Annotated in this window: 49 protein-coding genes; 24 read left to right on the top strand and 25 right to left on the bottom strand. The window is 72.6% G+C overall.

What is annotated here, in order from left to right; translation table 11 throughout:
• Positions 1–258 precede the first annotated feature (258 nt).
• The 3 genes from ORI94_RS11725 to ORI94_RS11715 all read left to right on the top strand — a co-directional run bounded on the left by ORI94_RS11725 (position 259) and on the right by ORI94_RS11715 (position 4,491).
• On the top strand, positions 259–1,107 hold the full coding sequence (locus ORI94_RS11725; protein WP_266074454.1) for a 3-hydroxyacyl-CoA dehydrogenase family protein: 849 nt from the start codon (positions 259–261) through the stop codon (positions 1,105–1,107).
• 154 nt (positions 1,108–1,261) lie between these two features.
• Positions 1,262–1,585, top strand: a complete 324-nt coding sequence (locus tag ORI94_RS11720; RefSeq protein WP_266074452.1) for an STAS domain-containing protein — start codon at positions 1,262–1,264, stop codon at positions 1,583–1,585.
• 344 nt (positions 1,586–1,929) lie between these two features.
• Complete coding sequence (locus ORI94_RS11715) at positions 1,930–4,491, top strand: ATP-binding protein (protein WP_266074451.1); 2,562 nt, start codon at positions 1,930–1,932, stop codon at positions 4,489–4,491.
• Positions 4,492–4,616: 125 nt separating this feature from the next.
• Here the strand turns inward: ORI94_RS11715 and nucS are convergent, their stop codons facing one another.
• The gene (gene nucS, locus ORI94_RS11710; protein ID WP_266074450.1) at positions 4,617–5,288 is read right to left on the bottom strand and encodes an endonuclease NucS; all 672 of its coding nucleotides are present in this window, start codon (positions 5,286–5,288) and stop codon (positions 4,617–4,619) included.
• Between the two features lie 368 nt (positions 5,289–5,656).
• Between nucS and ORI94_RS11705 the strand changes: the two genes are divergently transcribed.
• Positions 5,657–6,049: an SCO5389 family protein gene (locus ORI94_RS11705; RefSeq protein ID WP_164588632.1), complete on the top strand. Its 393-nt coding sequence runs from the start codon at positions 5,657–5,659 to the stop codon at positions 6,047–6,049.
• Positions 6,050–6,136: 87 nt separating this feature from the next.
• On the opposite strand, the gene ORI94_RS11700 is transcribed toward ORI94_RS11705, so the two are convergent.
• A complete protein-coding gene (locus ORI94_RS11700; protein WP_266074447.1) occupies positions 6,137–7,174 on the bottom strand; it encodes an LLM class flavin-dependent oxidoreductase in 1,038 nt (345 codons plus the stop codon).
• A 243-nt stretch (positions 7,175–7,417) separates the two neighbouring features.
• On the opposite strand from ORI94_RS11700, the gene ORI94_RS11695 reads away from it, so the two are divergent.
• Positions 7,418–7,750, top strand: coding sequence for an ATP/GTP-binding protein (locus tag ORI94_RS11695; RefSeq protein WP_266074439.1), 333 nt, complete (start codon positions 7,418–7,420; stop codon positions 7,748–7,750).
• A gap of 13 nt (positions 7,751–7,763) precedes the next feature.
• Here ORI94_RS11695 and ORI94_RS11690 read toward each other — a convergent pair whose 3' ends face one another.
• From ORI94_RS11690 to mce, 7 genes are all read right to left on the bottom strand, one after another.
• The gene (locus ORI94_RS11690) at positions 7,764–8,636 is read right to left on the bottom strand and encodes an ABC transporter permease (protein ID WP_266074438.1); all 873 of its coding nucleotides are present in this window, start codon (positions 8,634–8,636) and stop codon (positions 7,764–7,766) included.
• Positions 8,633–9,910, bottom strand: coding sequence for an ABC transporter ATP-binding protein (locus ORI94_RS11685; RefSeq protein WP_266074437.1), 1,278 nt, complete (start codon positions 9,908–9,910; stop codon positions 8,633–8,635). Before ORI94_RS11685 ends, ORI94_RS11690 begins: the two co-directional genes overlap by 4 nt.
• Before the next feature lie 146 nt (positions 9,911–10,056).
• Complete coding sequence (locus ORI94_RS11680; protein WP_266074435.1) at positions 10,057–10,827, bottom strand: ABC transporter permease; 771 nt, start codon at positions 10,825–10,827, stop codon at positions 10,057–10,059.
• A 2-nt stretch (positions 10,828–10,829) separates the two neighbouring features.
• Entirely contained in the window at positions 10,830–11,798 is a 969-nt protein-coding gene (locus ORI94_RS11675; protein WP_266074434.1) for an ATP-binding cassette domain-containing protein, read from the bottom strand.
• Between the two features lie 107 nt (positions 11,799–11,905).
• Positions 11,906–12,841, bottom strand: a complete 936-nt coding sequence (locus ORI94_RS11670; protein WP_042167623.1) for a cellulose-binding protein — start codon at positions 12,839–12,841, stop codon at positions 11,906–11,908.
• A gap of 235 nt (positions 12,842–13,076) precedes the next feature.
• Complete coding sequence (gene scy / locus ORI94_RS11665; protein WP_266074432.1) at positions 13,077–16,925, bottom strand: polarized growth protein Scy; 3,849 nt, start codon at positions 16,923–16,925, stop codon at positions 13,077–13,079.
• 273 nt (positions 16,926–17,198) lie between these two features.
• Positions 17,199–17,639, bottom strand: a complete 441-nt coding sequence (gene mce / locus ORI94_RS11660) for a methylmalonyl-CoA epimerase (protein WP_266074431.1) — start codon at positions 17,637–17,639, stop codon at positions 17,199–17,201.
• A 147-nt stretch (positions 17,640–17,786) separates the two neighbouring features.
• Here mce and ORI94_RS11655 point away from each other — a divergent pair, with 147 nt between their 5' ends.
• Positions 17,787–19,010 (top strand): acetyl-CoA C-acetyltransferase, encoded by a 1,224-nt coding sequence (locus ORI94_RS11655; protein WP_266074430.1) that lies wholly within the window; start codon positions 17,787–17,789, stop codon positions 19,008–19,010.
• A gap of 62 nt (positions 19,011–19,072) precedes the next feature.
• Positions 19,073–20,029, top strand: coding sequence for a methylmalonyl Co-A mutase-associated GTPase MeaB (gene meaB / locus ORI94_RS11650; protein ID WP_266074428.1), 957 nt, complete (start codon positions 19,073–19,075; stop codon positions 20,027–20,029).
• A gap of 356 nt (positions 20,030–20,385) precedes the next feature.
• On the opposite strand, the gene ORI94_RS11645 is transcribed toward meaB, so the two are convergent.
• Positions 20,386–21,117: a PepSY domain-containing protein gene (locus ORI94_RS11645; protein ID WP_266074427.1), complete on the bottom strand. Its 732-nt coding sequence runs from the start codon at positions 21,115–21,117 to the stop codon at positions 20,386–20,388.
• 116 nt (positions 21,118–21,233) lie between these two features.
• On the opposite strand from ORI94_RS11645, the gene ORI94_RS11640 reads away from it, so the two are divergent.
• Positions 21,234–21,902, top strand: a complete 669-nt coding sequence (locus tag ORI94_RS11640) for a response regulator transcription factor (protein ID WP_266074426.1) — start codon at positions 21,234–21,236, stop codon at positions 21,900–21,902.
• Entirely contained in the window at positions 21,899–23,425 is a 1,527-nt protein-coding gene (locus ORI94_RS11635) for a sensor histidine kinase (RefSeq protein WP_266074425.1), read from the top strand. The genes ORI94_RS11640 and ORI94_RS11635 overlap by 4 nt, the downstream gene beginning before the upstream one ends.
• A gap of 162 nt (positions 23,426–23,587) precedes the next feature.
• On the opposite strand, the gene ORI94_RS11630 is transcribed toward ORI94_RS11635, so the two are convergent.
• From ORI94_RS11630 to ORI94_RS11615, 4 genes are all read right to left on the bottom strand, one after another.
• Entirely contained in the window at positions 23,588–24,064 is a 477-nt protein-coding gene (locus tag ORI94_RS11630) for a MarR family winged helix-turn-helix transcriptional regulator (RefSeq protein WP_266074424.1), read from the bottom strand.
• A gap of 101 nt (positions 24,065–24,165) precedes the next feature.
• Positions 24,166–24,978: an AIM24 family protein gene (locus tag ORI94_RS11625; RefSeq protein ID WP_266074423.1), complete on the bottom strand. Its 813-nt coding sequence runs from the start codon at positions 24,976–24,978 to the stop codon at positions 24,166–24,168.
• On the bottom strand, positions 24,975–25,625 hold the full coding sequence (locus ORI94_RS11620) for an AIM24 family protein (RefSeq protein ID WP_266074422.1): 651 nt from the start codon (positions 25,623–25,625) through the stop codon (positions 24,975–24,977). The genes ORI94_RS11625 and ORI94_RS11620 overlap by 4 nt, the downstream gene beginning before the upstream one ends.
• A gap of 1 nt (position 25,626) precedes the next feature.
• Positions 25,627–26,259 carry an AIM24 family protein gene (locus tag ORI94_RS11615; protein ID WP_042167649.1) on the bottom strand — a complete coding sequence of 211 codons (633 nt, stop codon included), beginning with the start codon at positions 26,257–26,259 and terminating at the stop codon, positions 25,627–25,629.
• Between the two features lie 423 nt (positions 26,260–26,682).
• On the opposite strand from ORI94_RS11615, the gene ORI94_RS11610 reads away from it, so the two are divergent.
• Together ORI94_RS11610 and ORI94_RS11605 are read left to right on the top strand one after the other, a co-directional pair.
• Complete coding sequence (locus tag ORI94_RS11610; RefSeq protein WP_266074421.1) at positions 26,683–27,027, top strand: DUF3817 domain-containing protein; 345 nt, start codon at positions 26,683–26,685, stop codon at positions 27,025–27,027.
• Entirely contained in the window at positions 27,024–27,335 is a 312-nt protein-coding gene (locus ORI94_RS11605) for an MTH1187 family thiamine-binding protein (RefSeq protein ID WP_266074420.1), read from the top strand. Before ORI94_RS11610 ends, ORI94_RS11605 begins: the two co-directional genes overlap by 4 nt.
• A gap of 51 nt (positions 27,336–27,386) precedes the next feature.
• Here ORI94_RS11605 and ORI94_RS11600 read toward each other — a convergent pair whose 3' ends face one another.
• Genes ORI94_RS11600 through ORI94_RS11590 form a run of 3 tightly spaced genes read right to left on the bottom strand, consistent with a single transcriptional unit; the run spans position 27,387 to position 29,448 of the window.
• Positions 27,387–28,028, bottom strand: coding sequence for a TetR/AcrR family transcriptional regulator (locus ORI94_RS11600; RefSeq protein ID WP_266074419.1), 642 nt, complete (start codon positions 28,026–28,028; stop codon positions 27,387–27,389).
• A complete protein-coding gene (locus ORI94_RS11595; RefSeq protein WP_266074418.1) occupies positions 28,025–28,705 on the bottom strand; it encodes a DUF4166 domain-containing protein in 681 nt (226 codons plus the stop codon). The genes ORI94_RS11600 and ORI94_RS11595 overlap by 4 nt, the downstream gene beginning before the upstream one ends.
• Positions 28,702–29,448 carry a hypothetical protein gene (locus ORI94_RS11590; protein WP_266074417.1) on the bottom strand — a complete coding sequence of 249 codons (747 nt, stop codon included), beginning with the start codon at positions 29,446–29,448 and terminating at the stop codon, positions 28,702–28,704. Before ORI94_RS11590 ends, ORI94_RS11595 begins: the two co-directional genes overlap by 4 nt.
• Positions 29,449–29,610: 162 nt before the next feature.
• On the opposite strand from ORI94_RS11590, the gene ORI94_RS11585 reads away from it, so the two are divergent.
• From ORI94_RS11585 to ORI94_RS11555, 7 genes are all read left to right on the top strand, one after another.
• On the top strand, positions 29,611–30,120 hold the full coding sequence (locus tag ORI94_RS11585; protein WP_266074415.1) for a MarR family winged helix-turn-helix transcriptional regulator: 510 nt from the start codon (positions 29,611–29,613) through the stop codon (positions 30,118–30,120).
• 59 nt (positions 30,121–30,179) lie between these two features.
• Complete coding sequence (locus ORI94_RS11580) at positions 30,180–30,518, top strand: DUF3817 domain-containing protein (protein ID WP_266074414.1); 339 nt, start codon at positions 30,180–30,182, stop codon at positions 30,516–30,518.
• 132 nt (positions 30,519–30,650) lie between these two features.
• Entirely contained in the window at positions 30,651–32,351 is a 1,701-nt protein-coding gene (locus ORI94_RS11575; RefSeq protein WP_266074412.1) for an acyl-CoA mutase large subunit family protein, read from the top strand.
• A gap of 244 nt (positions 32,352–32,595) precedes the next feature.
• A complete protein-coding gene (locus tag ORI94_RS11570) occupies positions 32,596–33,576 on the top strand; it encodes a tetratricopeptide repeat protein (RefSeq protein WP_266074411.1) in 981 nt (326 codons plus the stop codon).
• A 645-nt stretch (positions 33,577–34,221) separates the two neighbouring features.
• Positions 34,222–34,863, top strand: coding sequence for a DUF6230 family protein (locus ORI94_RS11565; protein ID WP_266074410.1), 642 nt, complete (start codon positions 34,222–34,224; stop codon positions 34,861–34,863).
• Between the two features lie 187 nt (positions 34,864–35,050).
• The gene (locus tag ORI94_RS11560) at positions 35,051–35,641 is read left to right on the top strand and encodes a DUF6114 domain-containing protein (protein WP_266074409.1); all 591 of its coding nucleotides are present in this window, start codon (positions 35,051–35,053) and stop codon (positions 35,639–35,641) included.
• Complete coding sequence (locus ORI94_RS11555) at positions 35,631–36,995, top strand: hypothetical protein (RefSeq protein WP_416237805.1); 1,365 nt, start codon at positions 35,631–35,633, stop codon at positions 36,993–36,995. The genes ORI94_RS11560 and ORI94_RS11555 overlap by 11 nt, the downstream gene beginning before the upstream one ends.
• Before the next feature lie 118 nt (positions 36,996–37,113).
• On the opposite strand, the gene pyk is transcribed toward ORI94_RS11555, so the two are convergent.
• The 3 genes from pyk to pta all read right to left on the bottom strand — a co-directional run bounded on the left by pyk (position 37,114) and on the right by pta (position 41,934).
• Entirely contained in the window at positions 37,114–38,541 is a 1,428-nt protein-coding gene (gene pyk / locus ORI94_RS11550) for a pyruvate kinase (protein ID WP_266074406.1), read from the bottom strand.
• A gap of 73 nt (positions 38,542–38,614) precedes the next feature.
• Complete coding sequence (locus ORI94_RS11545) at positions 38,615–39,823, bottom strand: acetate kinase (RefSeq protein ID WP_266074405.1); 1,209 nt, start codon at positions 39,821–39,823, stop codon at positions 38,615–38,617.
• On the bottom strand, positions 39,820–41,934 hold the full coding sequence (gene pta, locus ORI94_RS11540; RefSeq protein WP_266074404.1) for a phosphate acetyltransferase: 2,115 nt from the start codon (positions 41,932–41,934) through the stop codon (positions 39,820–39,822). The genes ORI94_RS11545 and pta overlap by 4 nt, the downstream gene beginning before the upstream one ends.
• A gap of 690 nt (positions 41,935–42,624) precedes the next feature.
• On the opposite strand from pta, the gene ORI94_RS11535 reads away from it, so the two are divergent.
• Positions 42,625–43,650: an ATP-dependent 6-phosphofructokinase gene (locus tag ORI94_RS11535; protein WP_266074402.1), complete on the top strand. Its 1,026-nt coding sequence runs from the start codon at positions 42,625–42,627 to the stop codon at positions 43,648–43,650.
• Positions 43,651–44,031: 381 nt separating this feature from the next.
• Positions 44,032–44,244 carry a DUF6400 family protein gene (locus ORI94_RS11530; protein WP_266074401.1) on the top strand — a complete coding sequence of 71 codons (213 nt, stop codon included), beginning with the start codon at positions 44,032–44,034 and terminating at the stop codon, positions 44,242–44,244.
• Positions 44,245–44,990: 746 nt separating this feature from the next.
• Here ORI94_RS11530 and ORI94_RS11525 read toward each other — a convergent pair.
• Together ORI94_RS11525 and ORI94_RS11520 are read right to left on the bottom strand one after the other, a co-directional pair.
• A complete protein-coding gene (locus ORI94_RS11525; protein WP_266074399.1) occupies positions 44,991–45,680 on the bottom strand; it encodes a response regulator in 690 nt (229 codons plus the stop codon).
• A complete protein-coding gene (locus ORI94_RS11520; RefSeq protein ID WP_266074398.1) occupies positions 45,677–47,323 on the bottom strand; it encodes a sensor histidine kinase in 1,647 nt (548 codons plus the stop codon). The genes ORI94_RS11525 and ORI94_RS11520 overlap by 4 nt, the downstream gene beginning before the upstream one ends.
• A gap of 175 nt (positions 47,324–47,498) precedes the next feature.
• Here ORI94_RS11520 and ORI94_RS11515 point away from each other — a divergent pair, with 175 nt between their 5' ends.
• The 4 genes from ORI94_RS11515 (at position 47,499) to ORI94_RS11500 (ending at position 52,256) form a co-directional block, all read left to right on the top strand.
• Positions 47,499–48,908 (top strand): cation:dicarboxylate symporter family transporter, encoded by a 1,410-nt coding sequence (locus ORI94_RS11515; RefSeq protein ID WP_266074397.1) that lies wholly within the window; start codon positions 47,499–47,501, stop codon positions 48,906–48,908.
• A gap of 184 nt (positions 48,909–49,092) precedes the next feature.
• Positions 49,093–49,521 (top strand): MerR family transcriptional regulator, encoded by a 429-nt coding sequence (locus ORI94_RS11510; protein ID WP_266074396.1) that lies wholly within the window; start codon positions 49,093–49,095, stop codon positions 49,519–49,521.
• Entirely contained in the window at positions 49,518–49,850 is a 333-nt protein-coding gene (locus tag ORI94_RS11505) for a thioredoxin family protein (RefSeq protein WP_323056041.1), read from the top strand. Before ORI94_RS11510 ends, ORI94_RS11505 begins: the two co-directional genes overlap by 4 nt.
• Positions 49,851–49,973: 123 nt before the next feature.
• Entirely contained in the window at positions 49,974–52,256 is a 2,283-nt protein-coding gene (locus tag ORI94_RS11500; RefSeq protein ID WP_266074649.1) for a HelD family protein, read from the top strand.
• A 14-nt stretch (positions 52,257–52,270) separates the two neighbouring features.
• On the opposite strand, the gene glgB is transcribed toward ORI94_RS11500, so the two are convergent.
• From glgB to ORI94_RS11485, 3 genes are all read right to left on the bottom strand, one after another.
• Complete coding sequence (glgB, locus tag ORI94_RS11495) at positions 52,271–54,526, bottom strand: 1,4-alpha-glucan branching enzyme (RefSeq protein WP_416237810.1); 2,256 nt, start codon at positions 54,524–54,526, stop codon at positions 52,271–52,273.
• Positions 54,527–54,795: 269 nt separating this feature from the next.
• The gene (locus ORI94_RS11490; RefSeq protein ID WP_266074393.1) at positions 54,796–56,253 is read right to left on the bottom strand and encodes a maltokinase N-terminal cap-like domain-containing protein; all 1,458 of its coding nucleotides are present in this window, start codon (positions 56,251–56,253) and stop codon (positions 54,796–54,798) included.
• Between the two features lie 95 nt (positions 56,254–56,348).
• Positions 56,349–56,620: alpha-glucosidase C-terminal domain-containing protein (locus ORI94_RS11485; protein WP_266074392.1), on the bottom strand; the 272-nt coding region annotated here is incomplete at its 5' end.

Below are 56,620 nucleotides of genomic sequence, written 5' to 3'. Positions count from 1 at the left end.
ACCGCTACGCGCGTCAACAACGTGCCGGTGAATGAACGGAGTTGGCCTCGGGGGGATCCGGTGAGCGATCCCTGCCGTCCGTCACCGGCCAAGAGCCGCGCCGGAGTCGGGGACGGTACGGTCCTCGGGCGTGATCGGTGTCTCACGGCGTGAGACGTGACACGCATTACTAACCCCTCACACATCCGCTCGCGGACGCTAGTGTCCGCGAGTGACAGACATGAACAGTGTGTGAGCGTTTCGAAGGGGAGTCGCACAGTGGCACGGAAGCTCGCCGTCATCGGGGCCGGCCTCATGGGGTCCGGAATCGCCCAGGTCTCCGCCCAGGCGGGCTGGGACGTCGTGCTGCGCGACGTCACCGACGAGGCGCTCGCCCGGGGCACCGACGGGATCAAGGCGTCGTACGACAGGTTCGTGGGCAAGGGCAGGCTCGAGGCCCACGACGCCGACGCGGCCCTCGCCCGGATCACCGCGACCACCGACCTGGACGCCTGCGCCGACGCGGACGTCGTGGTCGAGGCGGTCTTCGAGAAGCTCGAGGTCAAGCACGAGATCTTCCGTGCCCTGGACGGGATCGTGCGCGACGACACCGTCCTCGCCTCCAACACCTCCGCCATCCCGATCACCAAGATCGCGGCGGCGACCCGGCGCCCGGAGCGGGTCGTCGGCGTCCACTTCTTCTCGCCGGTGCCGATGATGCAGCTGTGCGAACTGGTCCGCGGCTACAAGACCAGCGACGAGACCCTCGCCGCCGCGCGTGGGTTCGCCGAGTCGGTCGGCAAGACCTGCATCGTCGTCAACCGCGACGTGGCCGGCTTCGTGACCACCCGCCTCATCTCCGCCCTCGTCGTCGAGGCCGCGAAGCTGTACGAGTCGGGTGTGGCGAGCGCCGAGGACATCGACCTGGCCTGCAAACTGGGCTTCGGCCACGCCATGGGACCACTGGCCACCGCCGACCTGACCGGCGTGGACATCCTGCTGCACGCCACCGGCAACATCTACACCGAGTCCCAGGACGAGAAGTTCGCCGCTCCCGAACTGATGCGCCGGATGGTTGACGCGGGTGACATCGGCCGGAAGAGCGGGCAGGGCTTCTACACGTACTGATCAACCCGAACCCCCGGCCCGGTCACACGCCGGGGTGAATTCGGTATCGGTTCGCTTACGCGGGGCAACCTCCGCAGGCTCCACGCAGTCAGAGGTTGCATCACCGTCATGACCGAACCGCGGAGACACGAGACGCACGCACCGGGGAGCGCATATGCACATCAGGGGCGACCACGCCGAGCTGGTCGTCGGGGGCCGCCTCGACGTCCGCAGCGCGGCGGACGCCCGTACGGCCCTGCACGCGGCCGTCGACGACGGAGTCGGCGACCTGCTGCTGGACCTGTCCGAACTGGACTCCTGGGACGCCACCGGACTCGGCGTGATCATGGGAGCCCACCGGCGGGCCGGCCGCTGCGGCCGGCGTCTTGTGCTGCGTGACGTACCGCCGCAGATGCAGCGCCTGTTGGTGGCCACCCGGCTGCACCGGATCCTGGCGATCGAAGGAGGCATCGGGGTGGACACACTGCCCCGTGTATGAGGTGCGGGACAGGGCCTGCCGGACCGGACCGGGCGAACGGACCCGGACGGGCGGACGGACGGGCGGCCCCGGACGGACGGGCGGATGGCGGGCCCGGGCCGGCCTCGGCCAACGGTGTGACCCGCGCACAATCCTCACGAGACCGTGACGTCTCGGACCGCCCGGCACCCCGGGCTGTCGTGGATACTGAGCGAAGGTTTAGGGTTCGGCTACCCGCCGCCTTGCAACCCTCGAGCTTGCAACCCTCGAGCGGGACCGGACCAGAAGCGACAGCGCGGTGTGCAGCGACACCGGGAGTCCGACGACAGGACCCAGGCACACAACGCTTTTGGGGGCTAGGACCTATGGACCCGAACAACCCGGGACCCGAGGAGTACGGTCGCGACGGCGACGGGCACGCGCCCCGCCAGCGCCCGCCCAGGGATCCCCTCGCATCCGAAATCGGACAGCACGCGCCCGCACTCGCGCGCACGGTGCAGCTCGTCTCCGGCGACTACCTGCTCACCGTCAACCCCGTCGACGGCAGCGAGATAGAGCCCTGCCCGCCCGCCGAGCGGCCCGCCCGCCCGGTGAAGCTGACGGAGGCCGAGCGCGCCGGGACCGCCCGTGCCGCGAAGCCCCCCGTCCCGCCGGGACCCGCGCAGACCGAGCTGCCGCTGCTGGCCCGCCAGGACGAACGCGAGAAGCTGGTCCGGCTGCTCGCCCGCGGCCGCTCCGTGCTCCTCACCGGGCCCGCGGGCTCCGGCCGCACCCGGCTGCTCGACACCGTCGCCGAGGACTGCGCGGACCTCGCCCCCGACGGCGTCGTCCGCATCAACGGCCACCGCCGCAGCACCGAGGACCTGCTGTACGACCTCTTCTACGCCGTCCACGGCGCGCCCCTGCACCGCCCCGGCCGGGACGAACTGGCCGAGTGCCTGCGGGAGGTCGGCGCGGTCGTCGTCCTCGACGACCTCGGGTTCGGCGGGGCCGCCCTGGACGAACTGCTGGACGCCACCCCCGAGTGCGCCTTCCTGCTCGGCGCCACACCGGACGTGCCCGCCCCGTCCGCCGGCTCCGGTGTCGAGGAGATCGCCCTCGACGGCCTCGACCGCGCGGCCGGCCTGGAACTGCTGGAGCACGCCGCCGGCCGGCGCCTCACCGAGGACGAGTCCAACTGGGCCGGTGACCTCTGGTTCGAGTCCGAGGGCCTGCCGCTGCGCTTCGTCCAGGCCGGCGCCCTGCTGCGGCAGCGCGACCGGCTGCGCGCCGGGGCCAGCGCCGTCGACGAGTTCGGCGTCTTCGAGGACATTCCGCCCGAGGACCTGCCCGAGGACGTCGTCGAGGGTGACGAGGTCCCGCTGCCCTCGCTCGGCGAAGCGGCCGCCCCCGCCCCGCTGCTCGCCTCGCGGCTCAGCAGCTCCGCCCGCGCCACCCTGCGGTTCGCCGTCGCGCTCGGCGGTGAACTCCCGCACCAGGCACACCTGCCCGCGCTGGTCGGCGACACCCACGCCGACGCCGCGCTCGGTGAACTGGCCGCGTGCGGACTGGTCTCCACCGTCGGCTCCCGCTACCGGCTCGCCGCCGGCGTGCCGGCCCAGCTGGAGGCCGCCGGGTACACCGACGAGGCCGAGGCGCAGGCCCGTACCGCCGCCCAGCACTACGCCTGGTGGACCGGGCACCCCTCGGTCACCCCGGAGCGGGTCTGCTCCGAGGCCGATGCCGTGCTCGCCGCGCTCGGCCTGCTGTCGCCGCTCGGCCCGTCCGGCGGCGAGGGCGAGCCCAGCACCGCCGTGCAGCTCGCCCGCTCCGCCGCACCCGCGTTCGCCGCGGGCCTGCACTGGAGCGCCTGGGAGCGGACGCTGCGGACCGGCGCGGAGGCCGCCCGGCTCGCCGGGGACGTGGCGGAGGAGGCCTACTTCCACCACGAACTCGGCATCCACGCCCTGTGCACCGGTGACCTCGACCGTGCCCGCGCCGAGCTGGAGGCCTCCATCGGCCTGCGCGGCGCCCTCGCCGACAAGCGCGGCACCGTCGCCGGACGCCGTGCGCTGGCCCTGGTCGCCGACCGGTCCGGCACCCCGATGACGCCGACCGCGGGCGAGGAGGTGCCCGACGCCCACTACGAGGAGCCGGTGTCGCCGCCCCGCGGGGCGCCGACGGCCTTCCCGGAGCTCCAGCCGCCCACCGACACCGGGCTGGTCGTCCACCGGCCCGCGCCCGTGCCGGGACCCGCGCCCGCCTACCGGGCGGCAGGCGGCCTGAAGGGCATGGCCAGGCGCAATCTGGTGGCGGCCGGCGCGGGCGCGCTGCTCGTGGCCGTGCTGGGCACGGTGGTCACCCTCGGAGCCACCTCGGAGAACGACGCGGGCACTCCGTCGGAGAACGTCGGCGTCAACCCGTCCGCGAGCCAGGGCGTCGACGACGGCAGTCTGGGCGCCGACCCGCGTGCCGACGAGAACGGCGACACCGGTGACGCCACCAGCCGGCCGACCGACCCCGGCCCGGACGGCGCCCTCGGTACCTCGGACGATCCGACGCCGACGGCCACCGGGTCGGGCGAGCCCTCGGACGACCCGAGCGGCACGGAGGAACCGGACGATCCGACGCCCGGCACAAGTCCGTCGAAGTCCCCCGGGCCGTCCGGGCCGTCCGGCGAGCCGTCGGACTCCGACGAGCCGACGGAGTCGGACGATCCGACGGATCCCGGTGAGGAGCCGAGCGGGGAGCCGTCCGAGCCCACCGAGCCCACCGAGCCGACGGAGGAGCCGACGGAGGAACCCCCGCCGCCCGAGACGTCCAACTCGGCGAGCGGACCCGCCCCCTCCACCCCGGTCGAGACGGAGGCGGAGGCGAGCACCTCGGCGAGTGCCCCGCAGAGCGGCGAACCGGGCACGCCCGGCAGCTCCGGGACGACGGTGATCTGACGGACGCCACCGCGCGACGAAGGGCCGGATTCCTCTCCTCGGACCCGAGGGGAGGAATCCGGCCCTTCGCATATGCCGTCGTGGCGTGACGGCGTGTGCCGCGGTGCCGGGCACCGCGGCGACGGTCAGAACAGGCGCAGCTTGTCGTCCTCGATGCCCCGCATCGCGTCGTAGTCGAGGACCTGGCAGCCGATGCCCCGGTCGGTGGCGAGCACCCGGGCCTGCGGCTTGATCTCCTGGGCGGCGAACACACCGCGCACCGGGGCGAGATGCGGATCGCGGTTCAACAGCTCCAGATAGCGCGTGAGTTGCTCCACGCCGTCGATCTCACCGCGCCGCTTGATCTCCACCGCGACGGTCCGGCCCTCGGCGTCGCGACAGAGGATGTCGACCGGGCCGATGGCGGTCATGTACTCGCGGCGGATGAGGGTGTAGCCCTCGCCGAGCGTCTCGATGCGGTCCGCCAGCAACTCCTGGAGGTGTGCTTCCACGCCGTCCTTGATCAGGCCGGGATCGACGCCCAGTTCGTGCGAGGAGTCGTGCAGGACCTCCTCCATCGTGATGATGAGTTTCTCGCCCGCCTTGTTGACGACGGTCCAGACCCCCTCCTCGTCGCCGGTGCCCTCTTTGAGGGCACAGGGCGGCGACATCCAGTTCAAGGGCTTGTAGGCCCGGTCGTCGGCATGGATGGACACGCTGCCGTCCGCCTTGACCAGGATCAGACGGGGTGCCGAAGGCAGGTGCGCGGTGAGCCGCCCGGCGTAGTCCACGGAGCAGCGGGCAATGACGAGACGCATGGTCGGCAACGCTACTCGACGGGCCGGGGTCGATGCGATTCGCCCTCACGGGCACCCCGCCGGCGCACCCGCGCACCGCACCGCGGCAGGCTCCGCCCCGCCCCCGCACCCCACGTGCCACCGACTTCCAGGGGTCCCTCCAGGCCCACGCGGCCCGTCCTGTATCTCCTGGAAAACGCGTGTTCTCCGATGGCCGATTACCGGCCCACAGGAAGTCCCGCATCCGGGGATTCGCCTGGTGCGGTCACGGTCCGTTGCTTACGGTATTGAACGGGAGGTCGCGACATGTGTACGCAGCGTGGCGGAACGTGCGATCCCCCGTATCTGTCAGGCAACCCCCGCCCCGCGGGGGTGCGAGAGGAGAACCCATGTCGCTCGACGTCTCACCGGCCCTACTCGAACAGGCCGAGCGAGGCGAGGTCGACGAAGCTGACTTCGTCGACTGCGTCCGGACCTCCCTGCCCTACGCATGGGAGATGATCAGCTCCCTGGTGGCCCAGCTGAAGGTCGACGGCGGAGAGTTCGCCGACAACCAGACGCCCCCGCCGGACGAGCAGGCGCGCGGCCAGCTGTTGCGCGCGCTCGCGAGTGACGCGATACGCGGCGCGCTGCAGCGGCACTTCGGTGTCCGGCTGGCCTTCCAGAACTGCCACCGGGTGGCCGTGTTCCCGCTGGACTCCTCGGTCGACGAGAGGCTGGCCAGGTTCACCTCGGTCCGCGGTCAACTGCTGAACCAGTCACCGGAACTGCGCGACTGCTGACGCACCACGTCGGTCGCTTGCCGCTCCGTACGCGGAGGTGCGGTTTTTTGCACCGGGGCGGCAAGCCACCATCGGACCCCGGCTCGTTCAGGGCCTGCCGGCGAGCTGGGGGATCACCTCGCAGCCCAGCCGCCGCACGGTCTCCTCGGTCGCCGCGAGGTCGCCGGAACCCTCGACGAACAGTGCGAACCGGGAGATGCCGGTCCGCTCCCCGGTCGCGGCGAGCCGGTCCGCGCACAGTCGCGGGGTGCCCACCGGGTGCAGCCCGCAGAGCAGTTCGGTGTAGGCCAGTGGGTCACGCATCCGCCGCCGGCGGCCGTCCACCGTGACATGGGCCCCGAGCCCCTGCCGCAGCCAGCCCGGCATCGCCTTCAGCAGCGTCTCCGCCGCGTCGGTGCGCCGGTCGGCGATCTGGCAGACACCGGCCGACACGTGGGACGCCCGGCGGATCTCCGGCACGGGCAGCCCGCACGCGCGCGCGTGCCGCGCCCACAGGGCGACCATCCCGGCCTTCTCCTCGTCCCCGACGTGCATGCCGAGCAGCATCGGCAGCCCGCGCTCGGCGGCGAGCCGCACGCTCGCCGGGGAGGTGCAGGCCACCACGACCTCGGGGCCCGTGGCCTCGGTGAGTGCCTCCGACGGGCGTGGCACGACGGGCACTTCACGGAAGCGGTAGCGCTCCCCGTCGGCCGCGACGGACGGTTCGCGCAGCCAGCGCACCAGCAGGTCGAGCGATTCCGGGAACCCCCGCTCGTACGCCTGCAGGCCGGCACCGAACACCTCCAGGTCGACCCACGGCCCACCGCGCCCGACGCCCAGCGAGAACCGGCCGCCGCTGGTGACGTGCAGCAGCGCGGCCTGCTCGCCGAGTGCCACCGGGTGGACGGTGGGCAGGACGCTCACCGCCGTGCCGACACGGATGCGGCGGGTGCGGCCGAGCAGTAACGCCGCCAGGGTGATCGCCGACGGACAGGTGCCGTACGGCACGAAGTGGTGCTCGCCCAGCCAGACCGCGTCCAGCCCCGCCTCCTCCGCCACTTCGGCGGAACGGACCGCTCGGTGCAGCGCCTCCCCCTCGCCCTGCCCGGGGAACCGGGCGCCCAACACGAAACTTCCCACACGCATCGCTTTCCTGCTTCCTCGGCTCCGACACGGAGCTCCCCCGCAGGGCATAACCGTCCGACACGTGCCGAGGACACGGCCGGGAGGGGGAATGTGGGGATTGTCTGCAGAACGGGCGGTCCGGGAACCGGTGGTGCGCCGCCGTGAAGTGAGGCTTGTGATGATTGGTTCCGTGCGCGTACCCGGCTCCGCCCCGCGTAGGCTGGACGCGGTCCCCGCATCCCGTACAGCCCCGTGAGGTGTCCTGTGTCCCCGCGTCGCAACCGAGCCAAGGGATCCGGTTCGTCCGGCAGGAGCGCCGAGGACGACCGGGCCGGGCGCTACGGCGGCTGGCAGTCCGCCGAGAGCTGGCGGGGCGAGGAGTGGAACGTCCGGCACGTGGCGGGGGCCAGCGCCCAGGGCAAGGCGTACCGGTGCCCCGGCTGCGACCAGTTGATCCCGGACGGGGTGCCGCACGTGGTGGCCTGGCCGGACCACTCGGGGGTCGACGAACGCCGGCACTGGCACAAGTCCTGCTGGAACGCCAGGGACCGCCGCACCACGCGGGTGCAGCGGTCCCGTAACGCGCCGAGGTTCTGAGGTCTCCGAGGCCCTAGACGTCCCGCTTTCCGAGAAGGGCGAAGGCCGCGCCGAACGCCACGGCCGTGAGCCCGAGCATGATCCACAGCGGATCCCAGCCGGACGGGCCGGACGAGCTGAGGGAGTTGGCGTAGAAGATGCTCAGCTGGTTCGGGATGGAGTACTCGAACAGCGCGGTGCGCACGCCCTCCAGTGACGAGGAGAGCATGAACACCGCGATCACCAGCGGGGCGAGCACGGCGCCGATCATGAGGGTGATGGCGCCCGCCGAGTGCCGGACGATCGAACCGACGGCCAGCGAGAGCGTGCCGAGCAGCGCGATGTAGAACGAGACTCCGACGGTGGCCTTCAGCCACTCGCCCCCGGTGGGCTCGTCCGCGTTGTTGCCCGCCAGCATGGCCACGTGCAGGAACGCGACGACCGTCGCGGACACCAGCGTGACCACGAAGGCGATCAGGAAGAACACCAGGGCCTTGGCCGCGAGCACCCGGCCGCGTGAGGGGCAGGCCACCATGGTGGTGCGGATCATGCCGGTGCTGTACTCCGAGGCGGTGGTCAGCACGCCCAGGGTGATGACGCACATGATGCCCAGGAGCAGGCCGAAGAAGCCCATGGAGAGCGCGTTCTCACCACCGAGGTCCGGGTCGGTGCCCGCCACCACCAGACCGGTCAGCAGGCCGATGCCGACGACGAGGAACACGAACACGCCCAGCGTCCACATCGTGGAGCGCACCGACTTGATCTTCGTCCACTCGGAGGCCAGCGCATGCCCGAAGTGGGTGCGCACCACCGGGATCGGCGAGGTGTAGCCGGGGTACGGGGAGGGGGGCCCGGCCGTCTGCCATGCGGGCGCGGCCTGCTGCGTCGGGGGCTGGGGCGTGCTCATCGGGCGTCCTCGGACTTGGTCACGTCGGAGCCGGCCGGGCCGGCTGGGGCAGCGGGGACGGCCGACGACGCGGCCGGGGCGGCGGCCGGCGCGGCCGAGGGGGGAGCGGTCGGGGCGGGCTGCGGGGCGGGCCCGGCATACGGGTTGGCCACCGGCGCGCCCGGGGCCGCCGCAGGGCCGCCCGGAGCACCGTACGGGCCCGCGGGGGCCTGCGCCGCACCCGGCGCCACCGCGAACCGCTGACCGCCCTGCTGGGGCGGCGGCGGGGCGTACCAGCCGGGCTGGCCCTGACCCGGCACCGGCAGCGGCGGCTGCGCGCCCGGCGGGAGCGGCTCCTGGAACCCCTCCTTCTGGTCGGTGGTCGAGCGGTAGTCGACCGCGCCCTGCGTCATCCGCATGTACGCCTCCTCCAGCGAGGCCTGGTGCGGGGACAGTTCCCACAGCCGTACGCCGGCCTCGTGGGCGATGTCGCTCAGGCGGGGCAGCGGCAGCCCCGTCACCCGCAGCGCGCCGTCCTGTTCGGGCAGTACGCGGCCGCCCGCCTCGGTGAGCGCGGCGGACAGCTTCTCGCGCTGCTGCGGTTCGCTGTCCGGAGTGCGCACCCGGGCGAAGTCGGCGGAGTTCGCGGAGATGAAGTCCTTCACGCTCATGTCGGACAGCAACTGCCCCCGGCCGATCACGATGAGGTGGTCGGCGGTCAGCGCCATCTCGCTCATCAGGTGGGACGAGACGAAGACCGTACGGCCCTCCGCGGCGAGCGTCTTCATCAGGTTGCGCACCCAGAGGATGCCCTCGGGGTCGAGGCCGTTGACCGGCTCGTCGAAGAGCAGCACCTGGGGGTCGCCGAGCAGCGCGGCGGCGATCCCCAGCCGCTGGCCCATGCCCAGGGAGAAGCCCTTGGAACGCCGCCGCGCCACCTCGTGCAGCCCGACCACGCCCAGCACCTCGTCGACGCGGCGGGCCGGGATGCCGGACAGCTGGGCCAGGCTCAGCAGGTGGCTGCGGGCGGACCGGCCGCCGTGCACCGCCTTGGCGTCCAGCAGGGCGCCGACCTGCCGGGCGGCGTTGGGCAGCCTGCGGTAGGGGTAGCCGCCGATCGTGACATGGCCCGCGGTGGGGTTGTCGAGACCGAGGATCATCCGCATCGTCGTCGACTTGCCCGAGCCGTTGGGCCCGAGGAAGCCGGTGACGGCGCCGGGCCGCACCTGGAAGGAAAGGTTGTACACAGCGGTCTTGTCGCCGTACCGCTTGGTCAGGCCGACTGCCTCGATCATGCTCCGCCCCATCGAGAGGTTCAGGACAACGGGGGCGCACACCCCCGTAAGAGTTAGGAGGATATCGAGAGGCTGACGGTTCCGCCCAAGGCGAGGTAAAAACCGGCCCGCCCCTCCGCGTTCCCCGCGTGCCCTCTCCACGCCCCCTACGCGTCGCGCTTCTTCAGCAGCAGGTAGCCGCCGGCGAGCGCCGCGATCACCCACAGCACCATGATGCCGAGTCCGCCCCAGGGCCCGTACGGGGTGTCGTCGTCGAGCGGCGTGACCACCTGCATGATCCTGCTGCCGGCCTGGTCCGGCAGGAACCGGCCGACCTTCTCCGTCGCGGGGACGTTGCCCAGGACGGTGGAGATCAGGAAGAAGAACGGCATCAGGATGCCCAGCGACAGCATCGGGGAGCGCAGCATCGTGGCGACACCCATCGAGAACACCGCGATCAACGTCATGTACAGGCCGCCGCCGAACACGGCCCGCAGCACCCCTTCGTCGCCCAGGGACGCCCGGTGCTCGCCGAGCATCGCCTGTCCGAGGAGGAAGGCGGCGAAGCTGGTGGCCATGCTCACGACGAGCGCGAGCGCGGTCGCCACGCCGAGCTTGCCGGCCAGGAAACCGCCCCGTTGCGGCACGGCCGCCAGCGAGGTGCGGATCATGCCGGTGCTGTACTCGTTCGACACCACCAGCACCCCGAACACGATCATCGCGAGCTGACCGAGACTCATCCCCGCGAAGCTGATGAGCGTCGGGTCGAAGGAGAGCCGTTCCCGGGCGTTCATGGCGTCGAACCCGTTCGCCGACAGGGCCGAGATCAGCATGCCGAGCGCGAGGGTGACGACCACCGCCAGGGAGAGCGTCCACACGGTGGACGCCACCGACCGGACCTTGGTCCACTCGGACCGGATGACCTGCGCCGCCGCCATGCTCAGTCCCTCTTCCAGCCGTCGCCCCACTGCCGCCCGTCGCCCCGCTGCCGCGGGGAGGCGGGCGCGTCGGAGTGCGCGTGGTACTCCACCGACTCCGCGGTCAACCGCATGAACGCCTCCTCCAGGGAGGCCCGCTGCGGGCTCAGCTCGTGCAGCACCAGTTGGTGCCGGGCCGCCAGCTCCCCGATCCGCTCCGCCCCGGCGCCGTCCACCTCCAGCGCCCCGCCGCTCTCCACGGCCGTGACACCGGCCTCGTGCAGCACGTCCAGCAGCCGCTCCCGCTGCGGGGAGCGGATCCGGACGTACGCACGGGAGTTGCGCGCGATGAAATCGGCCATGGAGGTGTCGGCGAGCAGCCGGCCCTGCCCGATGACCACGAGGTGGTCGGCGGTCAGCGCCATCTCGCTCATCAGGTGGGAGGAGACGAAGACCGTGCGGCCCTGCGCGGCGAGCGTCTTCATCAGGGTGCGGATCCAGTGGATGCCCTCGGGGTCGAGCCCGTTGACCGGCTCGTCGAACATCAGGATGCGCGGATCGCCGAGCAGCGCGCCGGCGATGCCGAGCCGCTGGCCCATGCCGAGCGAGAACCCCTTGGCCTTCTTCCCCGCCACCGACGACAGGCCCACCGTGTCCAGCACCTCGTGCACCCGCTGCCGGGGGATGCCGTTGCTCTGGGCGAGGCACAGCAGATGGTTGAAGGCGCTGCGGCCACCGTGCACGGCCTTGGCGTCGAGCAGGGCACCGATGTACTTCAGCGGGTCCTTGAGCCCGTCGTAGTGCTTGCCGTCGATCCGGACGTCACCGGCGGTGGGCCGGTCCAGGCCCAGCATCATCCGCATGGTGGTGGACTTGCCCGCGCCGTTGGGACCGAGGAAGCCCGTGACGATCCCCGGTCCGACGGTGAACGTCAGGTGGTCGACCGCCACCTTCTCGCCGTACCGCTTGGTCAGCCCCACGAGCTCGATCATGCGGCAACGCTAGAACGGGACGAAGCCCCCTGCCACCTCGGTGGCAGGGGGCTTCGCCGATGTCCGGCCACGGTGATCCGGCCCCGGGGCCGGCCCGGAACCGCTGGTTACCGCGTCTGCTGGGCCGGGACCCCGCGGGAGGCGGGCTCCTCCTCGGCCGGCGAACCGGCCGCGGCCACCGCGGCGCCCGTGAGCGTCGCCAGCATCTCGCGGACGTTGGTCAGCTGGGCGTTGATGGAGTCGCGGCGGTTGGTCAGCGCCGCCAGCTCCCGCTCGGATTCCGAACGGATCCGGTCGGCCTTGGCGTTGGCGTCGGCCACGATGTCCTCGGCCTGGCGCTGGGCGGTCTCCACCGTCTGGCGGGCCCGGCGCTCGGCGTCCGTGCGCAGCTTCTCGGCCTCCAGGCGCAGCTGCTCCGCCCGGTGCTCGATCTCGGCCAGACGCTTCTCGGCCTTGGCCTGACGCGACGCCAGGTCGCGCTCGGACTGCTCGCGGCGCTTGGCGAGGTTCGTCTCGAAGTCGGCGGCGGCCTGCGCGGCCTTCGCGCGGGTCTCCTCGAAGAGGGCGTCCGCCTCCTCGCGCTTGGACTGGGCGTCCCTCTGGGCGTCCGACCGCAGCTGCGCGGCCTCGCTCTGCGCCTTCTCGACGATCCGGACGCCGTCGTCCTCGGCCTTGGCCTTGCGCTCGGCGGAGTACGACTCCGCGTCGTTGCGCACCTGCTGGGCGGCGGACTCGGCGAGCTCGCGGTGCTGCTCGGCCGCGCGCCGGGCCTCCTCACGGAGGTCCTTCGCCTCCTCCTCGGCCAGGCGAAGGATCTTCTCCACCCGCGCGCCGAGCCCCGCGTACGACGGTTCGGCGTCGGTGACCTGGGCCTGGGCGTTCTGCGTCTCGAGGTGGAGCTCCTCGATGCGCTTTTCCAGCGCGGTGATACGGGCGAGAGCGCTGTCACGGTCGGAGACGAGCTTGGAGATGCGTTCGTCCACCTGAGCGCGGTCGTATCCACGCCGCACAAGCTCGAAGCCGTAGGGGGAAGTGTCGCTCATGGGGTTCCTGTCGAATGAGACCGGTGAGGTGATAGGGGGAATCCTAGGGGCCGAAGCGCTGTGTCATCGAGCGGATGCACGTTTGATACGGAGAATGACACCCCTTTTGAGTGGCCGACCCCCGGAGTGCTTGCCAAGCTCATGCTGAAACCCCCTTACTGGCAGGGGATTTGACCTGCCGACAAGGGATTTCGCTCACCCTCGAAGGATTTTGCCAGGTTCGTCGCGAGAAGTCCTAACCGTCCGAAGACTTGCTCCGCTGGCCGGGCGTACCGGCCGCCGCGGCCGCCTTCACCCCGTTGTCCTTGCCGCCGCCGGGCGCCTCGAACGACTCCAGCGCCTCCAGGACGTCCTGCACGCGTGAGATCTCGACGTTGATGTCCTCGCGCCGCCGCACCAGGACCTCCAGCTCGCGCTTGCCCTCCTCGACCGTGGCCCGCGCCTCGCGGACCGCCTCGGCCTTCAGCTCCTCGGCCTCCCTGACCAGCGCGGCCTTCTTCTGCTCGGCCTCCTTCAGGAGACCCTCGGCCTTCTTCACCGCGGCGATACGCACCTTGCCCGCTTCGGAGTTGGCCTCGGACACGATCTCCTTGGCCTTCGCCTGCGCCTTGGCCAGCTGCTCCTCGGACGCCTTGATCAGCGCGTCGCAGCGGTCGCCGGTGGACCGCATCGTCTCGGACGCCTCACGGCGGGCCCGCTCGTGCAGCTCCTCGATCTCCTTGGTGATCCGGTCCCGCAGCTCCTCGGCCCGCTCCCTGATCCGGGTCGCGTCCCGGCGGGCCCCGATCAGCAGCTCGTCCGCGTCCGTACGGGACTTCTCCACCCGGGAGTGGCCCTCGACCGTCGCCTCCGAGAGGAGCCGGTCGGCCTCGGCACGGGCGGCGCCGACCATCGAGTCGGCCTGGGCCTCCGCGTCCGCGGTGGTCTTCTGCGCCTGCTGCTGCGCCTCGGTGAGCAGCTTGTCCGCCTCGGCGGCGGTCTCCGTGATGAGGGTGTCGACCTGCTCGGCCGCCTCCGAACGCCGCTTGTTGGCGTCCTTGCGGGCCTCGTCGAGGGTGCGCTCGGCGTCCTCGCGCGCGGACGTCGCCAGCCGGTCCGCCTCCCGCTCCGCGTCGGCCTTGAGCCGCGCGGACTCGCTGCGGACCCGCTCCGCGTGCTGCTGCGCCGAACCGGCCGCCTCGGCCGCCTCGGCCCGCAGCCGCTCCGCGTCGCCGGACGCGTCCGCGACCAGCTTCTCGGCCTTGGCCACCGACTCCGTGCGCAGCCGGTCGGTCTCCGCGATCGTCTCCGCGGTGAGCCGCTCCGCCTCGCCGCGCGCCTCGGTGATCAGGGTGTCCACCTGGGCCGCCGCGTCCGAACGGATCCGGTTGGCGTCCTCCCGGGCCTCGGCGCGGGTGCGCGCCGCGGTCTGTTCGGCCTCGGCGACCGCGTCCGACGCCTCCGTACGCATCCGCCGGGTCTGCTCGGAGACCTCCGAACGGACCCGGTCCGCCTCGGTGATCGCCTCGGACACCGTGCGCTCGGCGAGCGCCTTGGCGGCCTCCGTCTCCTCCTGCGCCTCGCGCCGCAGCCGGGCCGCGTCCTCGCCGGCCCGCTCCCGCTCGGCGTAGGCGTCGGTCCGGACCCGCTCCGACTCCTCCTGCGCCTCGCGGCGCGTGCGGTCCGCCGCGTGCTCGGCGGCCTGGCGCAGCCCGGTGATCTCGTCCTGCGCCTGCTCGTGCAGCCCCGCGACCGAGTCCCGTACCTGCTGGGCGTGCTGCTCGGCCGCCGACACCATCTCGGTGGCGCGCCGGTCGGCCTCCTCGACCAGCCGTACGGCCTCGGCCTGCGCCTCCTCCACCCGCTTGCGGGCCGACGCCAGCAGCTCCTCGCTCTGCTCCCGGGCCCGCTCGCGCTCCTGGTCGGCCTCCGTGCGGGCCGCGCCCAGCAGTTCCTCGGCCTCGCGCCGGCGCCGGGCGGCCTCCTCCTGCGCGCCGGCCAGCGTCTCCTGTGCCTCCGCGCCGAGCCGCTCGGCCGCGGCCAGTGCCTCGGCGCGCATCCGGTCGGCGCTGTCCTGCGCCTCGGACTTCAGCCGCTCCGCCTCCGCTGCGGCTTCCGACCGCAGCCGCACGGCCACGGACTCGCCCTCCGCGCGGGAGGCCGACGCGTCCGCCGCCGCCTCGTCGCGCAGCCGCTCCGCCTCCGCCTCCGCCTGCTCCCGCAGCGCACGGACCCGCTCCGCCGCCTCGGTGCGCAGCCGCTCGGCCTCGTCCGCCGCCTCCCGGCGGATACGGACCGCCTCCTCGCGGGCGTCGCTCAGCGCCTGCTCGGCCGAGGCGAGCCGCTCCTCGGCCTCCGTCTGCAGCCGGGACAGCTCCTCGGCGGCCTCCGCGCGCCGCGCGGTGACGGCCCGCTCGGCCTCCTCGTGGACCTCGCGCGCGGCCCGCTCGGCGTCCTCCCTGAGCGCGTCGGCCTGCTCGACGGCGTCCGCGCGGTGCCGCTCCGCCTCCTTGCGGGTGCGTTCCAGCGTCTCCTCGGCCTGCCGGCGCAGCGCCGTGGCGCGCTCTATGGCCTCGGTGCGGACCTTCTCGCTGTCCGTCTGCGCGGTGGAGCGCAGCTCGTCGGCGTCGGCCTTCGCCTTGGTCAGCAGTTCCTCGGCGGACCGGGCGGCCTCCTCGATCTGCGACACGGCCTGCTTGCGGGCCTCCGCGCGGATCTTCTCGCCCTCGGCGACCGCCTCGGCACGCAGCTGCTCGGCCTCGCCGCGCAGCCGACGGGCCTCCTCCTGGAGCTCGACCGTCTTGGCCCGGTACTCCTTGGTGTCGTCCTTCGCCGCGCCCTTGAGCTGCGTGGCGATGTCGTGCGCCTCGGCGCGCAGCCGGTCCGCCTCCGCCTCGGCCTCCCGGCGGATCCGCGCGGCCTCCTCGGACGCCTCCTTGGTGGTCCGCTTGGCTTCCTCCGACGCCTTGGTGAGCACGTCCTCGGCGGTCCGGGCCGCCTTCGACAACTGGGTGGCGCTCTCCTCGGCGGTGACCGTGCGGGCCCTCTCGGAGGCCTCCGCGACGATCTTCTCCGCCTCCGCGCGGGCGTCCGCGACGATCTGCTCGGCGTCCGCCTTGGTGGTCTCGGCCTCCTTGGTGGCCTCGGTGACCAGCCGGGCGACCTGCTCCTTGGCCGTACGCGTACGGGTCTCGTTGGCCGCCTCGGCGGAGGCCAGCGCCTTCGAGGCGGCCTCCTTCGCCTCGGCGAGCACCTTGTCCGCCTCGGTACGGGCCGCGCGCAGCGCCTCCTCGGCGTCCGCCATGCGCTGCTCGGCAGCCTTGGCGAGCTCCTGGGCCTCGCGGCGGGCGGACTCCGACTCACTGGCCGTCGACGTCCGCAGCTGCTCGGCGTGGTCGGTGGCCTCCTGCGCCTGCGCGGAGGCGGCGTTCAGCAGCCGCTCGGCGTCCGCGCGGGCCCGGCGCAGCGTCTGGTCGGCCTCCGTACGGGCGGCCTCGGCCTCGCTGCGCAGCCGGTGACGGGCCTCGGAGGTCACCCGCTCGGCCTCCGCGCGGGCGGCGGCCAGGGCCTGCTCGGCCTCCGCGCGGGACTCGTCGAGGAGCCGGCGGGCCTGCTGCTCGGAACGGGCCCGCACCTGCTCGGCCCACGCCACGTTCTCGTTGACGTGCGACTCGACGGTCTGCCTGCGCTCCGCCAGCTCCTGGTCGAGCTGCTGGCGCCGGGTCACCGCCTCCTGGTGCAGCTCGGACTGGAGCCGGGCCGCCTGCTCGGCGTGTTCCTGGAGGATCCGCTGGGTCTGCGCCCGGACCTGGCTCAGCTCGCGTTCGGCGTCCGCACGGAGCTGGTCGGCCTGCACCTGCGCGTTGCGCAGCATCTGCTCGGCCTGGTAGCCGATGTCACCGCCCTCGTAGGCGGGCCGGGACATGATGGTGCGCCGCGCCTCGTGCAGCTTGGCGCGCAGCACCTCGACCTGGTAGCCGAGGTCGTCGGCGTGCTGGATCGCCTTTTCCCGCTCGGTCTTCAGCCGCTTCATCTCGGCTTCGAACCGAGAGAGGTGGTCGACGTCAGCCGCCGGATCTCGCTCCTGGCTCTCGTAGCCCCGCACTGCGCGGTCCCATCCGTCCCCTGGTCGCAACTCTGGCCGAGTCCCGTCCGTCCGCCGAACGGGACCCCCGGGGAATGGTGTCAGATCAACGGAGGGACATGCGCTGCTGCCCCCGCGCGCGCCCCCCGAAACCCGGACCCCGGTACGTCCTGCTGTCGAGGCCGGCGACGCTCACCCGAACGGAGGCAGTCGTCACCTTTCTGACGGCAGGACCCGATCGCCCTGGACCGAGCGGCGACCGCACCCAACCCTACCGGCCCTTATGTACGTGGGTCAGTGCTCAGGTGACTCAACTGGCGCCGAAGTGACCAGTTCTGTCAGTACGCCATGACAGTCCTTGGGGTGCAGGAAGGTGATCCGTGACCCCATGGAGCCGCGTCGGGGCTCTTCGTACAGGACGCGCACCCCCTTGTCCTTGACCGCGGTGGCCTCGGCGTCGACGTCCGCCGTACCGAAGGCGATGTGGTGGACTCCCTCCCCGTTCTTCGCGAGCCACTTCGCGACGGTGGAGTCCTCCCGGGTCGGCTCCAGCAGCTGGAGGTAGGACGCGCCTCCGTCCGAGGTCTCGTTGATCTTCAGCATGGCCTCGCGCACGCCCTGCTCCTCGTTGACCTCGGAGTGGAACACCTCGAAGCCGTAGGTGGCGCGGTAGAACTCCACGGTCGCGTCGAGGTCGTGGCAGGCGATTCCGATGTGGTCGATTCGCGTCAGCATGGAATCAGTGGAGCGTCACCGTGGCGGTTACGCAACGTGCGCGCGATCACACCGACGGCCCGATGACGGGGCGGACCGCAGCTCAGTACATTCGAAGTAAACCCTCGTTCACTCCTCGGCTGTGCAGCCGGAAGGGGATCGCAGCTCATGGCTTCTGCATCTTCCGCACCATCCCCAGCGAACGGCACGACGTCCGTCATCGTCGCGGGTGCCCGGACCCCGATGGGCCGGTTGCTCGGCTCGCTCAAGTCCTTCTCCGGAGCCGACCTCGGCGGCTTCGCGATCAAGGCCGCCCTCGACCGTGCGGGGATCGGCGGCGACCAGGTCCAGTACGTGATCATGGGGCAGGTGCTCCAGGCCGGGGCAGGGCAGATCCCGGCACGCCAGGCCGCCGCCAAGGCCGGCATCCCGATGAACGTCCCGGCGCTCACCGTCAACAAGGTGTGCCTGTCCGGCCTCGACGCGATCGCGCTGGCCGACCAGCTGATCCGGGCCGGCGAGTTCGACGTGGTCGTCGCCGGCGGCCAGGAGTCCATGACCAACGCCCCGCACCTGCTGCCGAAGTCCCGGGAGGGCTTCAGGTACGGTGCGGTCCAGATGATCGACGCCATGGCCCACGACGGTCTGACCGACTCCTTCGAGAACGTCGCCATGGGCGAGTCCACCGAGAAGCACAACACCCGCCTCGGCATCGGCCGCCCGGAGCAGGACGAGATCGCCGCCCTGTCCCACCAGCGGGCCGCCGCGGCACAGAAGAACGGTGTCTTCGAGGCGGAGATCACCCCCGTCGAGATCCCGCAGCGCAAGGGCGACCCGGTCCTCTTCAGCCAGGACGAGGGCATCCGGGCCGACACCACCGCCGAGTCGCTGGGCAAGCTGCGCCCCGCCTTCGCCGAGGACGGCACGATCACCGCCGGTTCCTCCTCGCAGATCTCGGACGGTGCGGCGGCCGTGGTCGTGATGAGCAAGGCCAGGGCGCAGGAGCTCGGCCTCGAGTGGATCGCCGAGATCGGCGCCCACGGCAACGTGGCGGGCCCCGACAACTCCCTGCAGTCGCAGCCGTCCAACGCGATCGCCCACGCCCTCGAGAAGGAGGGCCTCGAGGTGTCCGACCTGGACCTCGTCGAGATCAACGAGGCCTTCGCGGCGGTGGCCGTGCAGTCAATGAAGGACCTCGGCGTGTCCACGGAAAAGGTGAACGTCAACGGCGGCGCCATCGCCCTGGGACACCCGATCGGGATGTCCGGTGCCCGGCTGGTGCTGCACCTGGCGCTGGAGCTGAAGCGGCGCGGCGGCGGCGTCGGCGCGGCGGCGCTGTGCGGCGGCGGCGGGCAGGGTGACGCGCTGATCGTGCGGGTACCCAGGGCCTGAGCGAACCGGCCGTCCCTTTCGTCCGTAGGTCTTGACGGGTCTTCCTTGTGAACGGAGCAGTGATGCAGGACGTCTCCACTCTGGTGGCACGGGCCAGGGAGGGCGCACCGCGTGCCGTGGCCCGACTGATCTCCCTGGTGGAGGGGGCGTCCCCGCAGCTGAGGGAGGTCATGGCGGCCCTGGCGCCGCTGACCGGCAACGCGTACGTGGTCGGTCTGACCGGTTCGCCGGGCGTCGGCAAGTCGACGTCCACCTCGGCGCTGGTGAGCGCGTACCGCAGGCAGGGCAGGCGGGTCGGCGTCCTGGCCGTCGACCCGTCCTCGCCGTTCTCCGGCGGCGCGCTGCTCGGTGACCGGGTCCGGATGTCGGAGCACGCCTCCGATCCCGGCGTCTACATCCGGTCCATGGCGACCCGCGGCCACCTGGGCGGTCTCGCCTGGTCCGCGCCGCAGGCCATCCGGGTCCTGGACGCGGCCGGATGCGACGTGGTCCTGGTGGAGACGGTCGGCGTCGGCCAGTCGGAGGTGGAGATCGCCTCCCAGGCCGACACGTCGGTGGTGCTCCTCGCCCCCGGCATGGGCGACGGGATCCAGGCGGCCAAGGCCGGAATCCTGGAGATCGGCGACGTCTACGTCGTCAACAAGGCCGACCGCGACGGCGCCGACGCCACCGCCCGCGAGCTGAACCACATGCTGGGCCTCGGCGAGTCCCGCGCCCCCGGTGACTGGCGGCCCCCGATCGTCAGGACCGTCGCCTCGCGCGGGGAGGGCGTCGACGAGGTCGTCGAGGCCCTGGAGAAGCACCGCGCGTGGATGGAGGAGCACGGTGTCCTGGCGGAGCGCCGACTGGCCCGCGCGGCCCGCGAGGTCGAGACGATCGCCGTCACGGCCCTGCGGGAGCGCATCGGTGACCTGCACGGCGACCGGCGCCTGGGCGCGCTGGCGGAACGGATCCTCGGCGGCGAACTGGATCCGTACCGCGCGGCGGACGAACTGGTGGCGGGGCTGACGCAGGGCTGAGGCGGGGGTGGTGCCGAGGCGGCCCCGGGCACGAGGGCCATCGGGTCCGGGGCCGGGGCGTGCTCCGGCAGGGGCGTCGTCCGCCCGGCAGGGGCGGGGCCCCGCCGGGCGGTACCGGGAGACCTCTTACGCCCTCCCGGCAGCGGGGAGCACCGCGGGACGGAGGGCCCGGCCGTGCGCCGGATGTAGGCGACCGTCCCGGTAACGAGGCGAGGCGCCGTGCCGGGCGTCGCGTGCCGGGCGGTGCCCCGGAGCACGCCCGGGGCGGCGGAAGCGCACGGGCGGGGCGGTGCGGGCACATGCGCCCGCACCGCCCTGTTCACGTGACCGGGTCGGAGGCCCGCTGGGAACTCCGCTCAGCGGTCGTCGCGGTCCTCGTTACCGTCGTCGTCGCGGTCGTCGCGGTCGTCGCGGTCGTCGCCCCGGTCGTCCGAGTCGTCGTCCGCGGTGACCCTGCCGCTGTTCAGGCCGACCAGCCACTCCCGGTCGTCCCCGCCGGCGGCCGTCCCGACCTCCCAGCCCTCGGTGTCGTCGTCGTCCAGGTCCACCGACGTCACGGTGCCCTTGGCGGCCGCCGCCCTCGCGGCCTCCCCGGCCGTCACCGACGTGCCCTTCAGTGCGGCGCGCGCCTCGGCGGTGTCGTCGTCATCGCCGTTGTCCCGCTCCGAGCCCAGGACCCTTCCGCTGCTCGGGTCGATCCACACGCTGTGCCAGGTGTCGCCGCCGCCGAGGATGTCGACCTCCCAGGCCGCCCTGCCGCGGTGGTCGTCGTCATCGTCGTCGTCCAGTTCGACGGAGACCGCGGTGCCCGGCCGGTGTTTCAGCGCGGCGGCGACGGCCTCGTCCGCGGTCACGTCGGCGGAGAGCGTCCGAGAGCCGTCGTCCAGGCCGTCGCGGTCGTCGTCGGTGTCGGTGCCGTCGCGCCGGTCGTCCCGGTCGTCGTCGTCCCGGTCGTCGTCCGATCCCCGCGTCTCCGCCCGGCTCGTGGCCGTCGGCTCGTCGTCCCCCGAGACCGCGATGGCCGTCGCGGTGCCTCCGCCGACCAGTGCCGCGGCGGTGACGGCGGCGATCACGATGTTGCGCTTCATGCGGGTTCCTCCCCGGTCGCTGCGTTTTCGACGTCCTCAATCTCGCCGACCGATGCTGAGAGGAACCTGAAACCGCCTGAAGTGATCTTCAGGTTCGCTCTGCGACTCTTGTGCCCATGCGCCTGTTGATCGTGGAGGACGAGAAGCGGCTGGCCCTGTCCCTCGCGAAGGGGCTGACCGCCGAGGGGTACGCCGTGGACGTCGTCCACGACGGCCGGGAGGGCCTGCACCGGGCCACGGAGGGCGCGTACGACCTCGTGATCCTCGACATCATGCTGCCGGGCCTCAACGGCTACCGCGTCTGCGCCGCCCTGCGCGCCGCCGGACACGAGGTGCCGATCCTGATGCTCACCGCCAAGGACGGCGAGTACGACGAGGCCGAGGGCCTGGACACCGGCGCCGACGACTACCTCACCAAGCCGTTCTCCTACGTCGTCCTGGTAGCCCGGGTGAAGGCGCTGCTGCGCCGCCGGGGCCAGGGTGCCGGGGCCTCGCCGCTGCATGTGCTCGGGGAGCTGAAGGTGGACACCGCCGCCCGCCGGGTCTTCCTGGCCGAGGACGAGGTGACGCTCACCGCCAAGGAGTTCTCCGTGCTCGAGCAGCTGGTGCTGCGGGCCGGCGAGGTCGTGTCCAAGCCGGAGATCCTGGAGCACGTCTGGGACTTCGCCTACGAGGGCGACCCGAACATCGTCGAGGTCTACGTCAGCGCCCTGCGCCGCAAGCTGCGCGCCGGGCTGATCCGGACCGTGCGCGGCGCCGGGTACCGGCTGGAGAGCGCACCGTGACCCGCCTGTTCGGCTCGGTCCGCGCCCGGGCGACGCTCGGAGCCACCCTCGTGGTTCTGGTGGCCCTCGTCGTCACCGGTGCCGCGGTCCTGCAGGCGCTGCGCTCCAACCTGACCGCCGAGGCGGGCACCCAGGCGGAGCGCACGGCGCGGGCGGTCGCCGCCGAACTCGCCGCGCGGACCCCGTACGACCAGCTGTCCGGGCTGGACAGCGAGACCGGACCCGTCCAGGTCGTCGACGAGGACGGGAACCTCGTCGCGGCCACCGAGGACCTGCGGCGGATCACCGGCACGACCACCGACCAGGTCGAACCCCGCACGTCCTCCCCCTCGCCCTCCGCGTCGGCGCCCCCCTCGCCGTCGGCTCCGGCCCGCGACGACGATGACGACGACGATGACGACGACTTCGACGACGGGGACGACGACACCGAGGCCCCGCGGAGCCCTGTCGCCCCGGAGGAGCCCGGCGAGTCCGAACCGTCCCTCGCCCCCGGCGAGACCGGCCGGCAGACCACCTTCAGCAGCGGTACCGCGACCATGGACGAGGAGACCGCGGACTACCGCTTCGCGGCCGTGGACGTGCGGACCCGCGAGCGGGGCCTGCTCACCGTCTACGCGGGCGCCCCGCTGGCCGCCGAACACAGCGCCGTGCGCACCGCGCTGACCGTCATGCTGATCGGCTTCCCGCTGCTGGCGGCGCTGGTCGCCGGGATGACCTGGGTGGTCACCGGGCGTGCCCTGCGTCCGGTCGCCGGTATCCGCGAGGAGATGGCCGCGATCACCGCGTCCGAGGACCTCACGCGCCGGGTCCCGGAACCGGCGACCCACGACGAGATCGCCCGGCTCGCCCGCACCACCAACGAGACGCTCGCCGCCCTGGAGACGTCCGTGGAGCGCCAGCGGCGGTTCGTCGCGGACGCCTCGCACGAGCTGCGCAGCCCGATCGCCTCCCTGCGCACCCAGCTGGAGGTGGCCGCCGCGCACCCCGGACTCCTCGACCTGGACGGCGCCGTCGAGGACACGGTGCGGCTGCAGCGCCTCGCCGCCGACCTGCTGCTGCTCGCCCGCCTGGACGCGGGGGAGCGGCCCGTCGACGCGCGGGTCGACCTGGCCGCGCTGGCCCGCGAGGAGGCGGCGGGACGCACGGGGGTGACCGTGGACGTGGAGCCGGGGGAGCCGGTGGAGGTGGCCGGGTCACGGGGACAGCTGGCCCGGGTGCTCGGCAACCTGCTCGACAACGGACGCCGGCACGCCCGCGAGACGGTCTCGGTGACCGTGCGCCGGGAGGGCGACCGGGCGGTGCTCGGGGTCGCCGACGACGGCGACGGGGTGGCCGGGGCGGACCGGGAGCGGATCTTCGAGCGGTTCGTCCGGCTGGACGCCGCCCGCAGCCGCGACGACGGCGGGGCCGGCCTGGGCCTCGCCATCGCGCGGGACGTCGCCGTACGGCACGGCGGGACACTCACCGCGGGTGCGGCACCCTCGGGCGGAGCCCTCTTCGAACTCCGTCTGCCGCTCGCCTGACAGGCGCCGGAGCGGGCCGGAGCGGGGCGGAGCGGGCCGAACCGGGCCCGGCCGGGTGGGAGACCACCCGGCCGGGGCTGCGGGTCAGCGGTCGGCAGGTCAGCAGGTCACCTGATCGCCGGAGGACCGGGCCGCCCGGATCGACCGGATCGACCGATCGGGTCAGAAGCGCCCGCGCTCTCCGCGCAGGTGCTCGGCGATGGGCTTCAGGGCCTTGTCCAGCTCACCGAGGGTCTCGGGGGAGAGCAGGTCGATGAAGTGCCGGCGGACGGACGCCACGTGGTGCGGCGCGACCTTCTGCATGGTCTCCATACCGAGGTCGGTGAGGACGGCGAAGAGGCCGCGCCGGTCGGACTCGCAGTTCTCCCGGCGGACCAGGCCCGCGCTCTCCATACGGGTGACCTGGTGCGAGAGGCGGCTCTTGGACTGGAGGGTGGCGGCGGCGAGGTCGCTCATCCGCATCCGGCGGTCCTCCGACTCGGAGAGGTTCACCAGGATCTCGTAGTCGTTCATTGTCAGGCCGAAGGGCTGCAGATCCTTTTCGAGCTGGTGCGTCAACAGCCTGTTGACCTCCAGGTGGGTGCGCCAGGCGCACTGCTCCGCATTGGTCAGCCAGCGCGTGGCCGTCTCGGTCTCCATGAATGAAGTCTACCTAAGAAGTTGAAAGGCGAACTAGCGAGGGTTTTCCTGTGACGATGACGGCGTGCACGCGTTCGATGTCACACTCCGCAGACTACCGCTCACAGCCCGAAGCGACGCTGGAGGTCTCCCAGCTGTCCGGGAAGGCGCGGTGCCCCCGCGCCCTGCCCGTGCGCTCCCGGCGCCCCGCCGCCGGGCACTCCCGGCTGCTGCGGAGTGACCCCCGTGGCCTGCTCCGGCATCAGCGACTCGGACGACTGCAGCAGTACGGTGCCGGCCCCCACGAACTCGAACTGGTGCTCCTCGCCGGAGGCCCCGCCGAGGCCCGTCAGCGCACGTAGACCACCCATGACGCCGGTCATGTACCCGTGGTCGTAGTGGTGGCACGGGGAGGGGCAGTCCGCCCACCCGACCAGCGCCTGCGGATCCACCCGGAGCGGGGGTTCCATGAACACCACCGGGCCGTTGGACGCGGCCACGAACTTTCCGGTTCCGATGAGCGTCAGGAAACCCGGCACGATCGACTGCTTCAGCGACAGACTTGGCTGAAAAGCAAGCAGATTGCCCGAGCGAATGGTCAGGTTGCCGTCCTCGAGGTCGTACGCGTTCACGTCGAACGCCCGGTCGGCGAGGAGCATCTTGCCCGAGCCCTCCGCCACGACCCAGTCGCTCGCGTGCAGAGGCGAATGGAACGACGTACGGACAATCCGGTCGAGCCGGCCGTGCCCGACCCCGTTGAACTCGATCGTGCCGTAGTAGGCGATCATCTTCCCCTTCTGCAGGAACCACCGGCTCCCCGAGAGCTCCACGCAGAAGGTGTAGTGATCGACGTTGTCGTCGGACGGCAGCGTCGTCGGGTCGAAGACCGTCACGCCCGGCTGCGGGCCCGCGCCCGGGGTTCCGTACGTACTCACAGCTTCTCCTCCGAGGCCTGGACGAACACCGCGCCGCTGCCGCTGAGCTCCAGCTGGAACGCCTCGCCGGAGCTCCGCCCCACCATGTCCCGCCAGCCGAGTGCGGTGGACAGCCTGTTGCGGACGTCGCCGTGATGGGCGACGTAGGCCTGCGGATCGACGTGGATCGGGCGCTGCGGCGTGATCGGGATCTCGATCACGCCCCCGTGCGCCATGACCGCCACGGAGCCGTGTCCCCTGAGCGTGGTGGTGAACAGGCCCTGTCCGGAGACCTGGCCCCGGACCATGCCCATCACCCCGCCCTGCGAGCCCAGGAACATCGTGCCCTGCTCCAGCGTGCCCTCGAACGCCAGCAGGCGGTCCGCCTCGACGTACAGGGTGTCCCCGGAGAGGTCGATCACCTGGATGTGGTGGCCGCCGTGCCCGAACAGGACCGTGCCGTCGCCCTCGACGGTCATCAGGGGCGTGTCCTCGCCCGCCACCCGCCGGCCGATCATCGAGCCGAGCCCGCCCTGCCCGCCCGTCGTGCTGGGGGTGAAGGCGACCTCGCCCCGGTAGGCGAGCATCGCGCCCCGCTGGCTGAACAGCCGCCGGCCGGGTGCCACGGTCGCCTCGACGACCTTCGAGTTGATCTCCTGGAAGGGCATGTCAGACGTCTCCCGCGATCGTGTTCCGCTCACTGGGCTGGACGTACACCAGCCCGTCCCCCTCGAACCGCATCTGGAACGCCTCGCCGCCACCCTCCCCGAGCAGCGTGCGGAACGTCACCCCGGACTGGAGGGACTGGCGAAGGTTCCCCTGGTGGGCCACGTACGCGCCGGGGTCGACGGTCAGCGGGTACTGCGGGGCGACCCGGAGCACCACCGCGGGACCGTCCGACATGATCGCCGCCTGGCCGTGGCCCTCGACGGTGGTCGTGAACAGCCCGTTGCCCTGCGAGGCGCCGCGCAGACCGGTGAAGCCCGTCCCCGTGCGCAGGCCGCCGTCGGTCGCCAGCAGGTTGCTCGACTCCACGTAGAGCGTGTCCCCCCGAAGACCGACCAGGTTGATCTCGGCGGCACGGTCCGCGAACCAGCAGACCCCGTGCCCCTTCACCTCCATCACCGTCATCTGCTCGCCGGTCAGCCGCCGGGTCACCATCCCCCGGATGCCGTCCCCGCCGCCGCTGAGCTTCCTGAACGCCATGTCGCCGTCGTACGCGACCATCGAGCCGTTCTTCGCCTTCACGGCGTCCCCGGTCATCTCGACGGCGAGCACCTTGCTGCTCTGAAGTCGGAACATCGCCACGTGTGTGACGGTAACCGCAGCCCCGCCCCCGGAACAGGTCCTCCCGGGGGACCCGCACCCGGAAGATTCCCTGAGGGACCCTTTCCCTGCGTCCGATCGGGTCGCGCGGCCCGGCACCGCGCCTCGCCGCGTTGCCGGAGAGCCCGGGCGGCTCCGTCACGAGGGCTCTCCGGCGTCTTGCGGTGCGCGGGGCCGGACCACGCGACCCGACCGGACGCTCCTGGCGAGAGGACCCCTTGGGGTGGACCCGGGGCCCGCCCCGCGTCCAAGCCGGACCCCCTCCCCCGGCCGCGGACGGTGTTTGCCACAATGGGCGGACGCTTGTGCATGCGTTCACAAACCGTCAGGCACAGGACGCCGGGCCGCCGGGCCCGGTACGCCCGTAGACGCCGCTGTCTCTCCCACCGAAGGTGATCCGTGGACCTCAAGACCGCCAGTGCCCTCCGCCGCCTCCGCCTGGTATCGGGCCCCGAGGCGATCTCGTTCCTGCTGCTGCTCGTGGCCTCGGTCCTGAAGCGGACCACGGAGTTCAACGCCGTTCCGGCGCTGGGCGCGATCCACGGCTTCCTCTTCGTCGTGTACGTGATCTTCTGGGCCGACGCCTGGAACCGCGCCCGGTGGACGCTGAAGACCTCCGCCTTCTACTTCCTGATGTCGGTCCTGCCCACCGGCGGCTTCTTCGCCGAGCGCCGGCTCAAGCGGGAGGCCGAGGACGCGGTGGTCGCCTCCCGCGCGCGCACGGAAGGGGTGGTGAGCGCGTGATCGTCGCCTTCTCCGTGACACCCCTCGGCGTGGGCGAGGACGTGGGGGAATACGTCGCCGACGCCGTGCGGGTGGTCCGCGAGTCCGGACTGCCGAACCGCACCGACGCCATGTTCACCTCGCTCGAGGGCGACTGGGACGAGGTGATGGAGGTCGTGAGGCGCGCGGTGGCAGCGGTCGAGGCGCGCGCTCCGCGGGTCTCCCTGGTCCTCAAGGCGGACATCCGCCCCGGGGTCGAGGACGGCCTCACCTCCAAGGTCGACACCGTCGAGCGGCACCTGGGCCGGGGCGCGCACGAGAGCGCGTAGTACGGCGCGGGGCGGCGAGGGGCGCGGGGCGGCGACGGGGTCCCCCGTGCCTCACGCGCGCCCCGCCGTGCGGCGCAGGTGATGGCGTACCGCGCGGTGGGCGACCGGGCCGAGACCGTCCAGGGCGGCGATGAGGATCCCGAGCTGCTCCAGGGCGTCCAGCGCCGCGCCCGCCCCCGCCGGGTCCACCCCCTCGTACAGTTCGAGGCCCACGAAGGCCGCCGCCACCGCGCGGGCGAGCCCGCCGGTGTCGGTGAACTCGCCGAACGGGGTTCTGGGCAGCACCCGTTCGAGGACCTTCTCGATCTCCACGATCCACAGGTCGAGCCCCGCCGACGTCGCCGCCTTCAGGCTGTCGTGGGTCTGCGCGCCGGCCAGCAGCTGCCCGAGCAGGGCCACCTGGCCCGCGGCGCGCTCCTCGTCGTGCATCTCCCGGCCGAAGGCGAGGAGTTCCGTGAGGGAGCCGACCTCCGCGAGGCGGGCGCGGTAGCGGGCCACCCGCTGCTCGGCCCCGTGGCGGCAGGCGGCGGAGAGCAGTTCGTCCACCGAGCCGAAATGGTAGAAGACCAGCGCCTGGTTGACCCCGGCCGTCGTCGCGATCGACCGCGCCGAGGCCTTGGCGATGCCCTGTTCGGCGAGTGTGCGCAGGGCGCCCTCCAGCAGCTTCGTCCTGGTGCTGTCGGCGGGGCTCACGCGCGCGGCTCCTCACGGACCGGCCGCAGACCGGGGCGCACCCCGCGCGCGCGGATGTCGCGGTAGACGGCGGTGAAGGAACCCTCGTAGCCGAAGAGCGGTCCGAAGCGGCGGTTGGTGACGTCGACCCGGATGCGGAAGCGGCCGGCGCGTTCGTCGTAGGACTCGCGCACCTGGGCGGTCGCGCCGACGAGCTCGGGCACGCGCACGTCCACCGGCCCCTCCCGGAAGCGGTGGTCGCCCGAGCGGACCAGCAGGGAACCGTCGGGTTCCGCGCGGAAGCGGAGGTCGGTGGCGAGATGCTGGTGGGTGCCGAGGTAGTCGACGATGCGGTCGCCCCGGGGGCCCAGCACCATCTGGGCGTCGAAGCGGCGGGGACGGCCGGACAGCCGGAAGGTGCGCACGAAGGTCACCGTCTCACGGCCGAAGCCGTCGGTGTACGGCACGTTCTCGATGGTGAAGGGGACGTGCCGGCCCTGGCGGGGGACCAGGATGTTGCGGGTCGCGCCGAGCGCCAGGAACGGCTTCACGAAGGCGCCGCCGTGCCAGACGCGGTCCATCACCCCGTGGCCCGTGCAGGCCTCGCCGCTGGTCAGGCCGACGGAGAAGCGGCGTCGCAGCTCGGGGTGGAGGCGGTCGAAGTCGGCGCCCATCACGGTGCGGAAGATCGAGGTCATCGCGGGGTCTCCAGGGTGCGCAGCAGCCGGGGCGGACGGACCGGGACCGGCGGGGTGCGCAGACAGCGGCGGGCGGCCGGGGTGCGGGCCGACGGCGGGACGAGGAGCGCGGCGGCGATCGCCGCCACGAGGAGCAGCGGGGACAGCAGGGCTCCCGCGGAGCCGGGCGGGGCGGCCGGCTCCAGGGCGAGGACGGTGCCGGCGGCGGTGGTCACCGCCGCCCGGAGCGCCAGTTCCGTCAGCCAGTTGCGGCGGGCGTGCTCGGGGGTGACCCCGTGCTCCAGCCAGATCCGGAGCCGGTCGAAGGACCAGGCCGTCGCCCAGCCCATCAGGGGCCGCAGCACCAGCCGGTCCGCGAGCGCGCCCACGGCACCCCAGCGGGACCGGTAGTCGTACCCGGTGAGGAAGCGCACGCCGGTGCCGGTCCCGTCGGGAACGTAACGCCAGTAGCCGCTGCCGTCCGCGAGCGGGGAGAGCGGGTGCGGGCAGGAGAAGCGGAGCGCGGAGGTGCGGGTGCCGTCGGGTCGCTCCTTCTCGCCGGCCGAGACGCCGGTGCCGGCGATGGTCAGGAACGGCAGCACGCGCGTGGCGTAGCGGAAGTGCCGGGACTCGCCCCGGGCGCGCGGGAGGCGACGGATCTCGGTGAAGCGCAGGTCCCAGCGCTGGTGCTCGGCCGGATCCTGGGTGCGCGCCCACAGCTCGTCGAGATCCGCGCGGACGCGCGTCTCTCTGTACAGCCTCATGTCCGCCCCCTGTCAGCAGCGTGTTTGAGCGAGTGCTCAAAAGGTGTGACAGGGAGCGTACGCCGTTTTGAGCGAACGCTCAACGGTGGGGTGGCGCACAGGTCTTGATCGAAGGGCGAGACAGGGCTGACCGGCATGTGACCGGCCGGTAGGGTCTGCTGCGTGCCGAAGCCGCTCAGTCTCTCGTTCGATCCCATCGCCCGTGCCGACGAACTCTGGAAGCAGCGCTGGGGGAGCGTGCCGTCCATGGCCGCGATCACCTCGGTCATGCGCGCCCACCAGATCCTGCTGGCCGAGGTCGACGCGGTCGTCAAGCCGTACGGGCTCACCTTCGCGCGGTACGAGGCGCTGGTGCTGCTGACCTTCTCCCAGTCCGGCGAGCTGCCGATGTCCAAGATCGGCGAGCGGCTCATGGTGCACCCCACGTCCGTGACGAACACCGTGGACCGGCTGGTGCGGTCGGGCCTGGTCGCCAAGCGTCCCAACCCCAACGACGGCCGCGGCACCCTCGCGAGCATCACCGACAAGGGCCGTGAGGTCGTCGAGGCGGCCACCGCCGACCTGATGGCGATGGACTTCGGCCTCGGCGCCTACGACGCCGCGGAGTGCACGGAGCTGTTCGCGATGCTCCGTCCGCTGCGCCTCGCCGCCGGGGACTTCGAGGAGAGGTGAGCGACGGCGCCCCGGACCCGGTCCGGGATCCGCCGGAACGGACCGTTACGCTCGACGCCATGAAGCGAAGCGTGCTGACCCGCTACCGGGTCATGGCCTATGTCACCGGTGTCCTGCTCGTCCTGCTGACCTTCGGCATGATCGGCAAGTACGCGCTCGGCATGGACGGCGCGGCCGACTTCACGCAGGTCGTCAGCATCGCCCACGGCTGGCTGTACATCCTGTACCTGGTCTTCGCCTTCGACCTCGGCTCCAAGCTGAAGTGGCCGGTCAAGAAGCAGATCTGGGTGCTGCTGGCCGGCACCGTCCCGACCGCCGCGTTCTTCGTCGAGCGCCGGATCTCCCGCGAGCTGGAGTCGGCGTCCGCCGCCGAGACGCCCGCGGCCGCCAAGGCGTAGTCGCCGGGCGTCACCACCGGGCGTCCCGGGGGTTCCCGGTCCCGCGTCCTTCCTGAGCCGTGCCGCCGTACGGAGCAGCGTGCGGCGGTCAGCCATCGACATTTACTAGGACGTCCTAGTAAATTCGAAGGCATGGATGCTGACGCCATCGAGGAGGGTCGCCGTCGCTGGCAGGCCCGGTACGACGCCTCACGCAAGCGCGACGCGGACTTCACCACGCTCTCCGGCGACCCCGTGGAGCCGGTGTACGGGCCCCGGCCCGGGGACACCTACGAGGGGTTCGAGCGGATCGGCTGGCCCGGTGAGTACCCCTTCACCCGCGGCCTGTATCCGACCGGCTACCGGGGGCGTACCTGGACGATCCGGCAGTTCGCCGGGTTCGGGAACGCCGAGCAGACCAACGAGCGCTACCGGATGATCCTGGGCAACGGCGGCGGCGGACTGTCCGTCGCCTTCGACATGCCCACGCTCATGGGCCGCGACTCCGACGACCCGCGCTCCCTGGGCGAGGTCGGGCACTGCGGGGTGGCCATCGACTCGGCCGCCGACATGGAGGTCCTGTTCAGGGGCATCCCGCTCGGGGACGTGACGACCTCGATGACGATCAGCGGGCCGGCCGTGCCCGTCTTCTGCATGTACCTCGTCGCCGCCGAGCGCCAGGGCGTGGATCCCGCCGTGCTCAACGGCACGCTGCAGACGGACATCTTCAAGGAGTACATCGCCCAGAAGGAGTGGCTCTTCACGCCCGAGCCGCACCTGCGCCTCATCGGCGACCTGATGGAGCACTGCGCGGCCGGCATCCCCGCCTACAAGCCGCTCTCCGTCTCCGGCTACCACATCCGCGAGGCCGGCTCCACGGCCGCCCAGGAACTGGCGTACACGCTGGCGGACGGCTTCGGGTACGTGGAGCTGGGGCTCAGCCGCGGGCTCGACGTGGACGTGTTCGCCCCCGGCCTGTCCTTCTTCTTCGACGCGCACCTCGACTTCTTCGAGGAGATCGCCAAGTTCCGCGCCGCGCGCCGCATCTGGGCCCGCTGGATGCGGGACGTGTACGGCGCGAAGAGCGAGAAGGCGCAGTGGCTCCGCTTCCACACCCAGACCGCGGGCGTCTCGCTGACCGCCCAGCAGCCGTACAACAACGTCGTACGCACCGCCGTCGAGGCCCTCGCCGCCGTGCTCGGCGGGACGAACTCCCTGCACACCAACGCCCTGGACGAAACCCTCGCGCTGCCCAGCGAACAGGCCGCCGAGATCGCCCTGCGCACCCAGCAGGTGCTCATGGAGGAGACCGGCGTCGCCAACGTGGCCGACCCGCTCGGCGGTTCCTGGTTCGTCGAACAGCTGACGGACCGGATCGAGGCCGACGCCGAGAAGATCTTCGAACAGATCAAGGAGCGCGGCCTGCGCGCCCACCCCGACGGGCGGCACCCCATCGGCCCCGTCACCTCCGGCATCCTGCGCGGCATCGAGGACGGCTGGTTCACCGGCGAGATCGCCGAGTCGGCGTTCCGCTACCAGCAGTCCCTGGAGAAGGGCGACAAGAGCGTCGTCGGCGTCAACGTCCACACCGGCTCGGTCACCGGCGACCTGGAGATCCTGCGGGTCAGCCACGAGGTGGAACGCGAACAGGTCCGCACCCTCGGCGAGCGCAAGGCCGCCCGCGACGACGCGGCGGTACGCGGTGCCCTGGCCGGCATGCTCGACGCGGCCCGCTCCGGCGCCAACATGATCGAACCGATGCTGGACGCCGTCCGCGCGGAGGCCACCCTCGGCGAGATCTGCGACGTGCTGCGTGAGGAGTGGGGGGTGTACACGGAGCCTGCGGGCTTCTGACCGGACCGCTGGGCGGCCGGTCCGCCGGGTGGCCGGGCGGTGCGGGGTCCCGGTCCGGCAGGGGAGTCCTCCCGCTGCGGGCCGGTGGCGTCCGTGACGAGACCCCGCAGCGGGATGGGGATGAAGCCGCGGACCCGTTCCCCGGCCACCGGCGTGGGGTGGGGACCGGCGCCCGACGGCGCCCGGACGTACCGGTTTTCCGGGCGCTTTTCGCGGACGCGCGAGTACGGGGGAGGATAGGCGCATGCAGCCACGGAACATGTCCATGAGCGGGGTCGTCGACCTCGCCGCGGTGAAGGCGGCCCAAGAGGCCAAGACGAAGGCGGAGCAGGCCCGCGCGGAAGCGGTCCGGCAGGGCGGCGGGGGCGCCGTCTCCCCTGCCGACCTCGTCATCGACGTCGACGAGGCCGGCTTCGAGAACGAGATCCTGCAGCGGTCGGCCGAGGTCCCGGTCGTCATCGACTTCTGGGCCGAGTGGTGTGAGCCCTGCAAGCAGCTGAGTCCCGTCCTGGAGCGCCTCGCCGTCGAGTACAACGGGCGCTTCCTGCTCGCCAAGGTCGACGTCGACGCCAACCAGATGCTGATGCAGCAGTTCGGGATCCAGGGCATCCCGGCGGTCTTCGCGGTGGTCGCCGGACAGGCGCTGCCGCTCTTCCAGGGGGCCGCCGGCGAGGCGGAGATCCGTCAGACGCTGGACCAGCTGGTGCAGGTCGCCGAGGAGCGGTTCGGTCTGACCGGGCTCACCGTCGACCCCGACGCCGCGCCCGGGGGCGGCCCCGCGGCCTCGGACGCCGAGGAGCCCGCCGGTCCGTACGACGCCCTGCTGGAGGCCGCGGTGCGGGCGCTGGACGACGGTGACCTGGGCGGCGCGATCCAGGCGTACCGGAACGTGCTCGTCGACGACCCGGGCAACCCGGAGGCCCAGTTGGGCCTCGCCCAGGCCGAACTGCTCCAGCGGGTGCAGGGTGTGGACCCGCAGCAGGTGCGCGCGGACGCCGCCGGGAACCCCAAGGACGTCGAGGCGCAGCTCGCCGCCGCCGACCTGGACCTGGCGGGCGGCCACGTGGAGGACGCCTTCGGCCGGCTCATCGACACGGTGGGGCGTACCGCGGGCGACGACCGCGAGGTCGTACGGGTGCGGCTGCTGAAGCTGTTCGAGGTGATCGGCGTCGAGGACCCGCGGGTCGTCGCGGCACGTCGGGCACTGGCACGCGCCCTGTTCTAGAGCGGGGCGGGCACCTGGTTCCGGCCGTCCGAAGGCGGTCTCCGGAGAAGTGATGCCCGAGTGAAGGAATGGTCAACGGAGGCCGGTGCGGCCGCGCTTTACCGAAACTTGGTAATCGCGGCCGCTGTTACTGCGAGTAAGTCGCCTGCGTGGATCTGTCGCGTTCCATCCGGCGAACAACCGCTTTGCGATCTCCCCCCGGGACACCGAGGGTCGCCGTCCGGCGTCGGCGTGTCGCCCCTCGGCCGCCCGGTCGTTACCGGCAAGTAATGAACCCCCTTGTGCGGGCGGCGAGAATGCACCACGATCGGCGACGCTCGGTCCAATGCCCGTACCCCGACATCCGGTCGGGACACGGGCGCCCTGGGTCCCCACCGGGCAGAACCGGTGGCAGTGGAGCCGGTTCTCGGACAGGGGGGTCTTCGCCCGCCCGGCGAAGCCTGTCCGGCAGGTTGTGCGTGATGCGTGTCAGGCGCGACCAGTGGTTGTCGCTCGGGGGTGATCGCCGGTGACTCGGACGCCTAGTGCGCCGCCGGGCGCGGCGCTCCCCTTCCCGAGGACGTAGCACTTCTCCCATCCCTGCCCGGCCGTCCGCCTGCCGGCGGCGCGTCGGAGCAGGAGATGTACGTCCGAGAAGGAGGAAATATGGAGTCCCAGGTGCGTGGCGGGACCAGATGGAAGCGGTTCGCCGTGGTCATGGTGCCCAGCGTGGTCGCCACGGCCGCGGTGGGTGTCGGCCTGGCGCAGGGTGCCCTCGCGGCGTCGTTCAGCGTGTCGGGCCAGCAGTTCAAGGTGACGGCCGCTCACCTGCACGGTGAGGGGTTCGCCCAGTACGGCGGCATAGACACCGTCTACACGTCGACCAAGGGCGACAGGAAGACGCAGGTCCCGGTCGCGATCTCGTCCTTCGACGACGCGACGATCACCAAGATGTGCCAGTCGGTCAAGACGGAGGTCCCCCTCGTAGGGGCGGTCTACCTCCGTCTCGAGGCGGGCAATGAGGCGAAGAAGCCGGTCGTGGCCAAGAACCTCTACATCGACGTCGCCCAGCTCGACGCCGACGCGGAGTTCAAGAACATCGACATCGGCGTCGCGATCCAGGACAAGACGCGCGGCCCCGCGAACAAGGACGGGAAGACCACCCTGCCGGGTGGCTTCGCCCAGCAGGCGGAGACGGCCGATCTCTACGGCGTCGAGCAGACGGCGTGGGCGACCACGGCCGGCACGTTCAAGCTGAGCGGCCTGTCGATGCGCCTTGGCGCGGACCCCAAGATGGAGTGCTACTGACGGCTCCCGTCACCGGGGCGTTCCGGGGCGGCTGAGCTGCCCCAGGGGGCGGGGAAGCCGTTGCTTCTCCGCCCTGGCCGCCCGGTCCGCGTGCCGGGCCACCCCCCCCACAGACTCAGACCTCCGGCTTCTCCACGCCCACGGCCGAGCCGGTACGTACTTCCACCGGACCAGGGAGCTGTTTTCCATGAGTGCCGAGACTCCGGTCCAGAGCGCCGGGACCTTCACCCGGCTGCGTCTGCGATTCCGTGACTGGCGGGGCACCCGGCCGTTCTGGGCGGGCCTGTTCACCCTGCTCGGCGGGGTGCCCATCGCCTACTTCCCCTACACCACGCTGAAGCTGGGGCACATGTCGCTCGCCATGGCGACGACCGCCGGCGCGGGTTCCCTGATCATCGGCCTCCTGCTGATCACGCTGGGCCTGACCATGTGGTTCCAGCAGGCCACCCGCATCTTCGCCGGTGTGGCGTCGATCCTCCTGGCCCTGGTGTCCCTGGTGGTCTCCAACATGGGCGGCTTCGTCGTCGGCTTCCTGCTCGCGCTGGTCGGCGGTGCGCTGGCCCTCTCCTGGGTGCCGGACAAGCCGCAGGCCGAGGCGGGCGGACGCTGGAGGCTCCCCGGCGGGCCCTTTAGGAACGGCGCGCAGAAGGACACCTCCGAGAGTGCTCCCGAGGGCGCCGGGACGGGGCAGTGGCATCCTCCGCACGGGGCCGGCGGATCCGGGGAGGCGGACGGCGCCCGGATCGAGGACCACGACAGGGGGCACCGTGTCGGCTGACGGGGCCCGGGACCGGAGCGCCGCCGTGGCGCCGGCCCCGGAGAGAAGGGGGCCGCGCCACGCGGCCCCCAGGAAGCCGCTGTTCACCAGGTTCCACATGCCCGCCGGGAAGGCGATAGCCCTCGCGGCGATGCCGACCGCGGTCCTCATGGGCATGGGGTTCACGCCGACGCTGGCCCAGGCCGACGAGCAGCAGCCGCTCTCGAACAGCTTGACCGCCGACGAGTACAGGGACTGCGTGGCGGCCCTGGAGGCCTCCGAGGGCGGCGCGTCCTCCTCATCCAGCCCGTCGGCGCCGGCGAGTGACACGGCCTCCCCGGAGGCCGAGGAGCCCACCACGGAGCCGAGCCCCTCGGCCTCCGCCGACGGCGACGCGGCCGAGGACTCCGGCGCGGACCCGGACCCGGACGAGGGTGACGCGGGCGAGGACACGGACGACGACCCCCCCTCTTCGCCGGATTCAGGTTCCGACGACGAGGACGGGACGGCGCCCGCCGGCTCCGAGTCCTCCGGCGACCGGGCCGAGGAGCCCGAGCCGTCGCCCTCGAAGACCGAGCGCAACGCTCTGGAGAAGCTCGGTGATTCCCTCACCGACCTCCTCACCCCGAAGGACAGGAAGACCGGCGAGGCGACCGCGAGCCCCACCCCGTCGGCCTCCGCGTCCGCCGAGGGCGAGACGGACACGGGGGAGGAGTCCGCCGGGAAGGCCGCGGGGAAGGCCGCCGACGCCGTGGAGGACGCCGCCGGGGAAGCGGCCGGCCGGGCGGACGAGGCAGCGGAGGACGCCGTCGCGGAGACCGAGGAGGCCACCGCGCCCCCCGGGGCCACCGCCTCGCCGGACCCCGGCCCCAGCCCCTCCGGGAGCGCCACGGCCGATGCCGGGGACTGCCCGGTCGCCACCGACGCCGAGGGCGGGGTCGACAACAGGATCCTGCTGCCCGAGGACCCGTGGTTCCTGAACGCCAGTTCGCTGACGCTGAAGGGCGCCGACTACCAGGGCATCGTCGAGGTGCGCACCGCGAGCGGCAGGATCAAGAAGGTCCTGAAGTACGTCGTCTCCGACGGCACCGACATCGGTGACCTGCACCAGACGGTCGAGGACAAGACGTCCGGCAGGACCCACCACGTGCGGGCGGCCGAGGGGTCGACGTCCACCATCCGCGACGGCGACACCGTCATGTACACGGAGTCCATCTCCGGCAAGCTGCTCGGGCTGATCCCGGTCACCTTCGACCCGGAGAACCCGCCGCCGCTCAACATCCCCCTGATCTACTTCACGGACGTGACGGTCCAGCAGGCCGGCCAGTTCGGCGGGACCCTGCGCATCCCCGGACTGAGCCAGTACGTCACCTGAACCGGTACCCCCCCGAGCGTCCGACGGACCACTCCGGGAGTCGCGGGGAAACACCGGGGGCGCCCCCTGCCGCCGGGGGCGCCCCCGGTGCCGTACACGCGCTGCGCGCGCCGGCCGGTCAGCTGGTCACGCCGCCCATGTGGTGGACGCGGACCATGTTGGTGGTGCCGGGGACGCCGGGAGGCGAGCCGGCGGTGATCACGACGACGTCGCCCTCGTCGAAGCGGTGCAGCCGGACCAGCTCCTGCTGGACCAGGTCGATCATCTCGTCCGTGCTGTTCACGAACGGCACGACGTGCGGCTCCACGCCCCAGCTGAGCGTGAGCTGGTTGCGGGTGGACTCGTCCGTGGTGAACGCCAGGATCGGCTGGACCGCACGGTAGCGGGACAGCCGGCGGGCGGTGTCGCCGGACTGGGTGAAGGCCACCAGGCCCTTGCCGCCGAGGAAGTCGGCGATCTCGGCGGCGGCACGGGCCACCGAACCGCCCTGCGTGCGCGGCTTCTTGCCGGGCACCAGCGGCTGCAGGCCCTTGGACAGCAGCTCCTGCTCGGCCGCCTGGACGATCTTCGACATCGTCCGCACGGTCTCGATCGGGTACGCGCCCACGCTCGACTCGGCCGACAGCATGACCGCGTCCGCGCCGTCCAGGATCGCGTTGGCCACGTCGGAGGCCTCGGCGCGGGTCGGACGGGAGTTGGTGATCATCGACTCCATCATCTGGGTCGCCACGATCACCGGCTTCGCGTTGCGCCGGCACAGCTCGATCAGGCGCTTCTGCACCATGGGGACCTTCTCGAGCGGGTACTCGACGGCGAGGTCGCCGCGGGCGACCATCACACCGTCGAACGCCATCACGACGTCCTCCATGTTCTCCACCGCCTGCGGCTTCTCCACCTTGGCGACGACGGGCACCCGGCGGCCCTCCTCGTCCATCACGCGGTGGACGTCGGCGACGTCCTTCGCGTCCCGGACGAAGGACAGGGCGACCAGGTCGCAGCCCATGCGCAGCGCGAACCGCAGGTCCTCGATGTCCTTCTCGGACAGCGCGGGCACGTTCACGGCCGTGCCGGGCAGGTTGATGCCCTTGTGGTCGGAGATGACACCGCCCTCGATGACGATCGTCCTGACCTGGCTGCCCTCGACGTCCAGCACCTTCAGCTCGACGTTGCCGTCGTTGATCAGCACCTGGTCGCCGCGGGAGACGTCACCGGGCAGGCCCTTGTAGGTCGTCCCGCAGATCGTCCGGTCGCCCGGGACGTCCTCGGTGGTGATGGTGAACTCGTCACCGCGCACCAGCTCGACGGGACCCTCGGCGAAGGTCTCCAGGCGGATCTTCGGGCCCTGGAGGTCGGCGAGGACGCCGATGGCCCTGCCCGTCTCCTTGGCGGCGGCACGGACCCTGTCGTACCGGCCCTGGTGCTCGGCGTGCGAGCCGTGGCTGAAGTTGAAGCGGGCCACGTTCATGCCGGCTTCGATCAGAGCGACGAGCTGCTCGTGGGAGTCGACCGCGGGGCCGAGAGTACAGACGATTTTGGAACGGCGCATGGGGCGATCCTAACGGTTTGTTTCGCTCCGGAATATTCCGTCTGGCGGAAGGGACACATGAGGCGGTCGCCGCTCAGTTGTCCTTTCCGGCCAGTGCGTAGGTCTGGGTGGCGATCTCCATTTCCTCGTCCGTCGGTACCACGGCGACCGCGACCCGCGCACCCTCGGGCGAGACCAGCCGCGGTCCGTCGCCGCGCGCGCCGTTGCGCCCGGCGTCGATCTCCAGGCCCAGCCCGGACAGGCCCGCCACGGCCGCTTCCCGCACCTCGGCGGCGTTCTCGCCGACCCCGGCGGTGAAGGCCACCGCGTCCACCCGGCCGAGAACGGCGTAATAGGCGCCGATGTACTTCTTCAGACGGTGAATGTAGATGTCGAACGCGAGTTCCGCCTGTTCGTCGCCCGCGTCGATCCGGCGCCGGATCTCCCGCATGTCGTTGTCACCGCACAGACCGACCAGACCGCTCTTCTTGTTGAGGAGAGTGTCGATCTCGTCGACGGACATTCCGCCAACGCGCGTCAAATGGAAGATGACGGCCGGGTCCACGTCTCCCGACCGGGTACCCATCACCAGCCCCTCCAAGGGCGTCAGACCCATCGAGGTGTCCACGCACCTCCCGCCCCGCACCGCCGACGCGGACGCGCCGTTGCCCAGGTGCAGCACGATGACGTTCACGTCCTCGGGTGCCTTCCCGAGCAGCCGGGCCGTCCGGCGGGACACGTACGCGTGCGAGGTGCCGTGGAAGCCGTAGCGGCGGATCCGGTGCTCGTCGGCGGTCGCCGCGTCGATCGCGTAGCGGGCGGCGGACTCCGGCATCGTGGTGTGGAAGGCGGTGTCGAAGACGGCGACCTGCGGCAGGTCCGGGCGCAGCGCCGTCGCGGTGCGGATGCCGGTCAGGTTGGCCGGGTTGTGCAGCGGGGCGACCGGGATGAGCCGCTCGATCTCGGCGAGCACCGCGTCGTCGACGACCGTCGGCTCCGTGAAGTGCATCCCGCCGTGCACCACCCGGTGCCCGATCGCGGCCAGTTCGGGGGAGTCGAGCCCCAGCCCGTCGGCGGCCAGCTCCTCGGCCATCGCCTTCAGGGCGGCCGCGTGGTCGGCGACCGGCCCGGTCCGCTCCCTGGGCGCCCCGCCCGACGCCGACGGCGTGTGCCGGACCAGGGAGGTCCGCTCGCCGATCCGCTCGACCAGGCCGGCCGCGAGCCGGCCGCGGTCCCTCATGTCCAGCAGCTGGTACTTCACCGACGAGGAACCGGAGTTGAGGACGAGGACACGGGTGCTCACTGGGACGCTGCCTTCTGGCCCGGTGCGGGGGACTGGGCCGGTGCGGGGGACTGGGCCTGGATGGCCGTGATGGCGACGGTGTTCACGATGTCCTGGACGAGGGCGCCCCGGGACAGGTCGTTGACCGGCTTGCGCAGGCCCTGGAGCACCGGGCCGACCGCGACCGCGCCGGCCGAGCGCTGCACGGCCTTGTAGGTGTTGTTGCCGGTGTTCAGGTCGGGGAAGACCAGCACGGTCGCCTGCCCGGCGACCTCGGAGCCCGGCAGCTTGGTCGCCGCGACCGACGGCTCCACGGCCGCGTCGTACTGGATCGGCCCCTCGACCCGCAGGTCGGGGCGGCGCGCGCGGACCAGCTCGGTCGCCTCGCGCACCTTGTCGACGTCGGCGCCGGAGCCGGACGTACCCGTCGAGTACGACAGCATCGCGATCCGCGGCTCCACCCCGAACCGTGCGGCCGTGACCGCGGACTGCACGGCGATGTCGGCGAGCTGCTCGGCGTCCGGGTCGGGGTTGACCGCGCAGTCGCCGTAGACCAGGACCCGGTCGGCCAGGCACATGAAGAACACGGAGGAGACGATGGACGCGTCCTGCCTGGTCTTGATGATCTCGAAGGCCGGGCGGATGGTCGCGGCCGTGGAGTGCACCGAGCCGGACACCATGCCGTCGGCGAGCCCTTCCTGCACCATCAGCGTGCCGAAGTAGTTCACGTCCGAGACGACGTCGTAGGCCAGCTCGAGACTGACGCCCCGGTGGGCGCGCAGGGCGGCGTACTTCTCGGCGAAGGCGTCGCGCAGTTCGGACGCGGCCGGGTCGATCAGTTGGGTGTCGCCGAGGGCGATGCCGAGGTCGGCGGCGTGCTTGCGGATGCGGTCGACCGGCCCGAGCAGGGTGAGGTCGCACACGCCCCGGCGCATCAGCACCTCGGCCGCGCGCAGCACCCGCTCCTCGTCGCCCTCGGGCAGGACGACCCGCCTGAGGTCGGACCGGGCCTGTTCGAGCAGCTTGTGCTCGAACATCATCGGCGTCACCCGGTCGCTGCTGGGCGCGGAGACCCGCCGGGTGAGTTCGACGGTGTCGGCGTACCGCTCGAAGAGGCCGAGCGCGGTCTCCGCCTTGCGCGGGGTGGCCGCGTTCAGCTTCCCCTCCAGGGAGAACAGCTGCTCGGCGGTGGGGAAGCTGTTGCCGGGCACCGACAGCACCGGGGTGCCGGGGGCGAGCCGGGCGGCGAGCGTGAGGATGCGGTCGGCGGGCACCTCGTCCAGGGTGAGCAGCACGCCGGCTATCGGAGGGGTGCCGGCGCTGTGCGCGGCCAGCGTGCCGACGACCAGATCGGCGCGGTCGCCCGGGGTGATGACCAGGCAGCCGGGGGTCAGGGCGGCGAGGAGGTTGGGCAGCATGGCGCCGCCGAAGACGAAGTCCAGGGCGTCGCGGGCCAGCCCGGAGTCGTCGCCGAGCACCACCTTCGCGCCGAGGGTGTGGGCGATCTGGGCCACCGTGGGGGCGGCGAGCGCGGGTTCGTCGGGGACGACGTAGCAGGGCACGGGCAGCCGCGGGGCGAGCCGCTCGGCGATCTCGTCGCGGTCCTCGCGGGCCACCCGGTTGACCACCATGGCGAGCACGTCGCAGCCCAGGGTGTGGTAGGCGCGGTAGGCGTTGCGGGTCTCGTCGCGCACCGACTCGGAGGTCTGCTTCCGGCCGCCCACGACCGGGATCACCGAGGCGCCGAACTCGTTGGCCAGGCGGGCGTTCAGGGACAGCTCGTCGGGGAACTGGGTGTCGGCGTAGTCGGTGCCGAGGACGAGGACGACGTCGTACTCGCGGGCCACCGGGAGGAACCGGTCGACCAGCGTCGACACCAGTTCGTCGGTGCCGCGTTCGGCCTGGAGGGCGGACGCCTCCTGGTAGTCCATGCCGTAGACGGACGCCGGGTCCTGGGTGAGCCGGTAGCGGGCGCGCAGCAGTTCGAAGAGGCGGTCCGGGCCGTCGTGCACCAGGGGACGGAAGACGCCCACCCGGTCGACCTGCCGGGTCAGGAGTTCCATCACTCCCAGTTCGACGACCTGGCGGCCGTCGCCACGGTCGATTCCGGTGACGTACACACTGCGGGTCACGCGCGCTCCGTTTCGTCGGGGTCTCGCGGTGCTTCAGGCCCTGTGGACCGGGGCCTCCCGGCACCGGCCGACACCCGCCCGCCGGGGCGCGCGGATCCTCCTCGACAGTACCTCCGCCGCTGGTCGGGGTGCCCGCCCGAGGGTCGGAGGCGGGGTGGGGAGACGAATACGCGGCTTCCCGGGGCGGCCCGGGAAGCCGGAAGGGGACGGGGCCCGTCCGGGTGAGCGCGTCGGTGGCAGCGGGCGGTGCCCCCGGGCCGGGTGAGCGGGCCCGGTGCGTGCAGCGGCCCCGTCCGGATCACGCCGGGCTCGTGGGCTCCGGCGAGGCCCGGAGGGGAGGCGCACGCCGTGGGCCGGTCCGGCGGGCCAGGGGGGGCGGGTCCGTCGGCCGTGACACGTTCCGGGAACGCGTCACGGTGGCGGCCGGGGCGCCCGACGCCGCCGGTACCGGTTCCCCGGTCCGGTGCCCCGCACGAAAGTCCCCGGAACGGGGGGCCCGGGACACCGGGGCGGATCCACCGTCGGCCGGGGAGCCGGCCCGGGCCGGGGGCACGGGGCAGGCCGGGGGCGGCAGGGTGATCGGCACCGGGAAACGGCGCCGGGGAAGGCACGGGGCCGCGGTGCCCCGGGCGGCATGGAACAATCGGAGACGGCTCACCGGTATTCCAGCGACCAGGAGACGACTGCACGATGCGTATCGGAGTTCTCACCGCAGGCGGCGACTGCCCCGGCCTGAACGCAGTGATCCGGTCGGTCGTGCACCGAGCGGTCGACAACTACGGCGACGAGGTCATCGGCTTCGAGGACGGCTACGCGGGCCTGCTCGACGGCCGCTACCGCACCCTCGACCTCGACGCGGTCAGCGGCATCCTGGCCCGCGGCGGCACCATACTCGGCTCCTCCCGCCTGGAGCGCGACCGGCTCCGCGAGGCCTGCGAGAACGCCTCGGACATGATCCGGGACTTCGGCATCGACGCGCTCATCCCGATCGGCGGCGAGGGCACGCTCACCGCGGCGCACATGCTGTCGGAGGCGGGCCTGCCGGTGGTCGGCGTCCCGAAGACGATCGACAACGACATCTCCTCCACCGACCGCACCTTCGGCTTCGACACCGCCGTCGGCGTCGCCACCGAGGCGATGGACCGGCTGAAGACCACCGCCGAGTCCCACCAGCGGGTCATGGTCGTCGAGGTCATGGGCCGGCACGCGGGCTGGATCGCCCTGGAGTCCGGCATGGCCGCCGGCGCCCACGGCATCTGCCTGCCCGAACGCGCCTTCGACCCCGCCCGGTTGGTGAAGATGGTCGAGGAACGGTTCGCCCGCGGCAAGAAGTTCGCGGTGATCTGCGTCGCCGAGGGCGCCCACCCCGCCGACGGCACCATGGACTACGGCAAGGGCAAGATCGACAAGTTCGGCCACGAGCGCTTCCAGGGCATCGGCACGGCACTGGCCCACGAGCTCGAGCAGCGCCTCGGCAAGGAGGCCAGGCCGGTCATTCTCGGTCACATCCAGCGCGGCGGAACCCCGACCGCGTACGACAGGGTGCTCGCCACGCGCTTCGGATGGCACGCGGTGGAGGCCGCGCACCAGGGGCGGTTCGGCCGGATGACGGCGCTGCGCGGCACGGACATCGTGATGGTCCCGCTGGCGGAGGCCGTCACCGAGCTGAAGACGGTCCCGAAGGACCGGATGGACGAGGCCGAGTCGGTCTACTGACGGGATGATCCGGCGGCCGGGGCGGTACCTGCGCGGTTCCCCTGGGCCGCTCCTCCTGTGCCGCTCCCCGGCCGCCGTCCGGGGGCGCCCGGCGGCCCGGCCGGAGAACCCCGGGCCGCCGCCCCGGGCCGCCGTCGCCCCAGGTCTGTCTCCTCGCCCCTTGACCGTCCGCCCGGCGCGAGACGCGGGCGCACCCGGTGGGGTCCGGCTCGTGCCACGTCCTCGCGGGCTCGTGTCCGGGCGCCGGCCAGAGGCCCGGCCGAGGCGGAAGCCGCCGGTGCGCCCGGCCGGCGAGGGGATCCGTCACACCTCCTTCCGGCGGTCGGGCACCGGCTGGTACATGTGGCTTTCAAGCGGTTCGCACCACTTGAAGGCGTACGCATGGACCAGCCCGATGCTCCCGACCACCTGTCCCCCTTCACCCTCGACCTGACCCCCGGAGAAGCGCGGCGCCGGGCCGAGGCCGTCGCGGTGCTCGGAGCCGACTGGGATCCCGTCGCCGCGCCGGAGGCCGAGGACGCCGCCACCGCGCTGCTGTACTCGGACCTGGACCCGGCACAGCAGCGCACGTGCGGTACCGCCCCCTCGTGCTGAACGCCCGGCGGGAGCGTGGCACGGCGCCACCGGGCCGGTGGAGGCACGCGGCATCCGGGCGAGCTCCCGCTCACCACGGGCGGCCGGCGGACCGTCGGCCCCGCGTCGCCCGCGGCCCGCCGTCTTCGCGGCGACGCGGAGCCGAGCCGCGGGAAGGGCGGCACGGCGTACGGCCAACCGGGTGATCCCGGTGGCGGACTCCCACGGCCCGCAGCCGACCCCCGGTCGACGGGCCCCGTGCCCGGCACCGCCGCCACGGACACCGGGCCCGCAACCTCGGCGAGCCGTTGCGCCCCGGCGTCGCGTCCCGCCCGCCTCGCGACGCCCCGCACACCTGCCCAAGCCCTCGGCTCCGCGCGAGCAGGGGCCCCGTACCGCCGCGAAGCCCTCTGAGGGCGGGCGCCGGGAGGGCGACGGCAGGACACGGAACCCGGGCCGGGGGGCGCCGACTCGGCGGGGCCGGGCTGCGGGGCCGGGCTGCGGGCCCGGGCGCGAGTGCGGCACTCCCATCCGTACGGTCCCCTGCACCGGTGACGCGGGTGGGGCACGCAGAGCGGGCGGTGCCGGACCCCGTCCGCCGCGCGGGCGACCACACCGCCCCGCCGCCCCCGGTGCCGGGGCCGGCCGGGACGGCGCCGAGCCGGCCGGTGGTGGGTACCGGTGGCCGTCGGGCGCTCGGCGTCCACCGGATCGCGCGGATGCGCGGACGCGCGGGCCGCACGTGTTCCGGTTCCCCCGCCCTCGGCTCAGGCGGGGGACGCCACCCACCGGTACTGCAGCTCCGGCCGGCCCACGGTGCCGTACTGGGGGCGGCGGGCCGCGCGGCCCGCCTCGACCAGGTGTTCCAGATAGCGGCGGGCCGTGATGCGGGAGATGCCGACGGCCCCGGCGACGCCGCTGGCCGTCAGGCCCTCGTCGGCCTCGCGCAGGGCCAGGGTCACGCGTTCCAGGGTGGGGGCGCTCAGCCCCTTGGGGAGGGCGGCCGGTCCGGGGGCGCGCAGGGCGGCCAGCGCGCGGTCCACCTCGTCCTGGCCGCTGGCCTCGCCCACCGACGCCCGGAACTCGGCGTACCGCACCAGACGGTCCCGCAGCGTCGCGAAGGTGAACGGTTTCAGCACGTACTGGACGACACCCAGGGACACGCCCTCGCGCACCACCGCCAGGTCCCGCGCCGAGGTCACCGCGACGACGTCCGCGTGGTGCCCGGCAACCCGCAGGGAACGGGCCAGTCGGAGTCCGTGCACGTCGGGCAGGTGCAGGTCGAGCAGGAGCAGGTCGACGGGGGTGCGCTCCAGCACCCGGCGTGCCTCGGCGCCCGTCGCCGCCTTGCCGACGGCGACGAACCCCGGCACCCGGCCGACGTACATCACGTGGGCGTCGGCGGCGACGGGGTCGTCCTCCACCACCAGGACACGGATGGGGCGCGTGCCGCTCATGCCGTGCCTCCCAGGGCGCGGCCGGCGCCGGCGCCCGCCGTCGGGGTCCGCAGCGGGAGGCGTGCCTCGAAGCGGGCGCCGCCGTCCCGTGCCGACGTCACCGTCAGCGTGCCGCCGTGGCGGCTCACCGCCTGCCGTACCAGCGCCAGGCCCAGCCCCCGGCCGCCCGGCCCGGACGGCTTGGTCGTGAAGCCCCGCTGGAAGACGGCCTCGGTGTGGTCCGGGTCCACGCCCGGGCCCGTGTCGGACACCCGCAGGATCAGCTCCGCGCGGGCGTCGGTGAGGGCGGTGACCGTCACCCGGGGATTCATGCCGCCCAGCGCGGCGTCCACCGCGTTGTCGATCAGGTTGCCCAGGATGGTGACCAGGTCCCGGGCGGGCAGGGTGTCCGGCAGCAGTCCGTCGTCCAGCCGGCTGTCCGGCGTGACCACCAGCTCCACGCCCCGCTCGTTGGCCTGGGCGGTCTTGCCCAGCAGCAGCGCCGCGAGGACCGGCTCGCCCACCGCCGCCACCACCTGGTCGGTGAGCGCCTGGGCCAGTTCCAGCTCGGCGGTCGCGAAGTCCACCGCCTCCTCGGCCCGGCCCAGCTCGATCAGCGAGACGACGGTGTGCAGCCGGTTCGCCGCCTCGTGCGCCTGCGAGCGCAGCGCCTGTGTGAAGCCGCGCTCCGAGTCCAGCTCGCCCATCAGCGACTGGAGTTCGGTCACATCGCGCAGGGTCACCACGGTTCCGCGCTGCTCACCGCCGGACACCGGCGAGGTGTTCACCACCAGCACCCGCTCCGCCGTCAGATGCACCTCGTCGACCCGGGGCGCGGAGGCGAGCAGCGCACCCGTCAGCGCTGCCGGAAGGCTGAGTTCCGCGACCGGCCTGCCCACCACGTCCTCCTCCGGCCCCACACCCAGCAGCTCCCGGCCGCCGTCGTTGATCAACGCCACCCTGTACCGCCCGTCCAGCATCAGGAGCCCCTCGCGCACGGCGTGCAGCGCGGCCTGATGGTAGTCGTGCATGCGGCTGAGCTCGGACGCGTTCATCCCGTGGGTGTGCCGGCGCAGCCGGGCGTTGATCACGTACGTGCCGACCGCGCCGAGCCCCAGGGCGGCGGACGCGGCCGCGAGCAGGGCGGTGAGCTGGCCCTGCGCGCGCTGGCTGATCTCCTCGACCCGGATCCCCGCACTGACCAGGCCGACGATCCGGTCACCGGCCAGGACCGGGGTGACCGCGCGGACGGACGGGCCGAGGGTGCCGGTGTACGTCTCGGTGAAGGTGTGGCCCTCGAGGGCGGCGGCGGTGTGGCCGCGGAACGCCAGGCCGATCTGGTCCGGGTCGGGGTGGGTCCAGCGGATGCCCCGCGGATCCATGATCGTGACGAAGTCGATGTCGGTGTCGCGCACCACCGCCAGCGCGTACGGCTGGAGCGTCGCCGAGGGGTCGGCCGTACGGATCGACTCCCGCACCGAGGGCGAGTCCGCGACGGACAGGGCCACCGCCGTGGCCTGGCGGCCCGCCGCGTCCTCCGCCTGGCTGCGGTCGCCGACGTAGCTGAACAACGCGTATCCCACCACGAGCACCGCTATCAGCACCGCCTGCATGGCGAAGAGCTGGGCCGCCAGGCTGCGGGGTTTCGGAAGGGCGATGCGCATCCCGTCAGTGTGCATCCCCCTGCGGGCGCGAACTCAATGAACGTAAGGGTGACCGCGCTCACAGGGCAGGACATAGTCACGGCAGTCCCCACCCCCCGACCCCCCATCCCCACCCCCATTCCCCGGACGTGAGCCGCACGCCGGTGATGCCGACGACGTCGTCAAGGAGGCCGCCGTGACCAGCACAGCCGATACGGCACCTGCCGCTCCCCCAGTGAAGCGGGACCGCACGCACTACCTCTACATCGCGGTGATCATCGCGGTCGCCCTCGGCATCGCCGTCGGTCTGCTGGCACCCGGCTTCGCGGTCGAGCTGAAGCCGATCGGCACCGGGTTCGTGAACCTGATCAAGATGATGATCTCGCCGATCATCTTCTGCACCATCGTGCTGGGCATCGGCTCCGTGCGGAAGGCCGCCAAGGTCGGCGCCGTCGGCGGTATCGCCATGGGCTACTTCCTGGTGATGTCCCTGGTCGCGCTCGGCATCGGCCTGGTCGTCGGCAACATCCTGGACCCGGGGACGGGGCTCGCGGTCACCGACGCGGTCAAGGAGACGGGCCAGGCCCAGGTCGACGCGGAGGCCAAGTCCACCACCGACTTCCTGCTCGGCATCATCCCGACCACGATCGTGTCCGCCTTCACCCAGGGCGAGGTCCTGCAGACCCTGCTGGTCGCCCTGCTGTGCGGGTTCGCGCTGCAGGCCATGGGCAAGGCCGGCCAGCCGGTCCTGCGCGGCATCGAGCACATCCAGCGGCTGGTCTTCCGGGTCCTCGCCATGATCATGTGGGCCGCCCCGGTCGGTGCCTTCGGCGCCATGGCCGCCGTCACCGGAGCCTCGGGCGTGGACGCGCTGAAGAGCCTCGCGGTGCTGATGCTCGGCTTCTACATCACCTGTGTGCTGTTCATCTTCGTGGTGCTCGGCGCGCTGGTGCGGATCGTCGCGGGGCTGAACGTCTGGTCGCTGTTCAGGTACCTGGGCCGTGAGTTCCTGCTGATCCTGTCCACCTCCTCGTCCGAGTCGGCGCTGCCGCGGCTCATCGCGAAGATGGAGCACCTGGGCGTCAGCAAGCCGGTCGTCGGTATCACCGTCCCCACCGGCTACTCCTTCAACCTCGACGGCACCATGATCTACATGACCATGGCCTCGCTGTTCATCGCCGACGCCCTGGGTACGCCGATGTCGATCGGCGAGCAGATCCCGCTGCTGCTCTTCCTGCTGGTCGCCTCCAAGGGCGCCGCCGGTGTCTCCGGTGCCGGCCTCGCGACGCTGGCCGGTGGCCTGCAGTCGCACAAGCCGGCCCTGGTGGACGGCATCGGCCTCATCGTCGGCATCGACCGCCTGATGAGCGAGGCCCGCGCCCTGACCAACTTCGCGGGCAACGCGGTCGCCACGGTGCTGATCGGCACCTGGACCAAGGAGATCGACAAGGAGCGGGTCGGACAGGTCCTCTCCGGCACCCTCCCCTTCGACGAGGCCACCCTGCTCGACGAGCACGCCGGCGACGGCCATGCCGACCCCGCCGGCCCCGCCGACCGCGCCGGGGCCCCCGCACCGGGCGGCGAGAAGGAACTCGCCAAGGCCTGACACACAGGCTTCTGCCTGCCGCACCGGGGCCGACGCCCCGGTGCCCCCCGCCGCCGAGCGGCCGGACTTCCTCCCCCGTGAGCCCGGCCGCTCGGCCCTTTTCCGTTCCGGTTCCGGGCCGGGCCCCGGATTCGTCCCGTTCCGTCTTGCCCTGACGCCGACGTCAAGGCCTACGTTCACCGGTATGCGAATCGGCGAGCTGGCCGCACGCGCCGGGACCACCACGCGGACGCTGCGGTACTACGAATCACGGGGACTGCTGCCCGCGCGGCGTACGGGCAACAACCACCGGACGTACGACGAGAGCGACCTGAAGCTGCTGCGGCAGATCCGGACGCTGCAGGAGTTCGGGTTCGGGCTGGAGGAGACCCGGCCCTTCGTGGAGTGTCTGCGGGCCGGGCACCCGGAGGGCGACGCGTGCCCCGCCTCGCTCGCGGTCTACCGGCGCAAGCTGGACGAACTCGACGCGCTCGTCGACGAGCTGCGGGCCGTACGGGCGAGCGTCGGGGAGCAGCTGGCGCGGGCGGAGCGGGTACGCGACGCACTGGCGGCCGACGCCGCGGTTCCGGGAGGTCCGGAACCGGTGTGCGAACTGGGAGGGCGGCACAGGTGAGCAGGGCGAAAGGCGTGAGGGAAGTGACCGACGCGGACTTCGCGGCGGAGGTGATCGAGTCGCCGCTGCCGGTGCTGGTGGAGTTCACCGCCGACTGGTGCCCGCCGTGCCGGCAGATGGCACCGGTGCTGAGCGCACTGGCCGCCGAGGAGAGCGAGCGGCTGAAGGTCGTCCAGCTGGACGTGGACGCCAGTCCGGGCACCACCAACGCGTACGGGGTGCTGTCGATGCCGACGTTCATGGTGTTCCGAGGCGGTGAGCCGCTGCGGTCGATGGTGGGCGCCAGGCCCAAGCGGCGGCTGCTCGAGGAACTGGGCGAGGCGATCTGAACGCACCGGCGCCGTACGGAAGAAACCCCCGGGTAATTGCGCCCGGGGGTTTCTTCTGCGTATATTCGTTGACTCGCGACTTCAACAGAGTTGAGCCGCAAAGAAGTTCAGTGGACACAGTGTATCCGGGCGGGAGCGGAATTGTCAAACAGCGAATATCCGGACCATGAATTCCGGCAGGAACAGGAATTCATCGACGGACTGTACGCACGCGTGGACGCCCTGCGCGGTGACACCGAGGTGTCCCTCACGGACGCGCTCGGGCAGGGCAACACACCCATGCAGGCCAGGCTGGAGCGGGACATCCTCGTCGCCGAGCGGTCCGGGCTGCTCGCGGCGCTGAACGCGGTGGACGGTTCGCTGTGCTTCGGCCGGATCGACCTCTCCTCGGGCGACACCCACCACATCGGCCGGATCGGCCTGCGCGCCGACGACGCCGAGCGCACCCCCGTCCTCGTCGACTGGCGCGCCGACGTCGCCCGCCCCTTCTACCTGGCCACCGGCCACACCCCGATGGGGCTGAGACGCCGACGGCACATCACCTCCGAGGGGCGCACGGTCACCGCCCTGCACGACGAGATCCTCGACCTCGGCGACGAGACCCGTACCGGCCACGAGGACCCGACCGGCGACGCCGTGCTGCTCGCCGCGCTCGACTCCGCGCGCACCGGCCGCATGGGCGACATCGTCCGCACCATCCAGGCGGACCAGGACCGCATCATCCGTGCCCCGCACCGCGGTGTCCTGGTGGTCGAGGGCGGCCCGGGCACCGGCAAGACCGCCGTCGCCCTGCACCGCGCCGCCTACCTCCTCTACGAGCACCGCGAGCTGCTGGCCCGCCGCGCCGTGCTGATCGTCGGCCCCAACCCGGCGTTCCTCGGCTACATCGGCGAGGTGCTGCCCAGCCTGGGCGAGACCGGTGTGCTCCTCGCGACCGTCGGCGAGCTGTTCCCCGGCGTGAAGGCCACCCGGGCGGACACGCCCGAGGCCGCCGCGGTGAAGGGCCGGGCCGCCATGGCGGACGTCCTCGCCGAGGTCGTCCGCGGCCGGCAGGCGCTGCCCGACCCGGTGATCACCATCGAGCACGACCGCGAGATCCTGATGCTGGACGACGGCCTGGTACGGGTCGCCCGCGAACGCACCCGCGCTGCCGAGCTGCCGCACAACGCCTCGCGCGAGTACTTCGAGGGCCACATCCTCAACGCGCTCACCGACATGGTCGCCGAACGCATCGGCACCGACCCGTTCGACGGCACCAACCTGCTCGACCCCAGTGACGTCACCCAGATCCGCGACGAACTCGCCGAGAACCCCGAGGTGTGGTCCGCCGTCGACCGGTTGTGGCCCCGGATCACCCCGCAGCGGCTGGTCGCCGACTTCCTCGCCGCACCCGAGGACTTCCTCCCGGCCGAGGACGCCGCCGTGATACGCCGCCCGCTGACCCGGCACTGGACCGTCGCCGACGTGCCGCTGCTCGACGAGGCCGCCGAACTCCTCGGCGAGGACGACCGCTTGGTGCGGGAGCGGGCCGACCGGGAGCGGCAGACGCAGATCGCGTACGCCCAGGGAGTCCTGGACGTGTCGTACGCCTCGCGGACCTTCGAGTTCGACGACAAGGAGGAGGGCGACCCCGAATCCTCCGAGGTGCTGTCCGCACACGACATCATCGACGCGGAGCGCTTCGCCGAACGGCACGAGGAGGAGGACCACCGCAGCGCCGCCGAACGGGCCGCCGCCGACCGCACCTGGGCGTTCGGGCACATCATCGTCGACGAGGCGCAGGAACTGTCGCCGATGGCCTGGCGGCTGCTGATGCGGCGCAGTCCGACCCGCTCGATGACCCTGGTCGGCGACCCGGCGCAGACCGCGGAGGCGGCCGGAGTCGGCTCCTGGGCGGACATCCTGGCCCCGTACGTGGAGGACCGCTGGGAGCACACCCGGCTCGGTGTCAACTACCGTACCCCGGCCGAGATCATGGACGTCGCGGCGGCCGTGGTCCGTGCCGAGCACCCCGGCTTCGAGCCGCCCGGCTCGGTCCGCTCCACCGGCGTACGCCCCTGGGCCCGCGCCACCGACGACCTGCCCGGCGCCGTCGCCGAGGCCGCCCTGGAACTCGGCGGGCTCCAGGGCGGCAGGCTCGCCGTCATCGCCCCGCGCGACCTGCACCGCGCGCTGGCCGCCCGCCTCGACGGGGTGACGGCGGGCGCCGAGCCCGACCTGACGCACGAGGTCGTGCTGCTCGACCCGCGGCAGGCCAAGGGCCTGGAGTTCGACTCCGTCCTCGTGGTCGAACCGGGGCGCTACGGCACCAGCGACCTGTACGTGGCGCTGACCCGCGCCACCCAGCGGCTCGGCGTCCTGCACACCGGGCCGCTGCCGGAACCGCTGGCGGACACGCTGGGGTAGCGCTCGCCCGCGGGTCAGGCCGGGCGCAGCCAGACTGTGGCCAGGGGCGGCAGGACCAGCCGGACGCTCGCCGGGAAGCCGTGCCGCCCCTGCGGCTGCGGCTTGACCGGGTCCGGGTTGGTGACGTCGCCGCCGCCGTAGCGGCCCGCGTCGGTGTTCAGGACCTCGTGCCAGGCGGGCACGTCGTCCGGGACACCGACGAGGTAGTCGTGCCGGACCACGGGGGCGAAGTGGGACACCGCGAGCAGCGGGGTGCCGTCCCGGTCGTACCGCAGGAACGCGACCACGTTGTCCTCGGCCGCGTCCCCGGCCACCCAGCGGAACCCGGCCGGCTCGGTGTCCCGCTGCCACAGCGCCGGGGCGTGCCCGTACACGGTGTTCAGGTCGCGCACCAGGTCGCGCACCCCGCGGTGGTCGGCCTCGGCCCCGTACGCCGGGTCCAGCAGCCACCAGTCCGGGCCGTGCTGCTCGGACCACTCCGCGCCCTGCGCGAACTCCTGTCCCATGAACAGCAACTGCTTGCCGGGATGGGCCCACATGAAGCCGAGGTAGGCGCGCAGGCCGGCGCGCTGCTGCCACCAGTCGCCGGGCATCTTCGAGACCAGTGACCGCTTGCCGTGCACGACCTCGTCGTGCGAGATCGGCAGCACGTAGTTCTCGCTGTACGCGTACACCATCGAGAACGTCATCCCGTGGTGGTGGTACCTGCGGTGCACCGGCTCGTGGCTCATGTACTCCAGCGAGTCGTGCATCCAGCCCATGTTCCACTTCAGCCCGAAGCCGAGCCCGCCGAAACCGCTCGGGCCCTCGTGATGGGTGGCCCGGGTGACGCCGTCCCAGGCCGTGGACTCCTCCGCGACCGTCACCACACCCGGGCACCGCCGGTAGACGGTCGCGTTCATCTCCTGGAGGAACGCCACCGCGTCCAGGTTCTCCCGGCCGCCGCGCTCGTTCGGCTGCCACTGGCCGGGCTCGCGCGAGTAGTCCAGGTAGAGCATCGAGGCCACGGCGTCCACGCGCAGCCCGTCGATGTGGAACTCCTCGCACCAGTACACGGCGTTGGCCACCAGGAAGTTGCGCACCTCGCGCCGCCCGAAGTCGAACTCCAGGGTCCCCCAGTCGGGATGGGCCGCCCGCAGCGGGTCCGCGTGCTCGTACAGCGGCCGGCCGTCGAACTCGGCCAGCGCCCACGCGTCACGCGGGAAGTGCGCCGGCACCCAGTCCATGATCACGCCGATGCCGGCCCGGTGCAGGGCGTCGACCAGGTACCGGAAGTCGTCCGGGGTGCCGAGACGGGCCGTGGGCGCGTAGAAACCGGTGACCTGGTAGCCCCAGGAGCCGCCGAAGGGATGCTCGGCGACCGGCATCAGCTCGACGTGTGTGAACCCCAGGTCCTTCACGTACGCGGGAAGCTGGTCCGCGAGCCGGCGGTACGACAGGCCCGGCCGCCAGGAGGGCAGATGGACCTCGTACACCGAGAGCGGCGCCTCGTGCGCGGGCACGCGGGCACGGCGCTCCAGCCACTCGGCGTCCCCCCACGCGTACCGCGACGACGTGACGACCGACGAGGTGGCCGGCGGGACCTCGGTGCGCCGTGCCATCGGGTCGGCGCGCAGGGTCCTCGAACCGTCGGGCCGGGTGATGTCGAACTTGTACAGCTCACCCTCGCCGACCCCCGGCACGAACAGCTCCCACACCCCGGACGAGCCCAGCGACCGCATGGGGTGTCCGGTGCCGTCCCAGAAGTTGAAGCCGCCCGCCACCCGCACCCCGCGCGCGTTCGGCGCCCACACCGCGAACCGGGTGCCCCGCACGCCCTGGTGGGTCATGGGGTGGGCGCCGAGCGCCGTCCACAGTTCCTCGTGGCGTCCCTCGCCGATCAGGTGCAGATCGAGTTCGCCGAGCGTGGGCAGCAGCCGGTACGCGTCCTCGACCTCCCGTACCGCCCCCTCGTACGTCACGAGCAGCCGGTACGCCGGGACCTCCCGCAGCGGCAGCAGCGCCGAGAAGAACCCGCTCCCGTCGTCGTGCAGCTCGACGGTCAGGCCCCCGGAGACCACGGTCACAGCCAGGGCGTACGGCTTGAACACCCGGAAGGCGACCCCGCCCGGCACCCGATGCCCGCCCAGCACCGCGTGCGGGTCGTGGTGCGTGCCGTCCAGCAGCCGCTCCCGGTCGGCGGCTCCCAGAGCGGGGGAGACCGCGAGCTCCGCCTCCGGCGGGGCGGGCCGGTCGCCCGCCGGGTCCGCGCCGGAGGCCGCCGCCCGCATGCCCCCGGCCTTCCCCACCTCGCCCCGCTTCGAAACGCCCTTCTTCGCCGCGGCCCCCTCCGCCGTGCTCCTCTTCCCGGCGCCTTTCTTCGAGCCGCCCTTCTTCGGGCCGCCCTTCCCGGATACCGCCTCGGCTGCCGCGGGCTTCTTCTTCCGCGCGGACGCCGGCGGCTCGACGGGCCGCTGTTCGGCCGGCTGCTCGGGATGCGAACCGCTGGACTCGGGGAGGGGGGTCACGGACGGAGCCTCCTGGAGGAAGGGCGGGTGGGTCAGGTCTGGTCGGTGCCGGCGAGCCTGCGCACCGCAGCCATCGGGACCGGAAGCCACTGGGGTCGGTGCCGGGCCTCGTACAGCACCTCGTAGACGGCCTTGTCCGTCTCGTAGGCGCGCAGCATCACGGGATCGGTGCGCGGGTCCCTGCCCCCCGCTTCCGCGTAGCCGGAGCAGTAGGCCGCGCGGCAGTGCTCGGCCCAGTCCGGCTGCGGCGGGTCCACGGAGCGGGCCGCGTAGTCGAAGGACCGCAGCATGCCGGCCACGTCCCGGACCACGGGCTGCGGCATCCGCCGCTCGGCGAGCGGCCGGGCCGGCTCGCCCTCGAAGTCGATCAGCGACCACTCTCCCCCACCGCCGGAAGCGTGGGAGGGGCCACCGGCCGGGGACCGCAGGCACTGGCCGAGGTGCAGATCGCCGTGCACCCGCTGGGCGGTCCAGGTCTGCCCCTCGGCGGCCAGGGCCTCCAGCGCGGTGTACGCCGAGCCGAGACCGGCCGCGTACGGCCGCAGCGCGGGCACCGCCCGGACGGCCGCCGCCAGCCGCTCGGCCATGCCGGCGACCATGATCCGCAGCCGGCTGTGGCCCAGGGTGACCGTCGGCAGCGCGCGGGCCAGCGCGGTGTGCACCTCGGCGGTGGCCCGTCCCAGCGCGCGCGCCTCGGCGGTGAAGTCCTCACCCTTGGCCAGCTCCCGCAGCGCCAGCTCCCACCCGTCCGTCGCGCCCTGCACGTACGGCTGGAGCACACCCAGCACATGCGGTTCACCGGGGTCGGCCGGGTCCGGGTCCGCGACCAGCCACGCCGTGGGCGGCGGCACCCGCGGGCAGCCCTCGCGGGCCAGCGCCAGCGGCAGCTCCAGATCGGGGTTGACCCCGGGCACGATCCGGCGCAGCAGCTTCAGGATGAACGCGTCCCCGTAGACGACGGACGAGTTCGACTGCTCGACCGTCATCAGGCGCGGCACCAGACCGGGCCGGATCTCCTGCCCCGGGTCCCGCTCGAAGCGCAGAACGCCGATCCGGGCCCGGGTGCGCAGGGCCTCCAGGAGCAGTTCGGCGGGCCGGGCGTCGTGCAGGGCCTCGTAGACGGTCCGTCCGGCGAGCGGGCCCTCGCTCACGTGCCCGATCAGCGCGTTCGCCAGCCGGGGCGGCAGCGCCTCACGCACCCCGATCAGCAGCTGGTAGCAGTCACCGGGGTGGGCGGCGCCGCCCTCGGGGGCGGGCGAGCCGGGCGGGACGGACGGGTCGGGCTGGTGGGCGCGGACGAGCAGGTGGTACAGGCCCAGCCGGGCGGTGGGCGGCAGCAGCTCGGTGGCCGCGACCAGGGTGAACCCGGTGACCGGGCGTCCCTTGCCCGCGAACCAGCGCTGCCGCGGCAGCCACTCCCTGAGCAGTGGGTCCAGCGACACAAGGAGGCCGGGCGGGGGTGCGACCGTACGTATGACGGCTTCCGACATTTCAGTCGCGTCCTTTCCCCGGGATCGTCGGGGTGTTACTGATGCGTGCCCCGGGCGGGGCGGGAGAAACCGCCCCACTCCGGGTTCCCCGTGTGCTACGCGGCATCCCCGCGCAGGCGGAACCAGTAGAAGCCGTGGCCCCCGAGGGTCAGCAGATACGGCAGCGCCCCCACGGCCGGGAAACGCACCCCGCCGAACAGCTCGACCGGGTGACGGCCCTCGAAGGCGCTCAGATCCAGCTCGGTGGGCTGGGCGAAGCGGGAGAAGTTGTTGACGCAGAGCACCAGGTCGTCCTCGTACTCCCGGAGGAAGGCCAGGACGGCGGGGTTGGAGGAGGGGAGCTCGGTGTAGGTGCCGAGGCCGAAGG

Origin of the sequence: Streptomyces sp. NEAU-W12 (assembly GCF_026242095.1) — a bacterium.
In the GTDB taxonomy this organism is placed as follows: Bacteria; Actinomycetota; Actinomycetes; order Streptomycetales; family Streptomycetaceae; genus Streptomyces.
This window is presented reverse-complemented; position numbering and strand designations above follow the sequence as displayed.

Bases quoted from the DNA above. Each gene is read 5' to 3' on its own strand.
- ORI94_RS11720 (WP_266074452.1), top strand. From the start codon at position 1,262: ATGCACATCAGGGGCGACCACGCCGAGCTGGTCGTCGGGGGCCGCCTC.
- ORI94_RS11715 (WP_266074451.1), top strand. From the start codon at position 1,930: ATGGACCCGAACAACCCGGGACCCGAGGAGTACGGTCGCGACGGCGAC.
- nucS (WP_266074450.1), bottom strand. From the start codon at position 5,288: ATGCGTCTCGTCATTGCCCGCTGCTCCGTGGACTACGCCGGGCGGCTC.
- ORI94_RS11705 (WP_164588632.1), top strand. From the start codon at position 5,657: ATGTCGCTCGACGTCTCACCGGCCCTACTCGAACAGGCCGAGCGAGGC.
- ORI94_RS11700 (WP_266074447.1), bottom strand. From the start codon at position 7,174: ATGCGTGTGGGAAGTTTCGTGTTGGGCGCCCGGTTCCCCGGGCAGGGC.
- ORI94_RS11690 (WP_266074438.1), bottom strand. From the start codon at position 8,636: ATGAGCACGCCCCAGCCCCCGACGCAGCAGGCCGCGCCCGCATGGCAG.
- ORI94_RS11685 (WP_266074437.1), bottom strand. From the start codon at position 9,910: ATGATCGAGGCAGTCGGCCTGACCAAGCGGTACGGCGACAAGACCGCT.
- ORI94_RS11680 (WP_266074435.1), bottom strand. From the start codon at position 10,827: ATGGCGGCGGCGCAGGTCATCCGGTCCGAGTGGACCAAGGTCCGGTCG.
- ORI94_RS11675 (WP_266074434.1), bottom strand. From the start codon at position 11,798: ATGATCGAGCTCGTGGGGCTGACCAAGCGGTACGGCGAGAAGGTGGCG.
- ORI94_RS11670 (WP_042167623.1), bottom strand. From the start codon at position 12,841: ATGAGCGACACTTCCCCCTACGGCTTCGAGCTTGTGCGGCGTGGATAC.
- mce (WP_266074431.1), bottom strand. From the start codon at position 17,639: ATGCTGACGCGAATCGACCACATCGGAATCGCCTGCCACGACCTCGAC.
- ORI94_RS11655 (WP_266074430.1), top strand. From the start codon at position 17,787: ATGGCTTCTGCATCTTCCGCACCATCCCCAGCGAACGGCACGACGTCC.
- meaB (WP_266074428.1), top strand. From the start codon at position 19,073: ATGCAGGACGTCTCCACTCTGGTGGCACGGGCCAGGGAGGGCGCACCG.
- ORI94_RS11645 (WP_266074427.1), bottom strand. From the start codon at position 21,117: ATGAAGCGCAACATCGTGATCGCCGCCGTCACCGCCGCGGCACTGGTC.
- ORI94_RS11640 (WP_266074426.1), top strand. From the start codon at position 21,234: ATGCGCCTGTTGATCGTGGAGGACGAGAAGCGGCTGGCCCTGTCCCTC.
- ORI94_RS11630 (WP_266074424.1), bottom strand. From the start codon at position 24,064: ATGGAGACCGAGACGGCCACGCGCTGGCTGACCAATGCGGAGCAGTGC.
- ORI94_RS11620 (WP_266074422.1), bottom strand. From the start codon at position 25,625: ATGCCCTTCCAGGAGATCAACTCGAAGGTCGTCGAGGCGACCGTGGCA.
- ORI94_RS11615 (WP_042167649.1), bottom strand. From the start codon at position 26,259: ATGTTCCGACTTCAGAGCAGCAAGGTGCTCGCCGTCGAGATGACCGGG.
- ORI94_RS11595 (WP_266074418.1), bottom strand. From the start codon at position 28,705: ATGACCTCGATCTTCCGCACCGTGATGGGCGCCGACTTCGACCGCCTC.
- ORI94_RS11590 (WP_266074417.1), bottom strand. From the start codon at position 29,448: ATGAGGCTGTACAGAGAGACGCGCGTCCGCGCGGATCTCGACGAGCTG.
- ORI94_RS11580 (WP_266074414.1), top strand. From the start codon at position 30,180: ATGAAGCGAAGCGTGCTGACCCGCTACCGGGTCATGGCCTATGTCACC.
- ORI94_RS11575 (WP_266074412.1), top strand. From the start codon at position 30,651: ATGGATGCTGACGCCATCGAGGAGGGTCGCCGTCGCTGGCAGGCCCGG.
- ORI94_RS11570 (WP_266074411.1), top strand. From the start codon at position 32,596: ATGCAGCCACGGAACATGTCCATGAGCGGGGTCGTCGACCTCGCCGCG.
- ORI94_RS11565 (WP_266074410.1), top strand. From the start codon at position 34,222: ATGGAGTCCCAGGTGCGTGGCGGGACCAGATGGAAGCGGTTCGCCGTG.
- ORI94_RS11560 (WP_266074409.1), top strand. From the start codon at position 35,051: ATGAGTGCCGAGACTCCGGTCCAGAGCGCCGGGACCTTCACCCGGCTG.
- pyk (WP_266074406.1), bottom strand. From the start codon at position 38,541: ATGCGCCGTTCCAAAATCGTCTGTACTCTCGGCCCCGCGGTCGACTCC.
- ORI94_RS11535 (WP_266074402.1), top strand. From the start codon at position 42,625: ATGCGTATCGGAGTTCTCACCGCAGGCGGCGACTGCCCCGGCCTGAAC.
- ORI94_RS11530 (WP_266074401.1), top strand. From the start codon at position 44,032: ATGGACCAGCCCGATGCTCCCGACCACCTGTCCCCCTTCACCCTCGAC.
- ORI94_RS11525 (WP_266074399.1), bottom strand. From the start codon at position 45,680: ATGAGCGGCACGCGCCCCATCCGTGTCCTGGTGGTGGAGGACGACCCC.
- ORI94_RS11520 (WP_266074398.1), bottom strand. From the start codon at position 47,323: ATGCGCATCGCCCTTCCGAAACCCCGCAGCCTGGCGGCCCAGCTCTTC.
- ORI94_RS11510 (WP_266074396.1), top strand. From the start codon at position 49,093: ATGCGAATCGGCGAGCTGGCCGCACGCGCCGGGACCACCACGCGGACG.
- glgB (WP_416237810.1), bottom strand. From the start codon at position 54,526: ATGCGGGCGGCGGCCTCCGGCGCGGACCCGGCGGGCGACCGGCCCGCC.
- ORI94_RS11490 (WP_266074393.1), bottom strand. From the start codon at position 56,253: ATGTCGGAAGCCGTCATACGTACGGTCGCACCCCCGCCCGGCCTCCTT.